This is a genomic window from Collimonas sp. (assembly GCF_039923675.1).
In the GTDB taxonomy this organism is placed as follows: domain Bacteria; phylum Pseudomonadota; class Gammaproteobacteria; order Burkholderiales; family Burkholderiaceae_D; genus Collimonas.
This window is the reverse complement of sequence record NZ_JBDTCG010000054.1, coordinates 1-57671: the sequence shown is the minus strand read 5'-3', so window position 1 is coordinate 57671 and position 57671 is coordinate 1. Positions and strand designations below refer to the sequence as shown.

49 protein-coding genes, 1 other RNA gene and 1 pseudogene (1 of these 51 running past the window's edge) are annotated in these 57671 nt (G+C 57.1%); 22 read left to right on the top strand and 29 right to left on the bottom strand.

Annotated elements, in window-relative coordinates; genetic code table 11:
- From ABI171_RS11110 to ABI171_RS11095, 4 genes are all read right to left on the bottom strand, one after another.
- Nucleotides 1-12, bottom strand: the 5' end (the start) of a protein-coding gene (locus ABI171_RS11110) for a basic amino acid ABC transporter substrate-binding protein (RefSeq protein WP_348092624.1). It extends 783 nt beyond the left edge of the window; the window shows 12 of its 795 coding nt (coding positions 1-12); the start codon lies at nucleotides 10-12; its stop codon lies off the left edge, out of view.
- An 80-nt stretch (nucleotides 13-92) separates the two neighbouring features.
- Entirely contained in the window at nucleotides 93-878 is a 786-nt protein-coding gene (locus ABI171_RS11105) for a basic amino acid ABC transporter substrate-binding protein (protein WP_348092623.1), read from the bottom strand.
- Nucleotides 879-890: 12 nt separating this feature from the next.
- The gene (locus ABI171_RS11100; protein WP_348092622.1) at nucleotides 891-1676 is read right to left on the bottom strand and encodes a basic amino acid ABC transporter substrate-binding protein; all 786 of its coding nucleotides are present in this window, start codon (nucleotides 1674-1676) and stop codon (nucleotides 891-893) included.
- Between the two features lie 266 nt (nucleotides 1677-1942).
- Nucleotides 1943-3019: a substrate-binding domain-containing protein gene (locus ABI171_RS11095; RefSeq protein WP_348092621.1), complete on the bottom strand. Its 1077-nt coding sequence runs from the start codon at nucleotides 3017-3019 to the stop codon at nucleotides 1943-1945.
- A 147-nt stretch (nucleotides 3020-3166) separates the two neighbouring features.
- Between ABI171_RS11095 and ABI171_RS11090 the strand changes: the two genes are divergently transcribed.
- The 6 genes from ABI171_RS11090 to ABI171_RS11065 all read left to right on the top strand — a co-directional run bounded on the left by ABI171_RS11090 (nucleotide 3167) and on the right by ABI171_RS11065 (nucleotide 11276).
- The gene (locus ABI171_RS11090; RefSeq protein ID WP_348092620.1) at nucleotides 3167-4804 is read left to right on the top strand and encodes an OFA family MFS transporter; all 1638 of its coding nucleotides are present in this window, start codon (nucleotides 3167-3169) and stop codon (nucleotides 4802-4804) included.
- Between the two features lie 270 nt (nucleotides 4805-5074).
- Nucleotides 5075-5590, top strand: coding sequence for a formate dehydrogenase subunit gamma (locus ABI171_RS11085; RefSeq protein WP_348092637.1), 516 nt, complete (start codon nucleotides 5075-5077; stop codon nucleotides 5588-5590).
- Nucleotides 5587-7185 (top strand): NADH-quinone oxidoreductase subunit NuoF, encoded by a 1599-nt coding sequence (locus tag ABI171_RS11080; RefSeq protein WP_348092619.1) that lies wholly within the window; start codon nucleotides 5587-5589, stop codon nucleotides 7183-7185. The genes ABI171_RS11085 and ABI171_RS11080 overlap by 4 nt, the downstream gene beginning before the upstream one ends.
- Before the next feature lie 60 nt (nucleotides 7186-7245).
- Nucleotides 7246-10110, top strand: coding sequence for a formate dehydrogenase subunit alpha (gene fdhF, locus ABI171_RS11075; protein WP_348092618.1), 2865 nt, complete (start codon nucleotides 7246-7248; stop codon nucleotides 10108-10110).
- Between the two features lie 52 nt (nucleotides 10111-10162).
- Nucleotides 10163-11005 (top strand): formate dehydrogenase accessory sulfurtransferase FdhD, encoded by an 843-nt coding sequence (gene fdhD, locus ABI171_RS11070; RefSeq protein ID WP_348092617.1) that lies wholly within the window; start codon nucleotides 10163-10165, stop codon nucleotides 11003-11005.
- Between the two features lie 46 nt (nucleotides 11006-11051).
- A complete protein-coding gene (locus ABI171_RS11065; RefSeq protein WP_348092616.1) occupies nucleotides 11052-11276 on the top strand; it encodes a formate dehydrogenase subunit delta in 225 nt (74 codons plus the stop codon).
- Between the two features lie 6 nt (nucleotides 11277-11282).
- On the opposite strand, the gene ABI171_RS11060 is transcribed toward ABI171_RS11065, so the two are convergent.
- A complete protein-coding gene (locus ABI171_RS11060; protein ID WP_348092615.1) occupies nucleotides 11283-12503 on the bottom strand; it encodes a lactonase family protein in 1221 nt (406 codons plus the stop codon).
- A gap of 214 nt (nucleotides 12504-12717) precedes the next feature.
- Between ABI171_RS11060 and ABI171_RS11055 the strand changes: the two genes are divergently transcribed.
- The 5 genes from ABI171_RS11055 (at nucleotide 12718) to ABI171_RS11035 (ending at nucleotide 14751) form a co-directional block, all read left to right on the top strand.
- A complete protein-coding gene (locus tag ABI171_RS11055) occupies nucleotides 12718-13227 on the top strand; it encodes an FUSC family protein (protein WP_348092614.1) in 510 nt (169 codons plus the stop codon).
- Nucleotides 13228-13338: 111 nt separating this feature from the next.
- Entirely contained in the window at nucleotides 13339-13593 is a 255-nt protein-coding gene (gene zapB / locus ABI171_RS11050) for a cell division protein ZapB (protein ID WP_348092613.1), read from the top strand.
- A complete protein-coding gene (locus tag ABI171_RS11045) occupies nucleotides 13590-13901 on the top strand; it encodes a cell division protein ZapA (RefSeq protein ID WP_348092612.1) in 312 nt (103 codons plus the stop codon). The genes zapB and ABI171_RS11045 overlap by 4 nt, the downstream gene beginning before the upstream one ends.
- 89 nt (nucleotides 13902-13990) lie before the next feature.
- Nucleotides 13991-14171: non-coding RNA, 6S RNA (gene ssrS / locus ABI171_RS11040), on the top strand.
- 121 nt (nucleotides 14172-14292) lie between these two features.
- Nucleotides 14293-14751 (top strand): EVE domain-containing protein, encoded by a 459-nt coding sequence (locus ABI171_RS11035; RefSeq protein ID WP_348092611.1) that lies wholly within the window; start codon nucleotides 14293-14295, stop codon nucleotides 14749-14751.
- Here ABI171_RS11035 and ABI171_RS11030 read toward each other — a convergent pair.
- The 4 genes from ABI171_RS11030 to ABI171_RS11015 form a co-directional block, all read right to left on the bottom strand.
- Nucleotides 14741-16306 carry a malonyl-CoA synthase gene (locus ABI171_RS11030; protein WP_348092636.1) on the bottom strand — a complete coding sequence of 522 codons (1566 nt, stop codon included), beginning with the start codon at nucleotides 16304-16306 and terminating at the stop codon, nucleotides 14741-14743. The genes ABI171_RS11035 and ABI171_RS11030 overlap by 11 nt on opposite strands.
- A gap of 81 nt (nucleotides 16307-16387) precedes the next feature.
- Complete coding sequence (gene lgt, locus ABI171_RS11025; RefSeq protein ID WP_348092610.1) at nucleotides 16388-17242, bottom strand: prolipoprotein diacylglyceryl transferase; 855 nt, start codon at nucleotides 17240-17242, stop codon at nucleotides 16388-16390.
- 3 nt (nucleotides 17243-17245) lie between these two features.
- On the bottom strand, nucleotides 17246-18139 hold the full coding sequence (locus ABI171_RS11020; RefSeq protein ID WP_348092609.1) for a LysR substrate-binding domain-containing protein: 894 nt from the start codon (nucleotides 18137-18139) through the stop codon (nucleotides 17246-17248).
- 83 nt (nucleotides 18140-18222) lie between these two features.
- Nucleotides 18223-18459, bottom strand: coding sequence for a TIGR04438 family Trp-rich protein (locus tag ABI171_RS11015; RefSeq protein ID WP_348092608.1), 237 nt, complete (start codon nucleotides 18457-18459; stop codon nucleotides 18223-18225).
- Nucleotides 18460-18621: 162 nt separating this feature from the next.
- Here ABI171_RS11015 and ABI171_RS11010 point away from each other — a divergent pair, with 162 nt between their 5' ends.
- On the top strand, nucleotides 18622-18936 hold the full coding sequence (locus ABI171_RS11010; RefSeq protein ID WP_348092607.1) for a c-type cytochrome: 315 nt from the start codon (nucleotides 18622-18624) through the stop codon (nucleotides 18934-18936).
- Nucleotides 18937-19045: 109 nt separating this feature from the next.
- Here the strand turns inward: ABI171_RS11010 and ABI171_RS11005 are convergent, their stop codons facing one another.
- From ABI171_RS11005 to ABI171_RS10995, 3 genes are all read right to left on the bottom strand, one after another.
- Nucleotides 19046-20173 (bottom strand): branched-chain amino acid ABC transporter substrate-binding protein, encoded by a 1128-nt coding sequence (locus tag ABI171_RS11005; protein WP_348092635.1) that lies wholly within the window; start codon nucleotides 20171-20173, stop codon nucleotides 19046-19048.
- A 290-nt stretch (nucleotides 20174-20463) separates the two neighbouring features.
- Entirely contained in the window at nucleotides 20464-21615 is a 1152-nt protein-coding gene (locus ABI171_RS11000; protein ID WP_348092606.1) for a branched-chain amino acid ABC transporter substrate-binding protein, read from the bottom strand.
- Between the two features lie 310 nt (nucleotides 21616-21925).
- Complete coding sequence (locus tag ABI171_RS10995; RefSeq protein ID WP_348092605.1) at nucleotides 21926-23074, bottom strand: branched-chain amino acid ABC transporter substrate-binding protein; 1149 nt, start codon at nucleotides 23072-23074, stop codon at nucleotides 21926-21928.
- Between the two features lie 177 nt (nucleotides 23075-23251).
- On the opposite strand from ABI171_RS10995, the gene ABI171_RS10990 reads away from it, so the two are divergent.
- The gene (locus ABI171_RS10990) at nucleotides 23252-23761 is read left to right on the top strand and encodes an Lrp/AsnC family transcriptional regulator (protein ID WP_348092604.1); all 510 of its coding nucleotides are present in this window, start codon (nucleotides 23252-23254) and stop codon (nucleotides 23759-23761) included.
- 172 nt (nucleotides 23762-23933) lie between these two features.
- On the opposite strand, the gene ABI171_RS10985 is transcribed toward ABI171_RS10990, so the two are convergent.
- The 6 genes from ABI171_RS10985 to folD form a co-directional block, all read right to left on the bottom strand.
- Nucleotides 23934-25250 carry a D-amino acid dehydrogenase gene (locus tag ABI171_RS10985; RefSeq protein WP_348092603.1) on the bottom strand — a complete coding sequence of 439 codons (1317 nt, stop codon included), beginning with the start codon at nucleotides 25248-25250 and terminating at the stop codon, nucleotides 23934-23936.
- A 179-nt stretch (nucleotides 25251-25429) separates the two neighbouring features.
- On the bottom strand, nucleotides 25430-25858 hold the full coding sequence (locus tag ABI171_RS10980) for a hypothetical protein (RefSeq protein WP_348092602.1): 429 nt from the start codon (nucleotides 25856-25858) through the stop codon (nucleotides 25430-25432).
- An 11-nt stretch (nucleotides 25859-25869) separates the two neighbouring features.
- Nucleotides 25870-26295, bottom strand: coding sequence for a DNA polymerase III subunit chi (locus tag ABI171_RS10975; RefSeq protein WP_348092601.1), 426 nt, complete (start codon nucleotides 26293-26295; stop codon nucleotides 25870-25872).
- A 23-nt stretch (nucleotides 26296-26318) separates the two neighbouring features.
- Nucleotides 26319-26921, bottom strand: a complete 603-nt coding sequence (locus tag ABI171_RS10970; protein ID WP_348092600.1) for a glutaredoxin family protein — start codon at nucleotides 26919-26921, stop codon at nucleotides 26319-26321.
- Between the two features lie 86 nt (nucleotides 26922-27007).
- Nucleotides 27008-29095 (bottom strand): M3 family metallopeptidase, encoded by a 2088-nt coding sequence (locus ABI171_RS10965; protein WP_348092599.1) that lies wholly within the window; start codon nucleotides 29093-29095, stop codon nucleotides 27008-27010.
- Nucleotides 29096-29100: 5 nt separating this feature from the next.
- Nucleotides 29101-29946 (bottom strand): bifunctional methylenetetrahydrofolate dehydrogenase/methenyltetrahydrofolate cyclohydrolase FolD, encoded by an 846-nt coding sequence (gene folD / locus ABI171_RS10960; RefSeq protein ID WP_348092598.1) that lies wholly within the window; start codon nucleotides 29944-29946, stop codon nucleotides 29101-29103.
- A gap of 352 nt (nucleotides 29947-30298) precedes the next feature.
- Between folD and gshA the strand changes: the two genes are divergently transcribed.
- Nucleotides 30299-31885 carry a glutamate--cysteine ligase gene (gshA, locus tag ABI171_RS10955; protein ID WP_348092597.1) on the top strand — a complete coding sequence of 529 codons (1587 nt, stop codon included), beginning with the start codon at nucleotides 30299-30301 and terminating at the stop codon, nucleotides 31883-31885.
- A 77-nt stretch (nucleotides 31886-31962) separates the two neighbouring features.
- Here the strand turns inward: gshA and ABI171_RS10950 are convergent, their stop codons facing one another.
- Together ABI171_RS10950 and ABI171_RS10945 are read right to left on the bottom strand one after the other, a co-directional pair.
- Nucleotides 31963-32670, bottom strand: a complete 708-nt coding sequence (locus tag ABI171_RS10950) for a hypothetical protein (protein ID WP_348092596.1) — start codon at nucleotides 32668-32670, stop codon at nucleotides 31963-31965.
- Nucleotides 32671-32782: 112 nt separating this feature from the next.
- Nucleotides 32783-33757 carry a helix-turn-helix domain-containing protein gene (locus ABI171_RS10945; protein WP_348092595.1) on the bottom strand — a complete coding sequence of 325 codons (975 nt, stop codon included), beginning with the start codon at nucleotides 33755-33757 and terminating at the stop codon, nucleotides 32783-32785.
- Nucleotides 33758-33854: 97 nt separating this feature from the next.
- Between ABI171_RS10945 and ABI171_RS10940 the strand changes: the two genes are divergently transcribed.
- Nucleotides 33855-34547, top strand: a complete 693-nt coding sequence (locus ABI171_RS10940) for a DJ-1/PfpI family protein (RefSeq protein ID WP_348092594.1) — start codon at nucleotides 33855-33857, stop codon at nucleotides 34545-34547.
- Between the two features lie 11 nt (nucleotides 34548-34558).
- Here ABI171_RS10940 and ABI171_RS10935 read toward each other — a convergent pair whose 3' ends face one another.
- From ABI171_RS10935 to ABI171_RS10925, 3 genes are all read right to left on the bottom strand, one after another.
- Nucleotides 34559-35326, bottom strand: a complete 768-nt coding sequence (locus tag ABI171_RS10935) for an ABC transporter substrate-binding protein (RefSeq protein WP_348092634.1) — start codon at nucleotides 35324-35326, stop codon at nucleotides 34559-34561.
- A gap of 269 nt (nucleotides 35327-35595) precedes the next feature.
- Nucleotides 35596-36225 (bottom strand): hypothetical protein, encoded by a 630-nt coding sequence (locus ABI171_RS10930; RefSeq protein ID WP_348092593.1) that lies wholly within the window; start codon nucleotides 36223-36225, stop codon nucleotides 35596-35598.
- Nucleotides 36215-36841 carry a hypothetical protein gene (locus ABI171_RS10925; RefSeq protein WP_348092592.1) on the bottom strand — a complete coding sequence of 209 codons (627 nt, stop codon included), beginning with the start codon at nucleotides 36839-36841 and terminating at the stop codon, nucleotides 36215-36217. Before ABI171_RS10925 ends, ABI171_RS10930 begins: the two co-directional genes overlap by 11 nt.
- A 222-nt stretch (nucleotides 36842-37063) precedes the next feature.
- Here ABI171_RS10925 and ABI171_RS10920 point away from each other — a divergent pair, with 222 nt between their 5' ends.
- Nucleotides 37064-37450 (top strand): hypothetical protein, encoded by a 387-nt coding sequence (locus ABI171_RS10920; protein ID WP_348092591.1) that lies wholly within the window; start codon nucleotides 37064-37066, stop codon nucleotides 37448-37450.
- On the opposite strand, the gene ABI171_RS10915 is transcribed toward ABI171_RS10920, so the two are convergent.
- Together ABI171_RS10915 and ABI171_RS10910 are read right to left on the bottom strand one after the other, a co-directional pair.
- Nucleotides 37442-39802, bottom strand: a complete 2361-nt coding sequence (locus ABI171_RS10915; protein ID WP_348092590.1) for a DNA polymerase II — start codon at nucleotides 39800-39802, stop codon at nucleotides 37442-37444. The genes ABI171_RS10920 and ABI171_RS10915 overlap by 9 nt on opposite strands.
- Nucleotides 39803-40162: 360 nt before the next feature.
- Nucleotides 40163-40978, bottom strand: a complete 816-nt coding sequence (locus tag ABI171_RS10910) for a hypothetical protein (protein WP_348092589.1) — start codon at nucleotides 40976-40978, stop codon at nucleotides 40163-40165.
- Nucleotides 40979-41199: 221 nt separating this feature from the next.
- Between ABI171_RS10910 and ABI171_RS10905 the strand changes: the two are divergent.
- Nucleotides 41200-41655 (top strand): annotated as a pseudogene (locus tag ABI171_RS10905) (DUF4824 family protein); the annotation flags it as partial.
- A gap of 33 nt (nucleotides 41656-41688) precedes the next feature.
- On the opposite strand, the gene ABI171_RS10900 reads toward ABI171_RS10905, so the two are convergent.
- On the bottom strand, nucleotides 41689-42312 hold the full coding sequence (locus ABI171_RS10900) for a TetR/AcrR family transcriptional regulator (protein ID WP_348092588.1): 624 nt from the start codon (nucleotides 42310-42312) through the stop codon (nucleotides 41689-41691).
- A 281-nt stretch (nucleotides 42313-42593) separates the two neighbouring features.
- On the opposite strand from ABI171_RS10900, the gene ABI171_RS10895 reads away from it, so the two are divergent.
- The 4 genes from ABI171_RS10895 (at nucleotide 42594) to ABI171_RS10880 (ending at nucleotide 46332) form a co-directional block, all read left to right on the top strand.
- Nucleotides 42594-43439: an alpha/beta hydrolase gene (locus tag ABI171_RS10895; RefSeq protein ID WP_348099297.1), complete on the top strand. Its 846-nt coding sequence runs from the start codon at nucleotides 42594-42596 to the stop codon at nucleotides 43437-43439.
- A gap of 228 nt (nucleotides 43440-43667) precedes the next feature.
- Nucleotides 43668-44159 carry a MarR family transcriptional regulator gene (locus ABI171_RS10890; RefSeq protein ID WP_348092586.1) on the top strand — a complete coding sequence of 164 codons (492 nt, stop codon included), beginning with the start codon at nucleotides 43668-43670 and terminating at the stop codon, nucleotides 44157-44159.
- Between the two features lie 187 nt (nucleotides 44160-44346).
- The gene (locus ABI171_RS10885; RefSeq protein WP_348092585.1) at nucleotides 44347-44772 is read left to right on the top strand and encodes an organic hydroperoxide resistance protein; all 426 of its coding nucleotides are present in this window, start codon (nucleotides 44347-44349) and stop codon (nucleotides 44770-44772) included.
- Between the two features lie 789 nt (nucleotides 44773-45561).
- Nucleotides 45562-46332 (top strand): hypothetical protein, encoded by a 771-nt coding sequence (locus ABI171_RS10880; RefSeq protein WP_348092584.1) that lies wholly within the window; start codon nucleotides 45562-45564, stop codon nucleotides 46330-46332.
- A 192-nt stretch (nucleotides 46333-46524) separates the two neighbouring features.
- Here the strand turns inward: ABI171_RS10880 and ABI171_RS10875 are convergent, their stop codons facing one another.
- Both ABI171_RS10875 and ABI171_RS10870 read right to left on the bottom strand, forming a co-directional pair.
- A complete protein-coding gene (locus ABI171_RS10875; RefSeq protein WP_348092583.1) occupies nucleotides 46525-47859 on the bottom strand; it encodes an ankyrin repeat domain-containing protein in 1335 nt (444 codons plus the stop codon).
- Nucleotides 47860-48128: 269 nt separating this feature from the next.
- Nucleotides 48129-50810 carry a DNA translocase FtsK gene (locus ABI171_RS10870; protein WP_348092582.1) on the bottom strand — a complete coding sequence of 894 codons (2682 nt, stop codon included), beginning with the start codon at nucleotides 50808-50810 and terminating at the stop codon, nucleotides 48129-48131.
- An 830-nt stretch (nucleotides 50811-51640) separates the two neighbouring features.
- Here ABI171_RS10870 and ABI171_RS10865 point away from each other — a divergent pair.
- Nucleotides 51641-54415 (top strand): TonB-dependent receptor, encoded by a 2775-nt coding sequence (locus tag ABI171_RS10865; protein ID WP_348092581.1) that lies wholly within the window; start codon nucleotides 51641-51643, stop codon nucleotides 54413-54415.
- A gap of 107 nt (nucleotides 54416-54522) precedes the next feature.
- On the opposite strand, the gene ABI171_RS10860 is transcribed toward ABI171_RS10865, so the two are convergent.
- The gene (locus ABI171_RS10860; protein ID WP_348092580.1) at nucleotides 54523-57333 is read right to left on the bottom strand and encodes an IPT/TIG domain-containing protein; all 2811 of its coding nucleotides are present in this window, start codon (nucleotides 57331-57333) and stop codon (nucleotides 54523-54525) included.
- Nucleotides 57334-57671: the final 338 nt, after the last annotated feature.

Here is a 57671-nt window from a genome sequence, read left to right as displayed (position 1 = left end):
GATTTTTTTCATGGTGTTCTCGCAAAAAATAAGTCGCCGGCTGATGGCGCTGAGCGCCATCAGCCGGCGTTACTGGTCAGATCGATACAGGATTACAGCTTTTCATCCGCAAAATATTTTTTGTAGATCTTGTCTTCGGTACCGTCCGCCTTGATTTGTTCGAGGCCATGATTGATCTTTGCCAGCAATTCCTGGTTGCCCTTTTTCACAGCGATGCCGTAATACTCTTTCGGAAAGGCGGGGTCGTTGATGATGCGGAAATTCTTGGTCGGATTGTTCTTGACGAAATTGGTGACCACGCCGTTGTCGCCAACCACGGCGTCGACACCGCCGCCTTCCAGCTCCTGGAACGACAAAGGCATCGATTCGAAGCGCTTGATGCTGGGGCTGTTCTTGCCGACCAGGTTCTGCGCCGCCTCATCGGCCGTAGTGCCGCTCTGGACGCCGATCTTCAGTGCTTTCAAGTCTTCGAACCTGGTCACTTTTGAACTTTGCGGCAGCACGATCAATTGCTTGGCGACGAAGTAAGGCTCGGAAAAATCCATGCTTTGCTTGCGCTGGTCGTTGATCGTGATGGTGGAGATCAGGATGTCGCGGTCGCCCTGCGCCAGTGCATTGAACAAGCCGTCGAACGGCGTGTTGACGATGCGGACCTTGATGCCGGCCTTGTCGGCCACGGCTTTCATGATCTCGATGTCGAAGCCGACCAGTTCCTTCTGTTCATTCTCGGAAGCGAAAGGGGCGTAGGCGCCGTCGGCGCCGACCACATACTCAGTGCTGGCCGCAGCCGTAGCGGAAGTGTTTTCCTTTTTACCGCATGCCGCCAGCATGGTCAGCGAACACAGCAGCACCAGGGCGGGGAGATATCGTTGCTTCATGATCGCTCCCGCTTATTTGGACGTGTCGGCAAAGTACTTGGCGTAGATCTTGTCGTAGGTGCCGTCGGCCTTGATCGCCGCCAGACCCTTGTTGACCTTGGCTAACAGGTCCGCATTGCCCTTTTTGACGGCGATGCCGTAATACTCCTTAGGGAAAGCCGGATCGGAAATGAAGCGGAAACCTTCGGATGGATTGTTCTTGATGTAGTTCTTGATAACGCCGTTATCGGATACCACGGCTTCGACGCCGCCGCCTTCCAGTTCCTTCATCACCAGCGTCGCCGATTCCAGGCGCTTGATGTTCGGATTGCTCTTACCCAGTTCCTTTTGCACGATTTCATCGCCGGTAGTCGCGCTTTGCACCCCCACCTTCATGTTTTTCAGGTCGGCAAACTTGGCGACCTTGGAATCCTTGGGCACCACGATCAGCTGGGCCGCTTCGAAGTAGGGCTCGGAAAAATCGACTGTCTGCTTGCGCTCGTCGGTGATAGTGATGGCCGATGCCAGCAGATCGCGGTCGCCCTGCGCCAGGAAGTTGAAGATGCCTTCAAACGGCGTGTTGACGAACTTGATCTTGAAACCGCCCTTGTCGGCGATGGCGTTCATGACGTCGACATCGAAGCCGACGATTTCCTTCTGTTCATTCTGGTACTCGAACGGCGCGAAAGTCGCTTCGGCACCCACCAGGTATACCTTCGGCTCGGCGCTTTCCGCTGTTTTCGATTCTTGTTTGCCGCAGGCGGTCATCAACAGCGCGGCGGACAGTACGCACAAACTCAGATTGACAATTCGTTTCATTGAATATCTCCTGTAAATATCGGTAAAGTGTTCCGTTGTGTTCCGTTTATATCTGCAAATAAATAGTTTCTTTTGAGCAGTTGCCAGTGTGGCTATTTTGCCGGTATAAGAAAATACATTTTTGACAATATTGTCGCGGATAATCCGCTATTTTAGATTCATCTCTGCATTTCACAACGATTTATATAAATTGATGGCGCTGATTTTTTTGTGGGCGGCGATTGCCCTCGTCAAGGCACATGCTTGAAGAGGGGGGGGGGGCAAGCTTAGTGCAAGCTGCTGAATGCTTTGCCGAGCGAGAGGATCTCGCCGGTGGCATTGCCGTCGTAGCCGTGCAACTGGTTGACGATGTCGCGGAACGATTCCGATTGCAGGATGCTGATGACTTGCTGCATCAGCGGGTCCTTCATGGCGCTGATCGGCACGGCAAAGAAATAGCGTTCGCGGATCAAAGGGATAAAGTCCAGGCCGAAGCGTTCGGCGGCGGTCTGGACCCCGAAGCCGACGTCGGCCATGCCGCTGGCGATAAAGGCGGCAATTGCGGAGTGGGTGAATTCGGCCGTCTCAAAACCATCGATGGCGGTCGGCGACAGGTTTTGCCGTGACAGCATCAGCTCCAGCAGCATGCGGGTGCCGGAGCCAGGCTGGCGATTGACGAACAGCACGCCGTCGCGGCTGAGGTCGGCCAGGCTGACTATATGTTTGGGATTGCAGGGGGCAACCATCAAGCCCTGGTTGCGCACCGCCAGATGGATCAGGCAATGCTTCTGCTTGTCTAGCCAATGGCTATAGCCGGCCACCGCCGCTTCTTCGAATTCACCCAGCGGCACGTGGAAGCCGGCCAGGTCGCATTCCTCGCGCGCCAGCGCAGCCACCGCATCGGCACTGTTGCGATAGCGCAGTTCCACCGGCAACTGCCGTTCATTCAACTGGTTCAGCAGCGCCGCCACCGCAAAGCCATGGCTGGCGTTGAGGCGTATCACCTGCGGCTGCACGCTGACCGCCTTGCTCAGTTCTCCTTCCAGTTCCGAGGCCAGGCTTTCCAGCGTCGGCGACAGCCGCGCCGCGATGCGCCTGTCGGCCCAGATCAGTTTTTCCGCCAGCGGCAGCAATTCGCTGCCACGCCCGCGCCCGGTCTGTATCAAGGGATGGCCGAATAGTTTCTCTGCATCGCGCAGCAAGCCCCAGGCGTGGCGGTAGGAACTGCCGATCTGCTTGGTGGCATTGGCGATCGAGCCGGTTTCCTGGATTGCCGTCAGCAATGCCAATAGCACAGCGGTATCCAGTGACTGGTCGGCGTCGCGGGCAATTTCCCAATGCGGTTTGATCTTCACTTTAAACATTATGCAAAATATAGCCTATTGAGTATGCGCGCTGCTAGTGATATTTTTCGAATATGGCAGGGAAATGAAAATATTTCGTCCTTAGAACTATATGTAATCAGTTACCTATGGTACATATATTACTTTTTCATTTCCGGGGGGAATTAGATGGGGTTTTTAGACAAACAACGGACCATTGCAGGTCCGGGCTTCAACCGCTGGCTGGTGCCGCCAGCGGCGTTGGCGATTCATCTATGCATTGGCATGGCTTACGGTTTCTCGGTGTTCTGGTTGCCGCTGTCGAAGGCGATCGGAATCAAGGAATCGGTAGTTTGCGCCAAGGACATGGGTTTCTTTGCTGAGATATTCGCCAGCAATTGCGACTGGAAGATTTCGATGCTGGGCTGGATTTTCACCATGTTCTTTGTGTTGCTGGGAACATCGGCGGCAATCTGGGGCGGCTGGCTGGAACACGTTGGCCCGCGCAAGGCAGGCTTTGTCGCCGCGCTGTGCTGGTGCGGCGGTTTGCTGATCTCGGCGCTGGGTGTGTATGAGCATCAGATATGGTTGATCTGGCTGGGTTCCGGCCTGATTGGCGGCGTCGGACTCGGGCTGGGATATATCTCGCCGGTGTCGACCCTGATCAAATGGTTTCCGGACCGCCGCGGCATGGCGACCGGCATGGCGATCATGGGTTTCGGCGGCGGTGCGCTGATCGGCAGCCCGCTGGCGGACAAGCTGATGAAGCATTTTGCGACCGATGTATCGGTTGGCGTGTGGCAGACGTTTGTGGTGATGGCTTTGATTTACCTTGTGTTCATGATGGCAGGCGCCTTCGGCTACCGGATTCCGCCTAGCGGTTGGAAACCAGCCGGCTGGACACCGCCGGTAGCGAATAGCAACGCCATGATCACGCAGCATCATGTGCATGTCAGCAAGGTCTGGGGCATTCCGCAGTTCTGGCTGGTATGGCTGGTGCTGTGCTTGAACGTGTCGGCAGGTATCGGTGTGATCGGCATGGCGTCGCCGATGTTGCAAGAAGTGTTCGGCGGTCATTTGCTGGGTGTCAGCGCTAAATTTACTGAATTGACGCTGGAGCAAAAAGGCGCGATTGCCGCGATTGCGGCGGGCTTTACCGGTTTGATCAGCTTGTTCAACATCGGCGGCCGCTTTGTCTGGGCGAGCTGTTCGGACTACATCGGCCGCAAGATGACGTATGTGGTGTTCTTCGTATTAGGTTTTGTGCTGTATGTCAGTTTGCCTTGGTCCGGCGCGACCGGTAGCGTGGCCTTGTTCGTGGGGGCGGTGTGCCTGATCTTGTCGATGTACGGCGGCGGCTTTGCTACTGTGCCGGCTTATCTGGCCGACTTGTTCGGTACCCAGATGGTGGGCGCGATCCATGGCCGTTTGCTGACCGCGTGGGCGACTGCCGGGATCCTCGGACCAGTGGTGGTGAACTACATGCGTGAATACCAGCTGGGTTTGGGCATGCCGCGGGAGTCGGTGTACAACACCACCATGTACATCCTGGCCGGCATGCTGGTGCTTGGTTTGCTGTGCAATTTGATGATTCGTCCGCTCGCTGCAAAGCACTTCATGACGCCGGAAGAGCTGGCGCGCGAAAAGCAACTGGCGCACGAGCAGGCTTCGGCCAAGGGCGATGCGGTGCTGCCGCCGGAAGTCATGGCGCGTATCGGCAGCGGCGGCAATCCTGCGCTGTTGTGGTTGTCTTGGGCGGCCGTAGTGATTCCGCTGATCTGGGGGATTTCGATCACCCTGCAAAAATCGGCGGTGCTGTTCAAGTAAAAAGTATTTAGAGCAAGTGGATAGGCAACTAAATAGACCGTAGTAAAAGTAGCAAAGGCAGCAAAGAGGGCAGGGCATGCAAGCCAACGCAGTGTGGCGCATGACTCTGCCCGGTAATCCGGCAGAGCGCATAAAAATAATAAATAGTGACAATACAGATTTCAAGACACACCGCGGCACGCTGACCAAGATGCATGGCTGTAGATAAAGACAGCATCCGGTCCGAGCGCCATTTGTAGTGCTGAATTCCGGTAGGAGACTGTAGTGAAGATGCAAATCGAGCCAAGTTCTCAAGTTTCGCAAGCTGTACCATCGGACCCGTCTGTCGACCTGGATCAGGTCAGGACCCTCATTCAAGAATTCAAGACGCTGCCCGGCGCCATGCTGCCCGTGCTGCACGCGATACAGGATGCGCTCGGCTATGTGCCGCCATCCGTGGTGCCGCTGATCGCCGACGAGCTGAATCTGTCACGCGCCGAAGTGCACGGCGTGATCAGTTTCTATCACCATTTCCGCCAGCATCCGGCCGGCCTGCACATCGTCCAGATTTGCCGCGCCGAAGCCTGCCAGGCGGTCGGCGCTGATGCGCTGGTGGCGCATGCAAAGGCAGCGCTGGGCTGCGATTTCCACGGCACCAGCAGCGATGGCCAGTTCACACTGGAGCCGGTGTATTGCCTGGGCCAGTGCGCCTGCGGCCCCAACATGCAAATCGACGACGATTTGCACGCCCGCGTCAGCAACGACAAATTCAATCGCGTAGTGCGCGCCAAGCGAGGTGTGCAATGAGTAGACCCAATCCTGTGATAACCGCAGTTACCACTGCAGTTATCACCATCTTTGTCCCGCGCGATTCGACCGCGCTGGCGCTCGGCGCCAACCAGGTCGCCGCCGAGATTACGGAGCAGGCCCGGCAGCGCGGCGTCAGCATCAAGCTGGTGCGCAACGGCTCGCGCGGCATGTTCTGGCTGGAACCGTTGGTAGAAGTGGCGACTGCTGCCGGCCGCATCGCTTATGGTCCGGTTGGGGCCGACGATGTGGTCAACGATGTGGCCGGGCTGTTCGACGCCGATTTCATGAACGGCGGCCAGCATCGCCTGGCGTTGGGACTGGTCGAAGACATTCCATATCTGAAAAAACAGGAACGCCTGACTTTCGCCCGGGTCGGCATCACCGATCCGCTGTCGCTGGAAGATTATCTTGTGCATGAAGGCTATGCCGGTTTGCGTCGCGCCTTGGGCATGTGCAGCGAAGCGGTAGTGCAGGAAGTGCTGGATTCCGGCTTGCGCGGCCGCGGCGGCGCAGCTTTCCCGACAGGGATCAAATGGAAGACGGTGGCCGCTACCAAAGCCGCGCAGAAGTACATCGTTTGCAATGCCGACGAAGGCGATTCCGGGACGTTCTCGGATCGCATGGTGATGGAGGACGATCCCTTCATGCTGATCGAAGGCATGACGATCGCCGCGCTGGCGGTCGGTGCAAACCGCGGCTATATCTATGTCCGTTCGGAATATCCGCATGCGATTGCCGCGTTGAACCATGCCATCGTCACTGCAAACAACGCCAATTACCTGGGTGAGAATATCCTCGGCTCCGGTTCCAGTTTTCATCTGGAAGTACGCAAGGGCGCCGGCGCCTACATCTGCGGCGAAGAAACCGCCTTGCTTGAAAGCCTGGAAGGCAAGCGCGGCGTGGTGCGCGCCAAGCCGCCGCTGCCGGCCATCGAAGGCTTGTTCGGCAAGCCGACCGTGATCAACAACGTGATTTCGCTGGCCTCGGTGCCCATCATCCTGGCGCGCGGCGCGGCGTTCTACAAGAACTACGGCATGGGCCGCTCGCTCGGCACCTTGCCGATGCAACTGGCGGGCAATATCCGCCACGGCGGCCTGGTCGAAAAAGCTTTCGGCGTCACCCTGCGCGAGTTACTGATCGATTTCGGCGGCGGCACCGCCAGCGGCAAGCCTATCCGCGCGGTGCAGGTTGGCGGCCCGCTGGGCCCTTACCTGCCGCCGTCATTATTCGACACCAAGCTCGACTACGAAGCCATGGCCGCGGTTGGCGGCATGCTGGGACACGGCGGCATCGTGGTGTTTGACGATAGCGTCGACATGGCGAAACAAGCCCGGTACGCGATGGAATTCTGCGCGATCGAATCCTGCGGAAAATGTACTCCCTGCCGCATCGGCTCCACCCGCGGGGTAGAAGTGATCGACAAGATCGTCGCCGGCCAGACCATACAGATAAAGCTGTTGCGCGACCTGTGCGACACCATGGTCAACGGTTCGCTGTGCGCCATGGGCAGCATGACGCCGTTGCCGGTGTTGTCGGCGCTCGACCACTTCCCCGAAGATTTCGGCAACGGCGCGCTGGACCAGGCCGCCTGAGCTATCCATAACCAGCATAGACACGACTAACCCACGTTCCGACGGAACCAGGAGTATGTGATGAATCAGCTTAACGAACTCGACTACGGCACTCCCGCCAAACCAGCCGGCCAGACAGTCACGCTGGAAATCGACGGCGTCAGCGTCGACGTAGCGGCCGGCACCTCGGTCATGCGCGCGGCGGTCGAAGCCGGCATCAATGTCCCTAAACTGTGCGCTACCGACAGCCTGGAACCGTTCGGCTCCTGCCGTCTGTGCCTGGTTGAAATCGATGGCAAGCGCGGTTATCCGGCTTCCTGCACCACACCATGCGAACCCGGCATGAAAGTCCGCACCCAGACGCCGAAACTGGCCGACATCCGCCGCGGCGTCATGGAGCTGTATATTTCCGACCATCCGCTCGACTGCCTGACTTGCCCCACCAATGGCAATTGCGAGCTGCAGGACATGGCCGGCGTCACCGGCTTGCGCGAAGTACGCTATGGTTACGAAGGCGAGAACCACCTGAAGATGAAGAAGGATGAGTCGAACCCCTATTTCACCTACGATCCGTCCAAGTGCATCGTCTGCAACCGCTGTGTGCGCGCCTGCGAAGAAACCCAGGGCACGTTTGCGCTGACCATCGATGGCCGCGGCTTCGAGTCGCGCGTATCGGCCGGCCAGATGCAGGACTTCATGGATTCCGAATGCGTCTCCTGCGGCGCTTGCGTGCAAGCCTGCCCGACCGCCACCCTGACCGAAAAGACCGTGATCATGCTGGGCCAGGCCGAGCATAGCGCGATCACCACCTGCGCCTATTGCGGCGTCGGCTGTTCGTTCAAGGCCGAGATGAAAGGCAACCAGGTGGTACGCATGGTGCCGCACAAGGATGGCCATGCCAACCACGGCCATTCCTGCGTCAAGGGCCGCTTTGCCTGGGGCTATGCGACCCACAAGGACCGTATCACCAAGCCTATGATCCGCAGCAAGATCACCGACCCGTGGCGCGAAGTGTCGTGGGATGAAGCGCTGACTTATGCGGCCGGCGAATTCCGCCGCATCCAGGCCAAATATGGCAAGGATTCGATAGGCGGCATCACGTCCTCACGCTGCACCAATGAAGAAACCTATCTGGTGCAGAAACTGGTGCGGGCGGCTTTCGGCAACAACAACGTCGATACTTGCGCCCGGGTTTGCCATTCGCCGACCGGCTATGGTTTGAAGCAAACCTTGGGTGAATCGGCCGGCACCCAGACTTTCGATTCGGTCATGCAGTCGGATGTGATCATGGTCATCGGCGCCAATCCGGTGGCGGCGCATCCGGTGTTCGCTTCGCAGATGAAGCGCCGCCTGCGCCAGGGCGCGCAGTTGATCGTGGTCGATCCGCGCACCACCGAGATGGTCAAGTCGCCGCACGTGCAGGCGGCCTTTCACTTGAAACTGCGGCCTGGCACCAACGTTGCTCTGATCACTGCGCTGGCGCACGTGATCCTGTCGGAAGGCCTGGAAAAACCTGACTTCGTCGCCGAACGCTGCGATCAGAAATCATATGCCGACTGGAAGGAATTTGTCCTGCGACCCGAGAATTCGCCGGAAATGATGGCCGACGTCACCGGCGTGCCTGCCGATCAGTTGCGCGGCGCGGCGCGCTTGTATGCGACCGCGAACAATGGCGCGATCTATTACGGCCTCGGCGTCACCGAACATGCGCAAGGCTCGACCATGGTGATCGGCATCGCCAACCTGGCGATGGCGACCGGGAATGTCGGCCGCGAAGGCGTCGGCGTCAATCCTTTGCGCGGCCAGAACAATGTCCAGGGCTCGTGCGATATGGGTTCCTTCCCGCATGAATTGCCTGGTTACCGCCATGTGTCCGACAGTACTGTGCGCGGCGAATTCGAGCAGGCATGGGGCGTCACGCTCAGCCCTGAGCCGGGCTTGCGGATTCCGAACATGTTCGATGCCGCCCTCGACGGCAGCTTCATGGGGCTGTATTGCGAAGGCGAAGACATCGTCCAGTCGGATCCGAACACCCAGCATGTCACCGCCGCCATGGCGGCGATGGAATGCATCGTGGTGCAGGATCTGTTCCTCAATGAAACCGCCAAGTACGCCCACGTGTTCCTGCCTGGCTCGTCGTTCCTGGAAAAAGACGGCACTTTCACCAACGCCGAACGCCGCATCTCGCGGGTGCGCAAGGTGATGCCGGCCAAGGCTGGCAAATCCGATTGGGAAGTCACCGTGGCGTTGTCCAACGCGCTCGGCTATCCGATGAATTACAGCGATCCTTCCCAGATCATGGATGAGATAGCTGCCCTGACGCCGACTTTCCATGGCGTCAGCTACGCCAAGCTGGAGCAGGCCGGTAGTCTGCAATGGCCGTGCAACGAAGCAGCGCCGCAAGGCACGCCGATCATGCACATCGGCCAGTTCGTGCGCGGCAAAGGCAAGTTTATCAATACCCAGTACTTTGCCACCGATGAAAAGGTCACGCTGAAATTCCCGCTGATCCTGACCACCGGCCGCATCCTGTCGCAATATAATGTCGGCGCCCAGACCCGCCGCACCGAGAACGTCGAATGGCATAGCGAGGACCGGCTGGAAATCCATCCGCATGACGCCGAAGACCGCGGCATCAAGGATGACGACTGGGTCGGGATTGAATCGCGCGCAGGGCAGACTGTGTTGCGGGCGACGGTGACCGAGCGGGTGCAGCCGGGCGTGGTTTACACTACCTTCCACTTCCCGGAATCGGGCGCCAACGTGATCACCACCGATAATTCCGACTGGGCCACCAATTGCCCGGAATATAAAGTTACCGCGGTGCAGGTCATGCCGGTCAGCCAGCCATCTACATGGCAGAAACAGTTCAGCCGTTTCACCGAGCAGCAGTTGAAGCTGTTGCAAGGGCAGGCTGAACAGGCGGAGGCGGCGGTCACCAAATAGCAACGCAGAACAACGCAGAACAACGCAGAACAACGCAGAACAACGCAGAATAATGCAGAATAATGCAGAGGAAACCATGGTCTTGCCAGATTACGCCAGCAGCACTGAAGTCGCAGTAGAACAATGGCGTAACGGCGGCGTCAGCAACAGCCGCGACATCGTGGCGGAAGAAGTGCCGGTGGCGCTGGAGTACAACGGCGTTTCGCACGCGGTGATGATGGCGTCGCCAGCGGATCTGGAAGATTTTGCGCTGGGTTTTTCGCTCACCGAAGGCATTTTGCAAGACCGCAGCGAGATGTTCGATTGCGAGATCGTGACTGCCGCGGACGGCATCCAGGTGCAGATGCAGATCGCCACCGAACGTTTCGTGGCGCTCAAGGAAAAGCGGCGCAACCTGACCGGCCGCACCGGCTGCGGGTTGTGTGGCGCCGAAACCTTGCAGCAGGCGGTGCGCAAGCCGGCGCAGGTAGTATCGACCGCACAGTTTTCCGCGACGGCCATTTACGCCGCCATGGCCGAGATGCAGAAGCAGCAGCACTTGCAGCAAGTGACCGGCGCTACGCATGCGGCGGCATGGCTGCAGGCCGGCGGGAAAATTGCACTGGTGCGGGAAGACGTCGGCCGTCACAACGCGCTCGACAAGCTGATCGGCGGTTTGATCAATTTGCATCCGCAACACGATTTTTCCAGCGGCGCGGTGCTGATCACCAGCCGCGCCAGTTACGAAATGGTGCAAAAGGCGGCCAGCATGGGTTGCGGCTTTATCGTCGCCGTATCGGCGCCGACCGCGCTGGCGATTCGGCTGGCGCAGCAAGCCAATGTGACGTTGCTGGGTTTTGTGCGGCAGCCCGGGCATGTGGTGTATGCCCATCCGCAGCGCCTGTCGGCGTCCTGACCAGCTTGGATTTAACCACCCTCATGCAGCAGAAAAGGCAGGCGCAATGAATCTGGAACACCTGGTAAAAATGGCGAATCAGATCGGTTCATTTTTTGACACTATGCCGGACCGGCCGCAAGCCATGACCGATCTGGCCATGCATCTGAAACGCAGCTGGGAGCCGCGCATGCGGCGCGAGTTGCTGGCCTATGTCGACGAGCAGGGCGGGGTAGAGTTGATACCGATCGTGCTGGAGGCAATCCATCTGCATGCCAGCACGCTCAGGTAATATTGACTACGGCAAGAACACCATTTGCGACGGGCTGCCCAGCCCGGTATAGCGGTCGATGAATTCCAGTTTTCCGCTTTCCTTGTCGACGGCGAACTGGGTGATGTTGTCGCTGCGCTGGTTCATCACATACATGAAGCGCCCTTTCGGCCCGATCACCAGGCTGCGCGGATAGTCGCCGCGAGTCCAGGTGTCGCCTACCCATTGCAGCTTGCCCTCGGCGCCCACGGCAAACTGCGCGATGCTGTTGTGCAGGCGGTTGGCGACATACAGGAAGCGGCCATCGGCGCTGACGGTCAGGCCGGAGGCGAAATTGGTGCCCTGGTAATTCTTCGGCAAACTGGAGACCGATTCCTGCTCTTGCAAAGTGCCGCTGGCTTTATCGAAATGGTACAGCGTCAGCGTCGACGCCTCTTCATTGATCGCGTACACGTATTTGCCGTTGGGATGAAACACGAAGTGGCGCGGTCCGGCGCCGGCCGAGGATGCCTTGATGAAGGCCGGCGTATTCGGCGTCAGCTGGCCCTTGCTTTGCTCGAAGCGCCATTGATAGATGCGGTCAAGGCCAAGATCGGTGGAGAAGACGAATTTGCCGCTAGGGTCGCTGGCGATCATGTGTGCATGCGGCCCGTTATGGTCGCTGGCGGCAAAACTGCCGGTGACTGCGGCTTCCGGCTTGGCCGCTCCTGCCGGCCCGCTATCCTGCTGCACCGACGATGCCGCTTGCAGGCTGCCGTCGCCCGCGATCGGGAACACCGCCACCGAGCCGCCGCCGTAGTTGGCTGCGAACAGATATTTCCCCTTCTCCGCAAGCGTGACGAACGCCGGCGTCGCACCTTGCGAATCCTGTTCGTTCAACATAGTCAGGGTGCCGTCTTCACGGTTGACGGCATAGGCGGCGACGCTGCCGTTCTTGCCGCCTTTGTAGTTGGCGATTTCACTTGCGACATACAGCGTTTTGCCGTTTGCATCCACCGTCAGTTGCGCCGGATTAGCCTGCTTGCTGGCCAGGTTGATCCGGCTCAAGGCGCCGCTCTGGCTATCCACCTTGAACAGGTAAACTCCTTCACCGTTAGGGTTATACGTGCCGACATAGGCGAATTGGGTGGGAGATGCGGACAGGTTAGGCGTCTGGGCTCGGAGTGGCAGGCTGGTCATGGTGAATAGGGCGGTGAGTGCGATGGCGGGGAGTGAAAGCCTGGTGAAACGGGAAACAGATAACGGCATTGGCATATTTTCCTCGATAGCTGAAGACGCCGGTGCGGTCTCGTGTGACAGATCCGGCAGATTGTTTCGTTGGATGAATATAGGGTTTTCTAGCCAGAATGGCAATCCGTAAATGGAATGAAGGTTAGCTGTCATGTAACGTAAAATTCGGGCCGTTCCCGGTTCTCGGCTAAAATGACGCTCGCGCTGCATTTACCCCGACAGGCCAGAGTCAATGGATTTTCAGTTCATCAGTCCCAAAAAGAATGCGTTGCTTTATCTGGTCAAGATACTGACCGGCGCCCTGATCACTTGGTACGGCTTGCGCGCGCTGGGCCTGCAAGAACCTTACTGGGCCATGATCTCGCTGATCATTGTGACCGAGCCGGACATCAACCTGGCCAAGGCAAGTTTCAAGGCGCGCCTGATCAATACCCTGAACGGCTGCGTGGTGGCTTGCCTGGCGCTGGTCTTGTTCGGCCCGGGCTTCCTGTCGCTGCTGATTGCCTTGGCGGTCTCGGTGCTGGTGGCGATGCTGTTGCAAAATTATCCCGCCAACTGGCGGCTGGGACCGGCCACCGTGGTGATCCTGATGTCGGCGGCGATTGGCGGCAAAGGGCTGCACCAGGAGCTGGAGTATGCTTTATTGCGCGTCGGCGAAGTCATTGCCGGCAGCACCGTAGCATTATTGCAATCGTTGGCGTACGGGTACGTGCTCAAACGGCTGACGCCGGTCAGTAAATGACGCGCAAGCTGGCAGCAACGGGATGTAAATGTGGTGCAACTGATGACAAAGTACGAGATTGATTGATCGAATCTATTGACGTAATTTCCTCCGCAACACTATAGTGACAAAATGATTTCAGAATTCCATCAATTATCAGAAAAAATAGGCCTGCTGGCCGAGCTGACGCATACCTTGCGCCGGGAAAACGCCGAACTGCGTCTGCGCGCCAAGGGTTTGCAGGGCGATCATGACGACCTCAAAAGCCAGAACGCCGAGCTGCAGCAAAGGATCAACCAAGCGCATCAGCGGGTTGCCGCCTTGCTCGAAAAATTTCCCGGATTGCCGGAGGCGCCGCAGTCGTCACAGGATAAGGAGCTTGCATGAGCCAGTTAAGCGTCAATATCATGGGCCAGCCGTACACACTGTCTTGCAAAGAGGGCGAAGAAGCCGCCTTGCAAGAGGCGGTGACTTATCTGGACGGCAAAATGTCGGCGATCCGCGATACCGGCAAGATACGCGGCAATGACCGTATCGCCGTGATTGCTGCGCTCGGCATCGCTGCTGAATTATTGAGCAGCAAGGCCCCTTCGGGACCGTTGTCGGAGCTGACCGTATCGGAAGTCAAGCAAAAGATCGCAACCATGCATACGGTGCTGGACGATGCGTTGGCGGCGCAGGAAGATCTGTTCTAAATTTATTTCCCGGCGCAACGCCTGAGCGCAATCGGCTATAAATCTTATGGCAAAAGGATTTGACTTGGAAGTTGTTTGGGGTAGACTACTCGTTCCTGCCGTGTTCGCGATTGTCATAAAATCCTTGAACCATTTATACGCAACGGCTGCGGAATTTTGTTCGACAGGTGTGAGCGTCGCTAGTCCGATGAGCCCGAAGTTGAACTAACTGCGGCCAACTTGAATCGCTTTGGTTCAGGATGCCGACAAAGCGGCACAGGCGGGACTTTATTCTGGAGCGGCTGCATTTACGTGCAGCCGCTTTTTTTCGTTTTGCGGCTTTTTGCTTGCTGTGGTTTTGGCGTATTCTGACTTTGTTTCCAACGTGTTGGCGAGATAGGAAAGAGACCCTATGAATTATTGGCTGATGAAATCCGAGCCCGACGACGCCAGTATCGACGACGTCCTGGGCATGTCCAGACAAACCATCGCCTGGTATGGCGTGCGCAATTATCAAGCGCGCAATTTCATGCGCGACCTGATGCAGGTCGGCGATGGCGTGCTGTTCTACCATTCAGGCTGCGCGGTGCCGGGCATAGCCGGCCTGGCCGAAGTGGCCAGCACGCCCTATCCTGACGATACCCAGTTCGATGCCAAGAGCAGGTACTTCGATCCCAAGAGCGACCGCGAAAATCCGCGCTGGATGCTGGTCGACGTCAAGGCGCTCAAGAAAACCCGCTTGATCCCGCTTGCAGAACTGCGCGAGCAGGAAGCCCTGGCCGAGATGCAGATCCTGCGGCGCGGCAACCGGCTTTCGATCACGCCGGTCAGCGCCGCAGAATGGCGGCATATCAACAAGCTTATGAAGTAAGGTCCGGCCGGCTGGCGTAGCGCTCCCGCAACAGGTTCTTTTGCACCTTGCCCATGGTGTTGCGCGGCAGCTCATCGGCGAAGAATACTTGTTTCGGTACTTTGAAGTTGGCGATGGCGTTTTTCATCAAGGCGATCACGCCGTCGGTGGTCAGTTTGGCTTCCGGCCGTTTTACGATCACCGCAGTCACGGCTTCGCCGAAATCCGCATGCGGGATGCCGATCACCGCCGATTCCAGCACGCCATCGATTTCATCGAGCACACTCTCGATTTCCTTCGGATAGACGTTGTAGCCGCCCGAGATGATCAAGTCCTTGCTGCGGCCGACAATGGCCAGATAACCCTCGCTGTCGAACTTGCCGACGTCACCGGTCTTGAAGTAGCCGTCGGCGGTGAATTCCTCGGCAGTCTTTTCCGGCATGCGCCAATAGCCCTGGAACACGTTCGGGCCTTTGACTTGAATCTCGCCTACCTCGCCGATCTCGCTAGGGCCGCTCACTGTAATGTGACCGTTGCCATCGGTCGTCCCAAGCCGCAGCGAGACACCCGGCAAGGGCAGGCCGACGGTGCCGCCGCGCCGCTCTTGCGCGTAGGGATTGGAGGTCAGCATGGCGGTTTCGCTCATGCCATAGCGTTCCAGGATAGTGTGGCTGGTGCGCGCGACAAATTCGGTAAAGGTGTCGGCCAGCAAAGGCGCCGAGCCGGAAATGAACAGACGGATATTGCGGCAGACGTGACGGTCGAATCCGCTATCTGCCAGCAGTCGCACATAATAGGTCGGTACGCCCATGAAGATGCTGCTGTGCGGCAGCTGACGGCAAACCTCGGCGGCGTCGAATCTGGGCAGGAAGATCATTTTGCTGCCATTTAGCAGGGCGCCGTTGGCTGCCACCAGCAAGCCATGTATATGGAACAGCGGCAGCGCATGCAGCAACACGTCGTCGGCTTGCCAGTGCCAGTATTGTTGCAACACCTTTGCATTCGAGGCGATATTGCCATGCGAAAGCATCGCGCCTTTGCTGCGGCCGGTGGTGCCGGAGGTGTAGAGGATGACGGCGAGATCGTCCGCCTGCTTCTCCACGGTGTCAAACGTATCCGGAAAATGCATGGCGCGCGCCAGCAGCGATCCTGAATTCCTGCCGTTATTGCCGCTGGTGATTTCATCCAGCGTAAACAGATGCCGGGTGCCGGCCTTGAAAGCAATTTGCGCCACCCAGCCGAAATTCTTTGGCGAGCAGACGAATGCCGCGGGTTCGGCATCACCGATAAAGTATTCAATTTCCGTGCTACGGTAGGCAGTATTGAGCGGCAGGTATACAAAACCGGCGCGCAAGGTGGCCAGATACAGTATCAAGGCTTCCGGCGATTTTTCCACTTGCACCGCGATGCGCGAGCCCGGCGGCAAATCCAGGCTGGCGAACAGATTGGCGATCCTGGCGGAAGCGCGCTCGACATCGCCCCAGCTGTAATACTGGCCGTCATGGGTTTCGATGCAGCAGGCGGTTTTGTCGGCAGGGAAGTGCGACGCGAAAAGGGCGTAGAGATTGGCTGTCATGATGGCGTTGGAAAAGACATTCTGGACGCGGCGGTGGCCATCCCAGAGAAGCAAGGATGGCCGCTGCCGCCGTGTTGCGGATCAGGTCGGAGATGGCGCCGCAGCCTTGGCCGGCGGCGCATCGGCGGCGCCGGCATATTTGCGCGGATGGCGATAGGCGATATACAGCAGGATAATGCCCAGCACGATCATCGGCACCGACAGCATCTGGCCGGCGGAAATCGTGATGCCGCCAAACGTGACGTTATAGTCCGGCACGCGGAAATATTCGGTGAAGAAGCGGGCGCAGCCATACAGCAGCGAGAACATGCCGGCCACCGCCATGCGTGGCCGCGGCTTGCGCGAGAACAGCCAGAGGATGATGAACAGCAGGATGCCGTCGACCAGCATCTGGTAGATCGGCGACGGATGGCGCGGCAGGTTATCGACATTCGGCCAGATCATGGCCCATGGCAGCGACGGGTCGGATACCACGCGGCCCGGCAATTCGCCGTTGATGAAATTGCCGAGGCGGCCGGCGGCGTAGCCCAGCGGCACCATCGGTGCGATGAAATCCATGATATCCATCAGGTTGCGGCCAGCCTTGCGGCCCCACCACCACATGGCGATCAGGACGCCGATAAAGCCGCCATGGAAAGACATGCCGCCTTTCCACACCGCGATGATTTCCGACGGGTGCGAAAAATAATAAGCCGGATCGTAAAAGAACACCTGGCCCAGGCGGCCGCCGATCACCACTCCCAGCACGCCGTAGAACAGCATGTCGTCGATATCCTCCTTCTTCCAGCCGACCGCGGCGATATGCGGCTGCTTGATGCGGATGCGGCCGACCCAGATGAACTGGATGAAGGCCAACAGGTACATCAGGCCGTACCAGCGCACGTGTAGCGGCCCTAGGGAGAAGGCGATCGGATCGGGTAAAGGGTGAATCAGCATGTTTTATTTCTTTCTCAACAATTCCAAAAAGGCTTGCAATACAGGTGACGCATTATCGCGGCGCCAGGCCAGCCCGGTCTCGACCAAGGGCGTCTGGTCCTGCAATTCGCGATAATCGACCCCGGGGCGTTGCAGGTTCGACACCGATTGTGGCACAAGCGCGATCCCCATGCCAGCCGAGACCAGGCCGACGATGGTTTGCATCTGGATCGCTTCCTGACCGATATGCGGGGTGACGCCGGCGGCGCGGAAGCAGCCCAGGATAGTATCGTGGAAGCCGGGCGAGATGCGGCGCGGGAAAATAATCAAGGGCATGTCTGCTAGCGCGCTGAGGGCTATCTTGCCTTTGCTGCGCAAGGCCTTGAGACCGCTAGGCGCCGCCAGGATCAGCGGTTCGGCCAGTACGGGCTGGTAATCCAGCACCAGCCTGGCCTTGTCAGGCAGGGGTGGAATCAGCAGGCCGGCGTCGATCCTGCCTTCCATCAGTTGCGCCAATTGCAGGTCGCTGGTGGCTTCTTGCAGGTCGATCTGCACCTGCGGATAAGCTTCGCGGAAGGCCCGCAGCAAAGGCGGCAGGATGCTGTAGTCGGCAGTGGAGACAAACGATAGCGTGAGCAGGCCGGATTCGCCGGAGGCCGCGCGCCGCACCAGATCGGGAAGGGTGGCGGCCTGTTGCAGCAGGCGTTGCGCTTCCGGCAACAGCGCCAGTCCCGCCGAGGTCAGGGCGACGCTGCGTTTGGTGCGCGCAAACAGCGTCGTGCCAAGGTTGGCTTCTAGCGCCTGGATCGCCTGCGACAAAGGCGGCTGTGTCATGTGCAGCCGCAGCGCAGCGCGGCCGAAATGCCGTTCTTCCGCTACCGCCACGAAATAGCGCAGTTGTCGCAGCTCTATGTTCATTCACCGACCTTAATAAAAAAAGCCGGGGAGGCGCCGGCTTTTTGTGTTGCATTTGTGTTGCATGATAGTTCTTCGGTAGCTTCTCAGCGGCCGGAGCCTTTATGTTTTTCAAAGGTTTTCTTGACGCGATCCGCCCTGGCTTTTTCGAGTTCTTCATGGGCTTTGCGCTTGTCCAGGCCGAACATCCGTTCCAGGAATTCAAACCAGATAAAAGCGATCGCCATCAGGCCGGCGATCCACCACCAGGACATCCCGGCAAAAGGTCCGATTGCGAAGTATTTTAACGCTATTAGTGCAACGATAATGATAATCAGTGGCATGGCATTCCCTTTTCTTTGCGGAAAGGATAGGGCGAAAGATGCCTACGGTCAACGGATGTCGAACTGATATGTCGGATTTGAGATGTAGGTTGATGATTCCTGAATATGAGACAATGGCCGCAGGCAGGTAAAATCACGACACACACATTGACGGAGATAAGCATGAAACGTAGTTTGTTGATCTGCGCGTTGCTAAGTGCAACAGCTTCAAGTTATGCACTGGCAGACGCCGGCCTGGATCTGGCAAAGGCGAAGAACTGTCTGGCATGCCATTCGGTGCAAAACAAGGTGGTCGGACCGGCCTACAAGGACGTTGCCGCAAAATTCGCCGGTCAAAAAGGCGCTGAAGACATGCTGGTGCAAAAAGTCCTGAAGGGCAGCACCGGGGCCTGGGGCGCGATTCCGATGCCACCCAATCCGCAAGTCAGCGATGCCGAAGCGCATACGCTGGTAAAGTGGATTTTGTCGCTGAAGTAACACGGATACAGCAGTATGTTTGTTTCAGCATTGCGGCAGGCGATGCTGCAAAAAAAAAGCGCTCGGTTTGAGCGCTTTTTTTACGACCGCGGCAAATCCGCCTTTCGCCTTACTTGGTCACCGCCAGCTGGCTGCGCAGCGCGCCACGGTACGTGTACAAAGTGATGGTGCCGTCCTTGATATCGCCCTTTGCATCAAACGCGATCATGCCGGTCACGCCCTGGTGATGGATTTTCGCCAGTTCCGGCAGGTATTTTTTCGGATCCGCCGATTTGGCCTTCTGCATCGCACCGGCCATGGTCATCAGGGCATCGTAGGTGTACGGCGCATAGATCACCACGTCCTTGCCGTACTTGATCTTGTAGGCGGTCTTGAAATTGTCCAGGGCTTTCCTGCCGGATTCTTCGACGCCGCCGGCTTCCGCGCAGATCACCTGGTCGTTGCTGATGCCGTCGCCGGCCAGCTTGGGCAAGGTGGTGGTGCAGATGGCGTCGCCACCCATGAACTTGGCGTTGATGCCGAGCTGCTTCATCTGGCGCAGCATCGGGCCGGCGCCGGCATCCAGGCCGCCAAAGAAAACCACATCAGGCTTCTTGGCCTTGAACGACGTCAGGATGGCATTGAAGTCGGTTGCCTTGTCGTTGGTGTACTGGGTCGCGACGATGGTCATGCCGGCGGCTTTGGCCGCCTTGCTGAATTCTTCCGCCAGGCCTTGGCCATAGGCGGTGCGGTCATCGATCACGGCGGCGGTTTTGGCATGCAGGGTATTGGCTGCATAGCGGCCCAGGGCGCTGCCCAGCTGGCTGTCGTTGGCGACCACGCGGAAGGTGGTGTTGAAGCCTTGCCGGGTATATTTTGCGCTGGTGGTCGACGGCGAAATTTGCGGGATGCCGGCATCGTAATAGATCTTGGATGCCGGAATCGAAGTTCCTGAGTTGACATGGCCGATAACACCGGCAATCTTGGCATCGACCAGTTTCTGCGCTACCGCGGTAGCCTGTTTCGGATCGGACGCATCGTCTTCCGCCATCAGTACGAAACGGGTTTTCTTGCCATCTAGCGTGATGCCTTGGGCGTTCAATTCATCGATCGCCATCCTGGCACCGTTTTCATTGTCTTTGCCGATCTGAGCGATAGGGCCGGTAGTCGGGGCAACGTGGGCAATCTTGACCACTTGTTCTTGTGCATGTGCCGCAGCAGCCAGGAACAGGGCGATGGCGGCAGCCAACGGAATCATTGTAGTTGTGTGCACAGATTTCCTCCTAAGGATTTACAACGGTATGAATAATAAACAATCGCACGTACGATTTTTTTAGACAGCCGCTTTTCGCAACTGGTTCGGACTGTCAGGGGGAGTTAAACGTTACAACATTACAAATCCTGCGCAAAGAGCGTTTGTATGTTTTTTTATCAATTCGACAGAATGATATGCGTAATGTGTTGACGCACTGCCCGGCGGAAATGAAAATATGAAAAAAGCGCCCCGGCCTTGAAGGGCGGGGCGCTTTGGCAAGGCGAGACGATCGTTTATTTAGTGACGGTCAGCAAGGTCCGTTTGCCATCCTTGTAGGTGTACAAGGTCAGCGTACCGTCCTTGATATCGCCCTTGGCGTCGAACGCGATCATGCCGGTCACGCCCCTGTGGTGGATTTTCGCCAGCTCAGGCAGGTATTTTTTCGGATCGGCGGAATTGGCTTTTTGCATCGCCTCCGCCATCGTCATGACCGAGTCGTAGGAGTACGGCGCGTACAGTTTGACTTCGGTGCCGTACTTCTTCAGGAAGGCCGCCTTGAAATCTTCCAGGCCTTTCTTGCCAGACTCTTCCACGCCGCCGGCTTCGGCGCACACCACTTCATCATTGATCAAGCCATCGCCTGCCAGCTTGCCCAGTTCGGCGGTACACATGCCATCGCCGCCCATGAACTTGGCCTTGATGCCGAGCGCTTTCATTTGGCGCAGCATCGGACCGGCAACCGCATCCATGCCGCCGAAGAAAATCACGTCCGGATTCTTGGCCTTGATCGAGGTCAGGATGGCGTTGAAGTCGGTCGCCTTGTCGTTGGTGAACTGGGTCGCGATGATATTGCCGCCGGCGGCTTTCGCGCCCTTGGCGAACTCTTGCGCAACGCCTTGGCCGTAAGCGGTGCGGTCATCGATCACGGCGATATTTTTTGCATGCAGCGTATTGGTCGCATAGCGTCCCAGCGTGCCGCCCAGCTGGCCGTCGTTGGCGACCACGCGGAACACGCTGTTAAAGCCTTGCTGGGTGTATTTAGGGCTGGTGGCGGCCGGAGATATCTGCGGGATGCCGGCGTCGTAGTAAATCTTAGAAGCAGGGATGGTGGTGCCGGAATTCAGGTGGCCGATGACGCCGTCGATCTTGGCGTCGACCAGTTTTTGCGCCGCTGCCGTGCCTTGCTTGGGATCGGAAGCATCGTCTTCCGCCAGCAGCACGAATTTGATTTTCTTGCCGCCCAGGGTAACGCCCTTGGCGTTCAATTCTTCGATCGCCATCTTGGCGCCGTTTTCCATATCCTTGCCCAAGTGGGCGGACGGGCCGGTAACCGGACCGACATGGCCGATCTTGACGACTTGTTCCTGCGCATAAACTGAACCTGAAGCGCTCAAGGCCAATGCGATTGCTGCAACCAACGGCAACATTTTATTCTTCATCTGCACGTGTTTCCTCCTAAGGAATTGATAAGGTAGATAAAAGCTTTTCCCGCTGTGATAAGCGAAACATGTAAGCGTTACAACACGTTACAACAGAAAAAAATCTTCTCAAAGACTTTTCCTGTGTTTTAGATAATACCCTTGCATGTCATGAGGAAATTGCCGTCCGTTTCAAAACAATGTTTGCTACGGAAATGGGTGCGGAGGATGGCGGGAAAACGCTGGAGTGCAGCAGTGCTGCAGTGCGTGGGGACGGAATTGAATAAAAAAAAACGCCCCGGAAACCAGGGCGTTTTCTATGTACTGCGTACGTCGATTATTTTGTTACGGTCAACAGAGTGCGCTTGCCATCTTTGTAAGTGTACAAAGTCAGCGAACCGTCCTTGATATCGCCCTTTGCATCAAAGGCGATTTCACCAGTCACACCTTTGTAGTGGATCTTGGCCAGTTCAGGCAGGTATTTCTTCGGATCGGACGAGCCGGCTTTTTGCATCGCTGCAACCATGGCCATCAGCGCATCGTATTCATACGGTGCGTAGATCACGACTTCCTGGTTGAAACGCTTTTGGTAAGCCGCTTTAAAGGCTTCCAGAGGCGCCTTGCCTGCATCCGGCACACCGCCGGCTTCAGCACAGACTACCTGGTCGTCTTTCAAGCCGGCACCAGCCAGTTTGGCCAGCTCGGTAGTACACAGGCCATCGCCGCCCATGAACTTGGCCTTGATGCCCAACTGGTCCATCTGGCGTAACATCGGACCACCGACAGCATCCATGCCGCCGAAGAAAATCAGGTCAGGGTTCTTGGACTTGATCGAGGTCAGAATCGCGTTGAAGTCGGTGGCTTTGTCGTTGGTGAACTGGGTCGCAACGATAGTGCCGCCGGCTTTCTTGGCGCTCTTGGTGAATTCTTCAGCAACGCCCTGGCCGTACGCTGTACGATCGTCGATCACGGCGATGTTCTTGGCTTTCAGCGTATTGATGGCGTAGCGTCCCAGAGTGCCGCCCAGTTGACCGTCGTTGGCGACAACGCGGAATGCAGTGTCAAACCCTTGCTGGGTGTACTTTGGATTGGTTGCCGAAGGCGAGATTTGCGGGATGCCGGCATCGTGATAGATCTTCGATGCTGGAATGGTGGTGCCGGAATTCATGTGGCCGATAACGCCATTGACCTTGGCGTCCACCAGTTTCTGCGCAGCTGCAGTACCTTGTTTCGGATCGGAAGCGTCATCTTCGGAAGCCAATACGAATTTCACCGTCTTGCCGCCGATCTTGGTGCCTTTGGCATTCAGTTCCTCGATCGCCATGGTCGCGCCGTTTTCATTGTCCTTGCCGATGTGGGCGTTAGGACCGGTGAGCGGGCTGACCTGGCCGATGGTGACGACTTCTTGAGCTGAAACCGGGCCGGCAAAAGCGAAAGCCATTGCAATTGCGCCAGCCAACGGAATCATTTTGATCTTGTTCTGCATGAATATCCTCCTGAGGATTTAAAATAAAATAATCTAGTTACAGTTTCACCATCCGCTGCTTTTCTGTTATTTATTCAGACACGTCCGAATAAAGCAACGTTACAACATAAAAAACGCTTCGCATAGCGGTTTTTGCGAATTCTTCTCACAGCTGGAGCAGCCCTTAATCCCCTTGGCATGAGCAAACACCACACCCTAGACAAAGTCGACCGCAAACTGCTGAACTTGCTGCAGCGCGACAATCAAATGCCGACCCGCACCCTGGCCGACAAAACGCATATTTCCCAACCTACCTGCCTGCGCCGCCTGCGCGACTTGCGCGAGGCCGGCATCATCAGCGCCGACGTCTCGCTGGTTGATCCGTTTGCACTCGGCTACGGCATGCTGGCGTTTCTCGAAATCTCGCTCAACCACCAGTCCGACGAACACATGCAGGAATTCGAACTGCGCATGAACAAAGAGGTCGAGGTGATGCAATGCTATTTCGTCTCCGGCGATTACGATTACTTCCTGGTCGTGCATGTCATCGATATGGACGCCTATTACCAGTTTGTACGGCGCGTCATTTCAGGCTCCGGCAACGTCCGCCATTTCCAGTCTCGTTTCCCGATGAAGCGCGCCAAATTCGTGACGCGGGTGGCCTTCGACGAAAAGCCGGCGACAGTCGACGTGCGCATCGCCAAGTGATGCACTTCAACAGTGCGCCGACACGGCAAAAACGCTGACCGGCTGCTTCCCGGAAACACTTGAGCAAAAACCGCGCCATGCTCGCATGGACGCGCAAAGGATAAAAAAAAGACCGATGCTGTCGCCAGCACCGGTCTTTTTTATTGTATTGCTGCGTGAGCAATCTGCATGTTCAAGCTTGCACAGGACGCGGCATGATCAGCGGCCGCGGTGCTTGCCGCGGCATGCCGCTGAAGGCGAAATCCACTTCCGGCCGGCGGCCCGAAACAATCTCCGCAATCGCGCGGCCCGAGCCGCAACCCATGGTCCAGCCAAGCGTGCCGTGGCCGGTGTTGAGGAACAGGTTGCTGATCCTGGTCTTGCCGATGTAAGGCACGTTGGATGGCGTCATCGGACGCAGGCCGGTCCAGTAAACCGGATTGTCGTAATCGCAACCATCCGGAAACAATTCGCGCGTGCGGCGGGTGATCGCCTCGCAACGCGTGGTGTTGAGTTCACGCGTGTAACCGTTCAGCTCGCAGGTGCCGGCCACGCGCAGGCGGTCGCCCAGGCGCGACACCACCAGCTTGTAGCCGTCGTCGGTCAGCGAGACGCTTGGCGCGGCGTCGGAGTTGGTGATCTGATAGGTGGCGGAGTAACCTTTACCCGGATAGATCATCAGATCGACGCCGAGCGGCTTCAGCAGCGGTGTCGAGAAACTGCCCATGGCGACCACGAAGGCATCGGCATGCAGCACTTCGTGACGGCCATCGGCATTGATCACTTCGACCCCGGTGATTTTGGCGCCGGCTCCGCTGCCCTCCGTAATCAGGCGGGTGACGCTGGTGTTGTACTGGAAGTTGACGCCGGCTTCGGCCGCCTTGTGAGCCAGGCCCGAAGTGAATTTATAGACGTCGCCGGATTCATCGGTCGCAGTGAAATCGCCGCCGACGATCTTGTCGCGGATGCGCGCCAATGCCGGTTCGATCTTGATCACTTCATCGGCGCTGATCGAGTCGCGCGGGCAACCGAGATCACGCATCAGTTGTGCGGCAGGCAGCGAGATGTCGAATTCTTTTTGATCTGTGTAGAAGTGCAGGATGCCGCGCGTCAGGCAATCGTAGTCGACGCCGGTTTCAGCGCGCACCGCTTGCAAGGTCTGGCGGCTGTATTCGCAGATGGCGACGATCTGGCGGATGTTGTCATTGGTGCGGGCGGGGGTGCATTCGCGCAGGAAGTTGAGGGCCCATTTCCATTGCAGCCATTCCGGGCGGAAGCGATACAGCAGCGGCGCATCTTCCTGTCCCAGCCATTTCAACACCTTCAGCGGCGCTTGCGGATTGGCCCAAGGTTCGGCGTGCGACACCGAAATCTGGCAACCGTTGGCAAAACTGGTTTCCTGGGCCGCGCCAGGCTGGCGGTCGATCACTGTCACGTCGTGACCTTCCTTGTTCAGGAACCAGGCAGAAGAGGTTCCGATTACGCCAGCGCCCAATACAATTACTTTCATCTCATCTCCAAAAACCACCGTTTTTTAACAATTCGCGTGCTGAATCAGCGGAATATGCAGCCTTTTCAATAGCGCTATTGTAAGAAAATCGTGATTTTTTAGGCGATCAAAATTAGGCTAATAATTTTCACTTTCATCCACCGTAAGAGATTTTATGACTGAAAAACAAAAAATATACGCTAAATGTTTGTTTTTTTTAATTTAACTAATTCCAGTGTAACCGCCCGGGAAATCACTTCATCCAGGGTCTGGTGCAAGCCGCTGCGGATTTGCGCCGCCATGCCTTCCACCGCTGTCTGCAATACATCCGCCAGGCCATCGCGAACCCGCTGTTCGATGACGAAATCGATACGGTCCTGCAATTGTTGCAGCACTTTTTCCCGCACCTCAGCCTCCAGCCGGTCCCAGTCATGCTTGCTCAGGGTGATTTCCCGTTGCGGCGGCGGCAGATCGAAGTTATCCAGGTCGTCATCGGCCGCGCTCGGCGCAGGATGGTTCGGCGCCACTACTGCTGCGGTCGGCATCTCGATAATGTCGGTCAAAGTCGGCAGCGGAACAATGACCTCGGTCAATAAAGGGATATTGGCGTCAAGTTTGCCGTTGGTCATGACAAGTTCCTCTATACGTTTTCGGCAATAAAATGGGTCAGCGGGTAACCACGCTGCTGGTAAAAGCGATAGCGCTCGCGGCCGCCGGCCTTGTCATCATCGGCCAGCGAGATGATTTCAAACATGCGTTCAAAGCGCGCAAAGTGCTGCGGCGTCCTGCCGGACAAGTTGATCAGCATCTGGTGATGGGGTAGCTCCGCATCTTCATCGGCGGCCAGGATGACCGGGGTTTGCGCGGCGAGCGGATCGCCGGCGCGCACGTGCGGCAGAAAATCATGCTCGGAAAATGTCCACAGCGCCCGGTCCAGCGTCGCCAGTTCGTCGCCGTTGCCGCACAAGATGACGATCTGTCGTTGCGCGGAGCGGGCCTTGCGCACCAGCCGGCAGGTGTACAGGAATTTATCCGAAATATTGGTATGGAAGTCGATTTGCGTCATAAGCGGATATGGTCAGGCCTGGCCTAAAAGCGGAAGCCGGGCGGCGCATTGCCTGCGGCTGGCGCTACATCGCCGCTGTTGGTCGTGCCGGCGGCAGGAGCGGTGGTTTTGCCGGATGCGTTAGCAGCTGGCGCGGCGGCCACTGGCGCAGTATTGCGGTAGGTTTTTGGCAAGCGGCTGCTTTCCGGATAGCCGGCCGCGGTCAGCGCCGGGCCCCAGGCAACGGATGAAAAGCCGCTTTGCTTGTCGCGCCCGACGGTCAATACCGGCAACGTATTGTCGCTGGTGATTTTACGCAGTGCGGCAATATCTTCATTGCTCTTGACGGTCTTTTCGCTGAATGGAATGCCGCGCTCTTTCAGCATTTTGCGGCCATCGTCGCAAGGGATGCATTTATCCGAGCTATACAAGGTGACGGGATTATTCTTGACCGCCAGCGCCAGTTCGTACGGTAAGCCATCCGTGTCGTCGCCCATGCCGCCAGCGGTTTTTTTCTCCACCACATGACCGCTCGCAGGCGGCGTATCGCTGTAAGTGACTTTGCCATCCGGCCCGGTCGACTTATAGAGTTGAGCCTGTGCACCGGCGGCCAGCGTCAGCAAAAAAAACGTTACAGCAATTTTCATCCTTTTCCCCTTGTAGATTGAGTTTGCGATTGAACCAGCTTGATCCTGCTTGTGCCACATGCTTATGTCGCTGCCTGTACCGCGATTTATGCCGCCATCCCGCTATGCCGCAACAGCGCATCGATATTCGGCTCGCGGCCGCGGAAGGCCTTGAACGATTCCAGCGCCGGGCGCGAACCGCCCACCGCCAGGATTTCGTCGCGGAACTTGCCGCCGGTCTTGGCCGAAACCACGTTGTCGCCGTTTGCCGCGGCTTCTTCAAAGGCGCTATACGCATCGGCCGACAACACTTCAGCCCATTTGTAGCTGTAGTAACCCGCAGCATAACCGCCGGCGAAAATATGGCCGAAGGAATGCTGAAAACGGTTGAAGGCGGGCGGCGTGATGACGGCGATCTTGCTGCGCACCTGGTTGATCACGTCCTGCACGCTTTGGCTGCCGTAGGGATCGAAGTCGTCATGCAAGCGCATGTCGAACAGCGAAAATTCCACTTGGCGCAGAGCTTGCAGGCCGGACTGGAAATTCTTGGCGGCGATCATCTTGTTGAACAGCTCGCGCGGCAACGGTGCACCGGATGTCGCTTCGGAAGTCATGTGCTGCAGCACATCCCACTCCCAGCAGAAATTCTCCATGAATTGCGACGGCAATTCGACTGCATCCCATTCAACCCCCGAAATGCCGGACACGCCGATCTCGTCGACCTGGGTCAGCATGTGATGCAAGCCGTGGCCGAATTCGTGGAACAGCGTGATCACTTCATCGTGCGTAAATAAAGCCGGCTTGCTGACGCCATCGACCATGGCCGGTGCGGTGAAATTGCAGGTCAGGTAGGCAATCGGGGTTTGCACTTCATTGCCGATCCGGTGCCGCGCCCGTGCATCGTCCATCCAGGCGCCGCCGCGCTTGCCGTTGCGCGCGTAGAGGTCGAGATAGAACTGGCCGATCAGCTTGCCGTCTTTCCGGATCTGGAAAAATTTTACGTCCGGATGCCATACCGCAGCCTGGTCGGCGCTGATGTCGACCGAAAACAGCTTTTGCACCAGTTGGAACAAGCCTTCGACCACGGTCGGTTCAGGGAAGTACTGCTTCACTTCCTGCTCGGAAAACGCATAGCGCTGCTCGCGCAGTTTTTCTGCGGCATACGCCATGTCCCAGGCTTCCGGCGACGCCAGGCCAAGTTGCTCGGCGGCGAAGGCGCGCAGCTCGGCCAGGTCTTGCTCGGCAAACGGACGGGCGCGCCGGCCCAGATCTTCCAGGAACTGAATGACTTCCTCTGGCGTCTTGGCCATCTTCGGCACCAGCGACAGTTCCGCATAATTCTTGAAATCCAACAGCTTGGCTTCTTCATTACGCAAGCGCAGGATCTCGACGATATTCGCAGTGTTGTCCCATTCCGCCTTTTCACCCAGCTCGGAAGCTTTGGTGGCGTTGGCGCGATATATTTTTTCGCGCAAGGCACGGTTGTCGGCGTATTGCAGGATCGGGAAATAGGAAGGGAAGTGCAGCGTGAATTTGTAGCCTGGTTTTCCATCACCTTCCGCGGCAGCCCTTGCGGCCTGGCGCACATCGTCCGGCAAGCCGGCCAGCTCGGTCTCATCGGTTACAAACAAGCCGTAGGCGTTGGTCGCATCCAGAATGTTTTCCGAGAATTTGGTGGTCAGCGCCGCGTGTTTTTCCTGGATTTCCGCAAAACGGGTTTTCTTGGCGGCTGTCAGTTCTGCACCGCCCAGGCGGAAATCGCGCAAGGCGTTGTTGACGATCTTACGCCGCGCGTCGGACAGCTCGGCAAAATCGATGTTGTTCTTGATCGCCTTGTACTTGCCGAACAGCGCCAGGTTTTGCGCCAGCGCGGTCCAGAATTCAATCAGCTTCGGCTGGTTCTCGTTATATGCGGCGCGCAGTTCCGGGGTATCCGCCACCGCATTCAAATGGCTGACGATACCCCAGGCACGGCTGAGTTTCTCGGTGACGTGCTCCAGCGGCAAGACGAAATTTTCCCAGGACGCTGCTTCGGGCGATGCCTCCAGCAGCTTGACCACGGTATGCGCCTGCTGCAGCAGCGCGGCGATCGCCGGCGTGATATCGGCCGGCGTGATCCGGTCGAACTTGGCCAGGCCGGTAAAGTCGAGCAGGGGATTGGCGCTGGTAGCGGCTTTGCTTGCGATAGGGGTCATTGCAGTTACATTCTTTCTGCGGCTTCAATGGTATTGACCAGCAACATGGTGATGGTCATCGGCCCGACGCCGCCTGGCACCGGGGTGATGTAGCCCGCGACTTCCTTGGCGTTGGCAAAATCGACATCGCCGCACAATTTGCCGTTATCGTCGCGGTTCATGCCGACGTCGATGACGGCAGCGCCAGGCTTGACCATATCGGCGGTGACGATATTGCGCTTGCCGGTAGCGACCACCAGGATGTCGGCCATGCGTGTATGCAAGCCGAGATCACGGGTCTTCGAATTACAGATGGTGACAGTGGCGCCGGCTTGCAAGAGCAGCATGGCTTGCGGCTTGCCAACGATGTTGGAGGCACCGACAATCACCGCATGGGCGCCGCGCACCGGGAAATTCACCGATTCCAGCATTTTCATCACACCGTATGGGGTACATGGGCGGAACAGCGGCTGGCCGGTCATCAACAGGCCGGCGTTGCTGATATGAAAACCGTCGACGTCTTTCTCGGGCGCGATGGCTTCGATCACTTTATGCGCATCGATATGCGCCGGCAACGGTAGTTGCACCAGGATGCCGTTGATCTTCGGGTCCTGGTTCAGGGCGTCGACCCGCGCCAGCAGGGCGGCTTCGGTCAGGTCGGCATCGTATTTCTCGAATACCGAATACAAGCCGTTGTCTTCGCAAGCCTTGACCTTGTTGCGCACATACACCTGCGAAGCCGGGCTGTCGCCGACCAGGATCACGGCCAGTCCGGGCTGCTTGCCTTGGGCTGTCAATGCAGCGGCGCGCTTGGCGACATCGGCGCGGAGTTGTTGGGAGAGGAGATTTCCGTCGATCAGTTGAGCTGGCATGGTGAGGGCTATTGAAATTTGAAAGCAAAGCAGGATTATAAAGGGTGTGCGCCCTGAAGAACGTGCTAGCAGCGTGTTTCCGTGAGGAAACTCAGGAATTCTTGCTGATAAATTTCTGCGTGTCCTTAAGAATTCATGGGAAGTTATCCGTTTGATAAAATAAGACCGCATTCGGTACACACTGTGAATCGCCGATTGGTTGTCAATTGCTATCCGGGCGACATCCAACGCGTTCTTTCATTTTCGGCTATTCTCGCCTTCTACGACATCTGCATGTCACCGACTTTGGCTGCAATTGTGCAGCCAATGGCCGCATAGCCAGAGAAGACAAATTTAAAAAAAGGATGCTGAATTGACCGATCATTACACTCGCCGGCTGGCGCTGCTAGGACAAGAGCAGCATCGCGGCTTGCTAGGCCAGGGCTTGCGCGGCATCGAAAGAGAAACCTTGCGGGTCGACGTCGATGGCCGCCTGGCCCTGACGCCGCATCCGCGCGCGCTAGGTTCGGCGTTGACGCAGCCGCAGATCACCACCGACTATTCGGAATCGCTGCTGGAGTTCATCACCCCGGCCGAGCACGATATCGCCACCGCGCTGACGGAGCTGGAAACCATCCACCGCTTCGTCTATACCAAGCTGGGCGATGAACTGCTGTGGAGCCAGTCGATGCCGGCGCACCTGCCGGCCGAAGAACAGATCCCGATCGCCTGGTACGGCACCTCGCACATGGGTACCTTGAAGCACGTCTACCGGCGCGGCCTGGCGCTGCGCTACGGCAAGCGCATGCAGTGCATCGCCGGCATCCATTACAACTACTCGCTGGCCGAAGGCGTGTGGCAAGCTTTGCAACAAGCCGAAGGCGCCACCGGCACTGCGATCCACTTCCAGTCGGAAAGCTATATCGCGCTGGTGCGTAATTTCCGCCGCTACAGCTGGCTGCTGATGTATTTGTTCGGCGCATCGCCGGCGTTGTCGAAATGCTTCCTCGACGGCCGCCAGCACCGGCTGGACGAGCTGGATAAAGATACCCTCTACCTGCCTTACGCTACCAGCCTGCGCATGAGCGACCTCGGCTACACCAGCGAAGCGCAAGCCCGACTGACGCCGCAGTTCAACAGCCTCGACAGCTACATCAAGAGCCTGGCGCGCGCGGTCAGCCAGCCCTATCCGCCGTACGAAGCGATCGGCACCCACCGCAACGGCGAGTGGATACAGATCAACACCAACATCCTGCAAATCGAAAACGAGTACTACTCGACCATCAGGCCGAAACGCGTCATCAACAGCGGAGAACGGCCGATCCAGGCGTTGTCCGCGCGCGGCGTGCAATATATAGAAGTACGCTGCATGGACATCGACCCCTTCGAGCCGATGGGCATCAACCTCGAAACCTCGCGCTTCCTCGACGCTTTCTTGTTGTTCTGCGCGCTCGACGACAGCCCGCTGACCAGCGATGAAGAAAGCCTGGAAAACACCGAGAATTTCAACCGCGCGGTCAAAGAAGGCCGGCGTCCCGGCTTGCAACTGCGGCGCGACGGCAACCCGATCGGCTTGCAAGCCTGGGGCACGGAACTCATGCAGCGCATCGGCGCAGCGGCGGAACTGCTCGATGCCCAACGCAACGACGGCGCGCATGCCGCCTCGCTGGCGCAGCAAAGCCGCAAGCTGGAGTCGGTGGAGCTGACGCCATCGGCGAAGGTATTGGCTATCTTGCGCGACAATAAAGAATCGTTCGCCAGCTTTGCGCTGCGCCAAAGCAAAGTGCACGCGGCTTACTTCCGGGCGCATCCACCGAGCCCGGAAGAGCGTAATTATTATGAAACGTTGGCGGCGACGTCCTTGTCCGAGCAGGAGAGTCTGGAACGTAGCCAGACTGGGGATTTTGATACTTTTGTGGCGGCTTACAGGGCTAGTACGCTGGGGAATATGAGTGTGTAGCTTGGCTTGAATGGATTTTCCCGGCGGCGGTCGGTTTAAAGCGGTGGCCGCCGGATCAGTCTATGTACTCTGGCGCCTTACTCGACAATCAAAGCCGGGCAAACTCGCACCACGGCGATACCGCGCTCGGGGCTGCCCAGCCGGAAACGCACTTTGTTATACAACACGGTTCCCGACACCGCCTTGGCGTTCACCAGCCCCTCGCCCGGTAATAGCGTGAAGGTCCATGCGCCGCCGACCTCACAGTCGGGCAACTGGCCCCCGCTCTGCAATACCCGCGCGCCCCAGATTTGCCGCACCATCAGATCGCGTGTATCGACCTCATTGACCATGTAGATTTCCTGCGCGCCGTTGTGAATGTCGTTATAGCTGCCGAAATGGATACCCGCCGTTCCGGTGATGGTCGCTACCGGCGTCCAATCGACGCCCGACTGGATCACCAGTTTTCCTGCCGGAAGCTGCTTGTCGACGATGTCTTCGGTGGCCGCGCCAACCTGATCCAGGCGTATGAGCGGATCTACCGCGCCGCGCGTGTCCAGCTTGGCCGGATCAGGAACCAGTAAAACGCCAAAGACCGCCTGCTCACAGAATCGCGCATGCCGGAAATGATCCTGCAGAGTCTTGACCGCGTGATCGAGGCGTTTCCAGTATGCGGCAGAAAATGTCTTACGCAGATACTCCGCCGTAGGCGCGGGAAGCCCCGCCCGCACAATTCCCTCGCACACGGATTCGCAGGTGTTCCAGCCTGAAGCGGCGAGCAGTTCGATCTGGTTAGCGTTCCGCACTGAATATCTCCTGGCCCGAAGTCCCAAGGTTTTCGAGTCTACATGGAATGTCACAGGTCATCAATTACCGCTTGCTATCGAAAGAGCGTGTTCTGTTTTCATATGCGATGCGCTACGAATGCAGTTCCCGAAACAGTCCTGGCGTGACGCCAAACCGCCGTTCGAATGACTTGGAAAACTGGGCCGGCGTCGAAAATCCCGTCTTGGCGGCAATCTCCTTGAGACTAAGGTTTGCCGCCAGCAAATGCCTGGAGTGATCGAGACGCAGGGTTTCCACAAAATGCGCGGGCGTCTCGCCGACGGCGCTGGTGAATTTCCGATGAAAATTACGCCCGGACATGGCGACGCGCGCCGCCAGATCGGGCACATCCAGCGTTTCCGTCAAATTGTCTTTCATCCACTCGATCAAGCCTGCAAACACGGTGCCGGCGCGCGTCTGCGCGCCCAGTATTGGACTGAATTGTGACTGATAACCGGGACGCCGGGCATACAGCACCAGGCGTTGGGCGATGGTTTGCGCGACCGCGCTGCCAAGATCCTTTTCCACCATGGCCAGGCACATGTCGATGCCGGTTGTTACGCCGGCGGATGTCCAGAGCCGGCCGTCTTCGATATACAAGGCATTCTGATCGACCTCTGCCGCGGGATTTTGCCGAGTCAACGCGGCGCAGGTGTCCCAATGCGTCGCCACGCGCTTGCCATCCAACAGTCCCAGATTGCCAAGCACCAGGGCGCCGCTGCACACCGATCCATAACGTGGCGCCACAACTGCAGTGGCAATCAGCCACTTGCCGACTGTTTCATCCTCCGCCAGTTGCCGCAGGCCGGATTCGCTGCCGCCGACCACCAGCAGCGTGTGTACGGATTGCGGCGGTATGTCTCCTATGGCGATGGAGAGGGTGCTGACGGCACTATTACTTTGGACCGGACCGCCTTTCCCCGACAGGATGTGCACACGATAAACCGTTCGCCCGCAGGCATCGTTGGCTGCGGCAAACACGGCTGCGGGTCCTGTGAGGTCCAGTATTTGCATGCCGTCGAAAACGAGCAGCGCGATATCGATTGATCTTGTGATTAATGTTGTCATTGGCAGAATTTAATACATATATGTCATTTATGCCATATGCATATCTTGATAGAATTACCTGACTCCATACAAACCTGCGTATAGCTAAAGGAAAAACATGTCAGATTCGACGCCTTCGATTCATATCGGCTTCTTGCTGTTTCCTAACGTAACCCAGCTCGACCTGACGGGGCCGGCGCAGGTGCTCAGCCGCGTCCCCGGAGCCAAAGTGCACTTGATCTGGAAGAACACTGAACCGGTCGTGACCGATGTCGGTTTTACGATCAATCCGACCGTATCCTTTGCCGAGGCTCCGACGCTGGATGTATTGTGCGTTCCTGGCGGACTTGGCATGGGCGATCAGTTGAACGATGCGGAAACGATAGCCTTTTTGCAAAGGCAGGGGGCCACGGCGCGCTATGTCACGTCGGTTTGCAACGGATCCCTGCTGCTCGGCGCGGCTGGATTATTGAAGGGCTATAAATCGGCGTGCCACTGGATGTGGCGTCAGTATCTGCTGCAATTCGGCGCCGAGCCGGTGGCCGCTAGAGTAGTACGCGACCGCAACCGCCTGTCCGGCGGCGGCGTGACGGCGGGCATCGACTTTGGCCTGACGCTTGCGGCTGAACTTGCGGGAGAGGAGCTGGCTAAATCGCTGCAACTGATGTTTGAATACGATCCGCAGCCACCGTTCGACTGCGGTTCGCCGGAAAAGGCGGGATCCGAACGTGTCGCACGGGTATTGGCCTTGCAGGAAAAACGGATCAAGATCGTGGAAGAGCAGATCCAGAGGGTCGCACTGGCCCTGTAATCGCGGTGGCGTCAGTCATCTCCCTTCGCTACCGCAGCTCCCTCGATGTGATGCCGCGCCAGCGACGCGGCGACAAAGCCGGAGGTTTTCATGTCCTCGACAAACTTCGACAGATAGGCGGCGGCCTCGCCGCCTTTGGCCTTCGGCACGCCCATCGCCTGGCGGATCACCATGAAGCGCTGATCCAGGATCCGCAAACCGCCTGCCTTCGACGCATCCTTTTCTAGTTGCTGTTTGACCCCGGCGGCCACTGCCAGATGCTGGTCCAGAAAACCTTGGACGACGGCCGGAGAGGTCGCTATGCGGACGATCGTCGCGTGCTTCAATTCTCGCGTGAGAAACAGATCGTAGGCGCTGCCTTTGCCGACTGCCACCGTGATGCCGGGCTGGTCGACCTGTTCATTGCTGGTAATCGGGGAGTCGCCACGCACGGCATAAAAACCTTCAATCAATACATACGGCCTGGTGAATTGAATTTCCTGCGCGCGCTTCGGGTCGACCGCGAAAAAACCGATGTCCACCTTGTCCTGTTCCACGTTCTCGACCGATCCGCCGGCCGACTTGACCGCGACCAGTTGTAGCGGAACGCCGAGCTGTCTGGCAAGCTCCGTGGCAAGATCGACCGATACGCCGACCGGTTGGTCCGTCTTCGGATCCAGATTCGCCAATACCGGATTGCCTAGATTGATCGATGCGCGCAGCGTGCCTCCCGGGGCGAACACTGCGGCCATCGACGAGCCTGGATGTTGCGCCAGGTTCGGATGATTTTCTTGCGTCATGGTTGCTCCCGATGTTTGCGCCAGTGCGGGCGTCGCGGCGTTGAATGCCAGAAGTAGCGATAAGGTCGGAAAATACATTATCAGGTTTTTCATCGTCGACAATCTCATTATCTTGGCTGGAATTTATTGCAATCCATTCTTTGTTTGAATGGGCGATTTACCGGCTGGCAGTTGCCCTCGCATACCCGTAAGCGGGCGCCTATGACAGCCCGCGTCCGTGACGACTCTAGCGCAGTTCCAAACAAGGTGCCATAGGTTTTTCCCCTTCGTTACACTGCCAGGACGGGTTTGTCGGGAGCCAGTGGCGACCCCAGCCCCAGGCAATCGTAGACCGCATCCATAATCTTCTGTCTGCGTGTCGGAAAACCGGCTTGCCAGCGCCAGCGCATGACGTACAAGGGGATGGCGGCGAGTAGCCAGATGCCCGGCAACAGGCTATCAAGAAAAATCCAGTACGAACTGCCTGCCTTTGTCGTTATGTCGACGCAAAAAATCACGCCCGCAAGGGCAAGAAGAAAAACACCCAGCCAGAGCGTGTAGCGATGCTCGCTTTTGGGCGGGATGCGAGTCGTGGCATAAGAGGATGAATCTCCTTTCCACAAAAAGTGCGCAACATAGACGCAGTCGTCTTCGCAGTTTCGCAGGGCGTAGATCCGTTGTTCGCCGTCGCGAGTGAAGGGTTCCTCCAGTACGGCCAGTTCGACCCGATCGCCTTCGGCCAGGAACGGTTCGGGGTTCCACATCCAGTGCGCGGTATAGAAGCGCATCTTCTGGCCGTCGATATCGAATCTGTAGGTACAGTTATCGACGAATGAATTCGTGATCATATTCAGCGACGTTGCCTGCACCTTATGCAGCCGGCCCTCGATGCGCCTTATCTTTGGTAATTCAACGCTCATGCATTGCTCCGGCAGCGAGGCGTTCTTCCATGCGCGACGATGCGCCTTCGTACTTCGCCATTACCGATTCCATCAAGCGCAGCGTCCGCCGGCGGCGGAAGCGATTCCAGATGGTCTGGGCTGAAAAAAATGTCAGAAGCAAGGAAACAAACGCAGTAATCGCCGCCACCAAGCCAATGATCCCGAAAAGGACATTCCAGGCTGACTCGGTATGAATAGTCAGGTACCACGCAAAAGCGCAGATCAAACCACCGGCAGCCGCCACTTGCAGCGTATGCCAGAATGATTTCCACGTCTTTTCCGCGCGTACGGTCATCGGGAGCGCCGCAATGGTCTGTGCGTTGGGAGGGACGAGCCAGTCGAGCATATGGCTGCCATCGCACAGTTGGAAAACGCCGGCCACCACCGGAGCACCTGTGTCGGCCAATGCCTTCAACCGCTCGGAGGTGGTGTTTTGCTCGGCGGGATGTGCTTCCACTACGATGCCGTCGAGACGAAACCGCACCCGTTCGAACACAGACGGGGACGCGCCGACGCGGTATTGCTCGATCGGTCCGTCAAGAACCTTGATTGCGCTTGCTTCACTATCCTGCTTGATCGGTATGACTTCTCTCATTCGGGTGTCTTCTAAAGCTCGAGTTAGGTCTTGCAAAATGGTAGTTCGGGACTACATGAGATTTTGTCAGGTTTGCCTGAGAGGATATCTCACAGTGATGTTCGCCAGGCTCTGCCGTGTATTTCAGGGTGGCGGAGGCGCCGGATATTCAGGATATTCCTTGTGTTGTTGCAGCAACTGGCCCGATTTTGGCTCCGATTATGCCTAAAACACCGTTCAACCATGACCACCACCCCGACTCAAAATATCTTCAAAAAAGCTTTCCGGAGTAAGTTTGCTGGCGCACTTGCTGTCTGCACCGCGCTTTTATTCATTACCAATCCCGAATTGCTATCCGTTGTGCTGGTGGCCAATGCCATCGGTATCGATATCTTCATCTTGCTCGTAACTTTGCAGTTTCGTGCGCAATTTTCTATGCTGTACATGATGTTTTTGTATTCGCTTTTCTACAAGATCAAGCTAGTGCTTGGCGTTGGGCGTAGCAAGAAATCGAGTGGCGAAGGTGTTGAGGAAGACATTCCGACGGGCGATGAAAGCAGCGCTCTCCCGGCTCTACCTGCGCCGCTAGATTTCAGCAGCGAGATGGAAGGTCGGCCGTCTTCAAAATAATTCCCTTTGCCCGCCTACCAGCGCCGCAAAATTATCATCCAAAAATGGCAAAATCGCATCCGCCAGCGGCTGCAGCTGCCGCGTCAGATAGTGGTCGTAATCAATCGCCGATCTTTGCGTTTCCAACGGCTCCGGCCCCGCCATGGTCATCACATAGCTGATCCAGCCGCCATGTTGATATTGCAATGGTCGGCCTTGCTCGCGATTGAATTCATCCGCCACGCGCGCGGCGCGTACATGCGGCGGAACGTTACGCTGGTAGGCCTCCAGCGGCCGCTTCAGCCGTTTGCGGTAGACCAGCAACTCATCGAATTCACCGCTCAACGTGCGCTGGACATAATCGCGGACATAAGACTGATACGGTTCGCGCTTGAATATATGCTGGTAAAGTTGCTGCTGGAATTGCTTGGCCAGCGGCGTCCAGTCCGAGCGCACCGTCTCCAGCCCCTTGTAGACCATCTCTTCTTCACCGTTTTTTTTGACGATCATGCCGGCGTAGCGTTTTTTGCTGCCTAGCTCCGTGCCGCGGATGGTCGGCATCAGGAAGCGGTGGTAGTGCGTGTCGAACTCCAGCTCCAGTGCGCACTCGATACCCAGGTTTTCCTGCAAGTGCTGCCGCCACCATGCGTTGATGTGACAGACCAGCGTATTGCCGATATCGGCGGCCTGTTGCTCGGTCTGCGGTTGCTTCAGCCAGACGAAGGTGGAGTCGGTGTCGCCGTAGATGACCTGGTAACCTTTGGCTTCGATCAGTTCACGCGTCTTGTGCATGATGTCGTGGCCGCGCATGGTGATCGACGACGCCAGGCGCGGATCGAAGAAGCGGCAGCCGGTTGATCCCAGCACGCCATAAAAGGAGTTCATGATGATCTTCAACGCCTGCGACAACGGCTGGTTGTGTTCGCGCTTGGCGACTTCGCGTCCTTGCCAGATCTGGTTGACGATGGCCGGCAAGCTATGTTTGCTGCGGGAGAAGCGCGCACCCAGGAAACCCGGCACGGAATCGCGGTCGTCGGGATGCCGCATGCCTTCGATCAGTCCGACCGGATCGATCAGGAAGGTGCGGATGATCGAGGGGTACAGGCTTTTGTAGTCCAGCACCACCACCGAATCGTACAAGCCCGATTGCGAATCCATTACAAAGCCGCCGGGACTGGGCTCGCCCGACACGTCACCCAGGTTCGGCGCGACATAACCCTGGCGATGCATTTGCGGCAGGTACAAATGGCCGAAGGCAGCGACCATGCCGCCGTTGCGGTCCGCCGGCAATCCGGTAACCGCAGCGCGTTCCAGCAGGAATTTCAGTAGTTCGGTCTTGGCGAAGATGCGTGTTACCAGTTCGCAGTCTTTCAGGTTATAGGTCGCCAGCGCCGGCTTGTCCTCGGCAAAGCGACGGTCGATTTCCGCCATGCGCTGATAGGGGTTGTTGATGGATTTCCCTTCGCCCAGCAAAGTCTGGGCCACATACTCCAGGCTGAAAGACGGAAAATTCCAGGTTGCCGATTTCAGCGCCTCGATACCATCAATGATCAGACGTCCGGCGGCCGATGCGAAATGGTGATTGGGCTTAAAGCCATGTTCGCGCCATTCGATCGGGCTGCCGCCGCGGCCGAGACGCAAGGGAATCTTGTATTCCTGCGCATGCTTTTGCAGCACCCGCAAATCGAACTGCACCAGGTTCCAGCCAATGATGGCGTCGGGATCATGCTGCTCCAGCCAGCGATTCAGCTGCTCCAGAAGGAGAGGGCGGCTATCGCAATACTCCAGGTCGAAATCGACCGCGCTGGCATCGCCGTTGGGCGGCCCCAGCATATACACCTGACGCTGGCCGCAGCCTTCGAGGGCGATGGAATACAAGTCGCCGTGCGCGGTGGTTTCGATATCGAGCGATACCAGCTTCAGTTGCGGACGATAGTCGGCGGCGGGCTTCAGGTAGCTGTTGAGCATGGGACCATTGCCGTTTTCCTCACCGGCGAACCACACCGGCGCCGTGATGAAGCGCTCCATCAGATAACGTTCAGGCGGCCGGATATCGGCTTCGTAGACATCCACGCCGGCTTCCTTCAGCTGCTTCTCCAGCTTCATTAGCTGACGATGCTGCTGGACATACAAGCCCAGCACCGGGCGTGAATGGAAATCTTGCAGCTCTAAAGGCTTCAGTTCGAAGCGGCGTTCGTTGCGCAATACGCTATCGGCCAGTTGCTGCTGCTCGGCCGGGATGAACGCCACCGACTCTTGGGGAGAAAGGCGGATGTGCTGCGGACCGCTATCGGTCGCCAGCCAGAAATCGACTTCTGTACCAGAAGGGGTGTCGCGCCAGTGCCTGGTGAGAAGAAAACCTTGTTGTGCCACTTTACTGCCTTTGAGAGCCACGTGTGTTTGTGCATCGGCGTGATGCTTTGGGATGGATTCGGTCTTGTAAAGACACATACTAATATGGCTTGTTTCAGATTGCTGAACGGGTTTGCCAAGACCAATGAACGACCGACTCCCCATCTGAATCAAATAGTGTGTGTCCTTTTTGAATCCTAGCCAGCTAATGACCTTCGAAGACGCTGCGTTTTCCGGAAGTATTTCAGCAACGACCTGTTGCACGGTACCGTCAGCGATGGCCAACCGTCGCAGATTGGGCAGGTCAATTTGTATCAGCTCAATCATATCTGGCGTGAAAACCTGCGACATATGCAGCTCCATTTTGACTTGACCAAGATTCTATTGATCGCTCCGCGCCTCGGAAAGCGCAATAGCCAGATTCTGCACCTTCTTCTTCAACTGATCGCGCTCTTCCGTCAATTCCGCCACCAATACCGTCAAACGATAAATTTCGACCTGTTCTGCCGAGGCGTCCTCAGACGGCATATCCAACTCGACCTTGGGTTTGGGCGGCAACCGCGCCTCGCGCACCTGTCTTGCCGCCTGGCGCAATTCCTTCTTGCCCCCGGCAACGGCGGCGATCTGCTCTTCGCTAGGCAAGGAAGCCACGGCGGCCGCGGCATTAATCGAAATGACGCCGGACTTGATGGCGCCGACCAGTTCCGGCGCGGCGGTTTTCTGGATTTTCTCGATTTGTCCCAGCGTCGTGCTGCTCATCCGCGCGGCGCGCGCAATGGTTTCGCGGGTCCACGGCGGTTCTTTCTCTGATTGCGCACTGGCGTTGTCGCCCGCAGACGCGTCGGCCGCTTGCCGGGCTTGTTTCTGCGCAAGGCGCGCCGATACGATCTCTTTCTTGCGCAATGCGAGCACTCCCCGCTGAAAATCCGACACGCTGCGCCGCCCGAGGTGGTTGTCGATCATCCACAGATGTACGTCATCCATGGACTGGAAAGTCTGGTTCTGCATCGTATTGAAGGAGATGCCGTGTTTCTGGCAAATGCCGTAACGGTTGTGGCCGTCGACCAGCAGCTCACCCCACAATACCAGCGCATCCCGGCAGCCCTCGGCCAGCAAGCTGCGTTCCAGGGCAGCGTATTCATCGTCGGTCAATGGATCGATATAGGCGCGGAGGGTTTCGTTGATAGTGATGGTCATGGTTCAGGCGATCTAGAATTTATGCGCAGGTAGTGTACCTGATGGGTAGCCGATGCCTGTTACGTTTGATTGCAGGGCGGCGATATGTATTTATGTTTCGTAATTCAAATTTGGCCTGATCGCTCCAATGTTGAATTCGTCTGTGTACCGTTTGTTGCCCATGACTTCTCCTTTGGTCTAAATTATAGGCTGAGGACTGTCTACGATACTGGCGGCGATTCAGCCCCACATACCAACAGTCCATCGAACTTGCAAAAAAAGAGGATGCGGATGAATCGAAGAAAAAAGAAGATGATGGCGAAAAGAAGAATCGGCCGACAGCGTTGTCACAAGAACTGAATGTGAATAGCCGGCTATTCGTCGTCGATGCCAGTCTGGATCGTGAAACGCTTCGTGCGAAATACCCGGATACGCGCCACTACAGCATCGTGCGCGGCCAGATTCGACCGCAGGTGATTTACAACAAGGGAAAGCAACCGCTGATGACCGGATACATAAATAATATTAGCGCACAAAGCATCAATGTACCTTTTGAATTCCGATACGTGTTCGAGCCGATGCTGGCGAAAAATCAGAAATATGCTTACGCCGGCAATGACAAACTTCCTCCCTTCGAAGCGACGGTGGCGTTCGGCAGGCGGCTTGAACCTTGGATAGTGGCGGCTTCAACAAAGTAATAACGGCAACCACTTGCCATCGTCTCGGTATTGTTATTGTAGATAGCCGACCACGAGACGCGTGGTTTCGTCGACGAGCATGCCAAGCGCTTCATCCGAGAGCATTTCAGATCTGTGCAAAACCGCTGTGTGAGCCAGCGCCTCTATTGATGTCACACAGACATATGTCGCCAGTCCCAGGTCGACCATGCGGAGCTCACCGCTATGGGCCTCGAGATAAGCCCTGAAGAGAGCATAGGTTCCGCGATTGAAGGCCTCTACATTTTCAAGGCTTCCCGTGCGCGGAATCTGCTCCGCAAGGACGCGATGCAGCTTGGGATCGATACGATGCGCCTCGATCGCTACGGCAACCAGCCTGCGCACCGCTTTTTCAAGCGGCTGCGAAGCGACCTCTGCCAGTGCACCACGGACGACCTGCATGATTTCCTGATCATGACGCTCGATGACGGCGGCAACCAGAGCCTCTTTGCCAGGGTAATACTGGTAAAGCGAGCCAACGCCCACGCCTGCCACTTCAGCGATCCGGTTGGTGCTGGCTTTATCGTAACCCTCCCTGACCAGAATGCGAGCTGTTGCCTCAATCAGCGCGTCAACCGTCGCCCGCGACCTCTCTTGAGAGGCGTGCTTCCTGGGTTTGGTCAGTGGCTTGCGTGCCATTTTTTTGCGCTCCGAATACGAGTATAGAACACGAGCCATCGCTCGTATTATATCTTCAGGCGGTGACGAATGGACAGAAGTCATTGGTCGCCGAACTGAGAGAGCAAGCCGAACTCGCACACAAGGAGGATGTAGCCATGGGCGTTGGGAAAATATCATCAACACAGCAGGTTCGAGAGGATAGAGGAACCCCGCAAGAGTGGCTGTCGGACGATTCCAGGCCGAGCTGGCAGAGCCGCTGCATCAATAGTCTGCTACGGCTTCTTCCCATCAAGAAGCGGATGGCATCCGCTGCCGCTGTGCAAGAGCGCGTGCGCAGATTGGGATTGCGGCCGGCCTCCTACGAACCGACCGGGCTCGGCCTCGGCGTCCAGGCAACCTTGAAGAAGAGCGCGACAGGATGGCCTGTCTATTATACGGCGCCGGCGGCAGCTCCCAACGCCGGCAACTATGTGCTGTTCCTGCACGGCGGTGGCTTTATCAACGAGATCGTTCGCTCCCATTGGCGCTTCGTAGCTTATTTGACCCGCCACGCCCGCGTCCGTTGCGTCGTTCCCATATATCCGCTGGCTCCCGGCGCCACCGCGAAAGATATCGTGCCGGCCACGGGTGAACTGTTGCGGCAGTTGCTGGAAGATGCTGGATCGGCGAAGGTCACAGTGGTCGGCAATTCGGCGGGCGCCAATTTGGGGCTGGCGGCGGTCCAATGGTTAAGAGACTCCGGATATCGGCAACCGGACGGCCTGGTGCTGATTTCGCCCGGGTTGGATGCATCAGCGAGCCGCCCGGAGCAGATGGCGATCGCTCGCCGCGATCCTATGCAAGACATACCGGGCATCCTCGAAGCAGGACGTCTCTATGCTGGCGACCTAGACCTGACTCATCCCTATGTCAGTCCGTTGAATGGCGATATCCGCGGGCTGACGCAAATGACTGTATTCACCGGCACGCTCGACCTTTTCTATCCCGACAGTGTCGATCTGGCCGCGAAGGCGCGCGCGGCGGGTGTTCCGGTAGAACTCCATGTGCGACGCGGCCAACCACACAATTATGCGGGGATGCCGACGCCGGAAGGGCGACAGGCTCGTGCGATCATCCTGCGCGTCGTTGCCCAAGGACTGACGTGATCGTTGTTTGTAACAAAAGGCAATGGCTCTATTGCAGGCAAAACCCGATCAGGATTTTTTTACGGCAAGCCGTAAATTGCAGATAGTCCCGCGCGGCGTGTACCACGTTTTGTACTGATAAAATGTTTGCCGCGGCAGACATTCATAGCTAATGACAATCCCGTCGATAGTTTTAAATACGATTTAGATTGCTTGCAATTTAATTTCTAGCTATGTATTATTCAACGCATGGACACCAGCAAACATCAACCGCCGACCGCAAGCATTCCGCCAGAACTGCCGGGACCGGAAAGCCTGTTGCTGGACAACCAGCTGTGCTTCGCGCTGTATTCGGCATCGCTGACCATGACAAAGATTTACAAGCCGCTGTTGCAAAAGATGGGGCTGACCTACCCGCAATACCTGGTGCTGCTGACCTTGTGGGAGCGCGATGAAGTCACCGTGTCGGCTTTGGGCGAGCGCCTGTTTCTGGATTCCGGCACCTTGACGCCTTTGCTCAAGCGTCTGGAAAGCAGCGGCTTTTTACGGCGCCAACGGGCGCAGCACGATGAGCGTCAGGTAATTGTCAGCCTGACCGCAGCGGGCAGGAATCTGCGCAATGAAGCGCGGGCGATTCCGCAGCAGGTGAGCTGCAGCGCTGAATGCTCGCTGGATGAGTTGAAGGCGCTGACCAAGCAACTGCAGCGGCTGCGTACTGCAATGGCGGGTAATATCGAATAAGCGGAATGATGTGGAGGGTCGGTAATTTATAAAATACATTGTTGGCAATGTAATTGTGTAATCTGCAGTTGCTGAAATTTTTTCATTCGTGCGTCATCTTAGTGTTGTACCTTTTTATCCGGATCGTCAGTACGGCCGACTGCGCTGATCCAAAGGATTCTCAAAACGGCCAATAAAGGAAATCATCATGTCAGTCGAAAAAGTTCTGTACCGCGCCCACGCCACTGCAACCGGAGGCCGTGACGGTCGTGCTGTGTCATCCGATAACGTGCTGGACGTCAAATTGACTACGCCAAAGGAATTGGGCGGCGCCGGCGGCGTAGGCACCAATCCTGAGCAACTGTTTGCAGCCGGCTACTCCGCCTGCTTCATCGGCGCCATGAAATTCGTGGCATCGCAAGAGAAGATCACTTTGCCTGCCGACGTGTCGATCACCGGCAACGTCGGCATCGGCCAGATTCCCGGCGGCTTCGGCATCGAAGTGGAATTGCAGATTTCCCTGCCAGGCATGGAAGCCGGCGCAGCGGAAGATCTGGTGAACAAGGCGCACAAGGTTTGCCCTTATTCCAACGCTACCCGCGGCAACATCGACGTTACGCTGACACTGGTGTAATGCAAAAGGGTGGATGACAATGGTCATTCGCCCTGGTGATCTGGTTTAAAGCTACGAATTAACATCTAAACTCCGAGGCCGTCTGTGCTAGCTGCGCAGCATGGTCTTGGAGGCCTTGGGCGGCAGCTGCCGCCTGTTCGATCGAAGTTCCAATCCGAGCCTTTGATTTCTTTGCCGGCAGCGGCTGAACACTGCGCCAGATTGCTTACTTCCGCCGCCGGCGCGGTCATCACGGAGCTGTACCCGCGTACGCAGCGCGCAGATCCGGAAGATCCCGCTGCTTAATCCTCTTTTATATCTCGATTTTCTGCATCGACGGCAATCGTCCGGGGTGGCGGATTTGCAACATTTATCAAATTTTTAACCATTCCCGATGACTTTGCTGTGTTGCCATCTAGACATTGATTGGGATCATGGTTAGACTATAACAATTGGCGAAATGCAATTTATTGAGAAGTTCAACAGCCGAGATAAACCTGTTTGTCTGATATCGACTGTGATGTGAGTTGCAATTATTTGTCGCTTTGCAAATACTTTGCACCCTGCCTGACGCGAAATCGATGTGGTGCTTGAATGGCCACCTCATCAAACGTGGTGCCTCCCGTTATCCGTTCAAATCTCGGTAATGCCTGGTTATACGCAAATTGCTGTTAACCGGACGGCATTGCGCCAAGTCTTGCAACGGCACATTCCAACTTGTGACGATTGCATTTTGCCGTGGCGGCTAGCCGTCCGGTACGGGGAGGGGCTCACCCTGACACTATCAATAACAATTCAACAGGATGAACAATGAAACACTTTAGTAAAATATTCTTACTGGCTGTGACTGTCTTGTCTGGCTGTGCGGTGATACAGAAACCGATCCCGTCATCAGCACAGATTTTTTCTACTCCGGAAAGCAGCGTTGCCGTAGCAATCGGAAAACTGCCTGAGCCGGACATGAGCATGATGGGAGCGCAAGGGCTGCTGGATCTGATGATCAACAAGGCGAATGCCAAGCCCATCGTAGAGCGCTTGCAGCAACAGGATTTCAGCGCGGTCAAAAAACTCTCTGAAGATTTTACAAAGGGCCTGGAAGATCGCCAGATCAAGGTTGTTGTAGTGCCAGGAGCGCTTGATACGACCACTCTGCAAAAATTTACAGAGGGCTCCGGCGATGGCGTTGCCTTGCTTGATTACCGCCCGCTGGCCAAGCAATATGGCGTAGACCGCCTGCTATTGATCCAGCCGACTTGGCTGGGGACCATGCGCAACTATCACGGGTTTATTCCGTTAGGCGCGCCGGTAGGGTATGTGGCCATTATCGGACAACTGGTTGATCTGCGCACCAACCGGCTGCAATGGTACTCCCCGATCGTGATTTCGACTCCTGTTACCGGCAAATGGGATGACGCTCCAAATTACGACAATCTGATGAAAGCTGTCGACGAAAGTACGCGCAATGCAACGGTCAAAATCCGTGAAGCCTTTTTCGTGCCGGCCGGTACGATAGAGACTGCGGCAAATACAGCAACAAGCACTGCAACCAGTACCGCAACAGTAATTCAATCCGCTAAGTAAACGTAATAACGCGAGTCGAGAAGATCGGCGGACAGATTCGTTCTAAACGCTGTCCGGTAGGTGACGATTTACGTTCCCGATCTTCGTCTTTTTTTGGGCGCTCTGTTTTGCAAGGGTTGCGGTGCGCACTCGTTTGCCCGTGACCACGTTAGAGAAATTGACGGCGACTGGGCGGCGATGTGTCGGCCCGGCTTACTTTACACCTGCCGTCCTCTTCCTGAGCAACGCGGCAAGTTCCGCGTTGCCTTTTTTCTCCGCCAGGCTTGCCGCATTCGCGCCGTTCATCGTGGCGGTGACGTCTGCTCCCTTCGCAAGCAGCATGTTGACGATGTCAGAGTTACCTTCATCTGCGGCGCTAAGAAGTGGTGTCCAGCCGTTTTTATCGGTGAGATTCGGATTGGCGTTCAATTCAAGCAGAGCCTGAACCAGCTGTGTCCGGCCCCGGTTGGTGGCAATCAGAAGGGCGGTCGATCCGTCTTCCGCACGGGAATCTATGGAAACTCCCTTTCTGGTGCTTAGGGCTTTTGCGAGATGTTCACCAGCCGGCAGAGAAGCGCTGTATGCCATGACCTGATCAAGCCGGGGATTAATCTCCAAGGCTTCCTGGAAATACTTTTCAGCGCTGGCGTCGTTTCCCTTTACCACCATGTCGGCCCATTTCCGATATAGAGCCGAGGCCAGGGTTCTCCGGGCCATTCCATAGTTCATGATCTTGAGCGCTTCACGAGCTTGAACGATTGCTTCGTCATTGCGGCCAAGAGTCGAGGTCAGATATTCCGCAAAATTTCCATGCAGCCAGGCATTAGTCGGGTTGCGCTTGATCTGGTCTTTATAAAGCGCGACGGCTTTCTCTTGGTCACCGTTCCGTTGATAGCTTTCAATCAGAAAGCCATAGGCGGCAGACAATGCCTTGGGGTTGGTGGTGCCGCTTTTCAGTACACGTTGCCAACGAGTTGCTGCGGCCGAATACTCGCCTCGCGCCTCATTGAGCGATCCCCAATTCAGTTGCAACCATGGATCATCGCTTCCAAGTTGCTCCGCATGGGTCAAGCTCTTTTCGGCTCCGGCTAAATCGGTTCGTTCAAACTGAATATAGCCAAGATAGACATAGCCTTCAGCGAAGCGCGGGTTGATCTTGATGGACTCTCGGACCGCCGCCTCTGCCAGGTTCAGCGTGTCGGGGACATAGTTTCCCACTTGGTAAAAATTGGTTCCGTATGTCACTCCGCGCGAATTGATATAGCCAGCCATTACCAGGCATCGCGCCATTTCTTTCAATGCCAGGTAATTTTGAGGATCCGTTTCAAGCACCTGTGTCAGTTTCTTTTGCGCTTGCTCAAGAATCTGAGGCTCCCCATGCCAGGAGTCGAGCAGTTCACTAGCCTCGTGAAGTTGCTTACTGCTTTGCTTCTGCGGCGTTTCCGTCGTACCGCTTGCCGTGCCAGCGGCAATAAGAATTACCAGCCCTCCCAGAGCGATTTTCGCGACATTAATAATGCTGCCGACAGAGGTATTGTTTTTTTGCATGGCGCTGGTTTTCTATTGATAATTAATTTTCTTGCGGCAATGTTATCAGGTAGAAACGCCGTGATGTAGATTCGATCACTGTAAAAGACCAACAAGGCAAAATTCCACCGAGGCCGGGATGGCGGGTTGTAGATTCTCTCCTAAGTCCGCCGAATTGGTGATAAATGTCCGTCAGAGCCAAGGTCGCAACGCTTGCGCCGGGGTTGTGTTTCAAACTGGAGTGAGTCGTTTGAAATGTCCCGGCAGTTCGCGCGCTATTGGGACAGTTTTTACTCGGCTTGCACCGGCGTCAACACTTCACGGCTGCCGTTGGTTGCGACGGAAGAGACAATGCCGGCCGCTTCCATTTGTTCCACCAGCCGCGCTGCGCGGTTGTAGCCGACGCGGAATTGGCGCTGCACGGAAGAAATCGAAGCGCGCCGGGTCCGCACGACAAAGGCCACCGCTTCGTCATACAACGGATCCGCCTCGACATCCTGGCTATCGCCCAGCAGATCGGTGCCGGCGCCCTCGGCGGGCACGCCTGCCAGGATCGCTTCCTCGTATTCGGGCTCGCCAAATTGCTTCAGATATTCGACTACCCGATGCACTTCTGCATCCGAGACGAAGGCGCCATGGACCCGTTGCGGATATCCCGATCCAGGCGGCAGGAACAGCATGTCGCCATGGCCGAGCAGGGCTTCCGCACCCATCTGGTCGAGGATGGTCCTGGAATCGATTTTGGAGGATACCTGGAACGCGACGCGGGTCGGGATATTGGCCTTGATCAGGCCGGTGATAACGTCGACTGAAGGCCGCTGGGTCGCCAGGATCAGGTGGATGCCGGCGGCCCGCGCCTTTTGCGCCAGCCGTGCGATCAACTCTTCGATCTTTTTCCCGGTCACCATCATCAGGTCCGCCAACTCGTCGATGATGACGACGATCAGCGGCAGGGTGGAGAGCGGCTCCGGCGCATCAGGCGTAAGCGAGAACGGGTTGCTGACTTTCTTGCCGCGCATGTTACCGTCGCGGATTTTCTGGTTGAATCCCGCCAGGTTGCGTACCCCCAGCGCAGACATCAGCCGGTAACGCTTGTCCATCTCGGCCACGCACCAGGTCAGCGCGTTGGCGGCCAGTTTCATGTCGGTGACGACCGGAGCCAGCAGATGCGGAATGCCTTCGTAGACCGACAGCTCCAGCATCTTGGGATCGATCATGATCAGCCGTACTTCTTCCGGTGTGGCTTTATACAGCAGCGACAAGATCATGGCGTTGATCGCCACCGATTTGCCGGAACCGGTGGTGCCGGCCACCAGCATGTGCGGGGCGCGCGCCAGGTCGGCGACAATCGGCTTGCCGGTAATGTCCTTGCCCAGCGCCAGCGTCAGGTGCGATGCCGAATCCTGGTAGGCAGGCGACTCGAGGATTTCGGACAGCCGGATCATTTGCCGCTGCGGATTGGGCAGTTCCAGTCCCATGCAGGTTTTACCGGGAATGGTCTCCACCACACGGATCGAGGTGAGGCCCAAGGCGCGCGACAAGTCCTTCATCAGGCCGACGATCTGGCTGCCGCGCACGCCCAGCGCCGGCTCCACTTCGAAGCGCGTGATGACCGGGCCGGCGTCGGCGCCGAGCACGGTGACCGGCACCTTGAATTCTTTCAGGCGCTGCTCGATCAGCAAGCCGGTTTCGGCCAGGCGTTCTACCGGGATGTCGATCAGTTCATTGATTGCGGGGTCCAGCAAATCAAGGCCGGGTAGATTGATCCGTAGTTCATGCAAGGGATGAAATGAGAAATCAGCTTCGCTATTGTTACTGTCTTCAGCCATGACCGCAGGCGATTCGTTTGGCGTTGTCTGCGGCGCAATATAAGAGGTTTGCGCGGTAGCGGCGTCGGTCCTGTCGACAATAGGATAGGTAATGGCGGTTTCAAATGGCGCTGGCCGCGCCTGTGATACCGGAACCACCAGAGCTGGCATTTCCGTTTCGGCGAAAGACCTGGTTGTCGAAATACTTGCCGGGAAAATCACTGCGTCCGTCATCTGTCGTGGCACAGCAATATCTGGCCTGATCGCGGACATTGCGGCGAGCGCCGCTTCAGCTGTATTGGAAGTGATTACGGCCATGTCCTCCGGCGTCTTGACGAACGCTGCAGTTGTCGTTTCCGTGCCAGCTTGTGGCGTTGCCGGGCGAGTGCTGATGATTCTGGTCTGCGACGGGAAACGATTCTGGCTGCGTTCGGATTGACGGCTATGCATCGCCTCTTTGCGCGCGCCGCTGGCGGCGCGTGCCTGTTGCGCCATTTTTTCGCGCGCCAGCATTGCCGGCGTCGGAATGATCCTTTCAACAGTGGCCCACTCTGCCATGCTTCGTGCGGAGTGATTCATCTCAGCGCGCTTGTTCGGTATCTGCGATCGTTTGCCAGCAACTTCGGGCTGTTCCGAAAGCGACGGCAATTGCCAGGATTTTCTGCTGCGCAGCGGCGCTGCGATACTCTCCCGCGCTCTGGCTTGCCGGACTGTTGCATGCGCCGGCGGCGCAGGGGCGGGGACGACCCGCGCTTCACGCGGCGTTTCCGTTCGTTGCGTTTTGTTTGAGAAAAGACGTTGCAATGCAGGGTGGATGCCGGCGACGGGTTTCAGCCACGCGCTGCCAAACAGCCATGACAGCGCCAGGATACTGATGGCCATCAGCATCAGCACGCCGCCAACGCCGCCAAACACGTGCATCAAGGCCTGGGCGATAGCGTAACCGGCCAGGTCGCCATCCGGCGGACCGGTTTCGCTGGTACGCAAGACCGCTTCCAGCGCGCTGCTGCCGCCAATGATCAACAAGGTTCCTAGCCACAAGCGGATGGAGCCTGGGCCGCGCAGCACATTTATTTCTGAACGGCGCGCTTTCACTACGCGCACCAGCAAAGGGAGCAACCAAAGCAAGGACCATCCGAACCAACTGAAAACAGCTATATGCATACTCAAATTCAATGAAAAATCGACATCCGGAAATCTTTGGGGTGAGGCAAGTCGCGCTGCCAAATGACGGGCAGCAGGCAGGTCGCGTCCAGTGCCGCCTGGCAAGGGAGAGCTGACTGAGTTGCAGGGCGTCCTGAAATCAAAGTAGGTGATATTAACCGAAAAACAGCTGGCCGTTTTCCTCCGAGTTGCCTGTTGATAACTTGTTTTGTTAGCAATCAAATGTGTAGTACAAATTGCGGCTGCATTTGCATGAATGACGAAGCAGGTTACACATCTCGCAGATGTGCTCATTCCTCCGTTTCAAGGCTTGCATTTCAAAAAATGCCGCATGGCGCAATAGATGCCCGCAAATAATCACATCGTCTGATTAGTTCCACTTACTAGCGCTGCATCGCTGATGTTCATACTTTCCTATTTACGACAGTGATGTCGTATTTAATCAAATAACTGTCTCAAATTTGTAACTCAATATAACAATTTGTAACCATGACAAATAATTTGTAACAAAAAATATTATGTTTAGGATAGATTAACGATGCGGTGACTTGGCGTCTGGCAATTATTTGCGTCCAAAACATCGCGTTGTCGTCAATTGCACAAAAAACAAACAATGCAGCTGACGACAATCCCGGGGAGGACCAGATGATTGGAAAGACCTTCTGGTGGGGTTTTTGGTTTGTCTGTCTGTAAGAGCTTTAACAGAGATGTCAAAACGCACATTACGTCGTCCACAAGGCGATCTAATCAGCCTGGTTTGATTACACAAATAATTAAATTCTTAACTCTAAAAACGATAGGGGGTTTTGCTTATGTTCAGGGAACGAAAATTGTCACAGTCATTACGGCTTGCATTTTTTACCGGTGGCGTGGCGGTAGGGGTTGGCATGATGGCGCCGGCCGTGTATGCGCAGGAGACAAACGATGACAAACCGATGGGACGGGTTGAAATCACAGGTTCGAACATTAAACGGACGCAGCAGGAAGGACCGGCGTCGACGCAAATCCTGACGCGCAAGGACATCCAGCAATCGGGTAAGACCTCGGTGGCCGATGTGGTGCGCAGTCTTTCAGCCGACAACAATGGCTCCATCAGCGGTTCATTCACTAACGGTTTCGCCGGTAGCGCTTCGGGCGTGTCGCTGCGCGGACTTTCCGTCAATTCGACCCTGGTGCTGATCAATGGCCGCCGCACCGCACCTTACGGTTTGGGCGATGACGGCCAACGCAGTTTTGTCGATTTGAATTCGATCCCTCTCGGGGCGGTCGACCGCATCGAAGTGCTGAAAGACGGCGCTTCTGCGATCTACGGTTCGGATGCGATTGCCGGCGTGGTCAACATCATCTTGCGTGAAACCTATCAGGGCCAGACCATTTCCGGTTCGCTGGGCACTTCCGGCCACGGCGATGGCACTTTGCGAAGCGTGTCGGGGACCTTCGGTTTTGGCGATCTGGAAGCAGACAAGTACAACTATTTCTTCAGCATCGACGCCAAGCAAAGCAACAAGATCTTGCAAAGGGACCGGCCGGAATATCTCGGCCAGGCTGATGCCCGTCCATGGGGCGGCCGTGACCAGCGCGCCGGCGCCACCACCAGCAGCAACACCGGCGGCAGCAGCTTCGTCGGCACGGTACGTCCGGTCGATGCTAACGGCGCTACCATTCCAGGCCGCGGCATCCAGAACTTACCTGGCTGTGCGAACATCGACCGCGGCACGTCGATCAACTCCGGCGGCGGCTGCTTGTGGGATCCGATCCAGGGCGGCTATCAGACGGTGCAACCGGAAACGCAGAATATCAATCTGTTCGGCCGCGGCACCTTGAAGCTCAGCAACGATATGCAAGCCTATGCGGAAGCCGGCTTGTTCAACTCATCCGCCAAGACGCTGACCACGCCATCCGCGCTGACCAGCGCCGGTTTCGACCTGATCAATCAACGCGTCATCAATACCGGCACCGGCCCCGGCCAGCTGCTGTTGCCTATCGGTCATCCGGACAATCCGTTTCCCGATGCGCGTGCCCGTCCGCGTTGGGTCGATCCAAACCGTCCGCGCACATCCGATCTCGACACTACCGTGACCCGTTTGCTGGTCGGCGTCAAGGGGACGTCGTTCGGCTGGGACTACGATAGCGGCATCCTGTATGCGCAAAGTAAAACCGAACGCACCCAGAACGGCTACTACCGCAGCAGCGCCTTGCAAACGGCGATGAACAATGGCTCTTTCCGTATCGGCCAGGCTGGCGCACTGAATTCCGCGCAGACCTTGGGTTTTGTATCGCCGGAACTGAAAAACTCGGCCACCACCAAGCTCGCCTTGTGGGATTTCAAAGGCACGCGTGAGTTCGGCCAGCTGCCGGGCGGTCCCATCGGTATTGCGATCGGCGGCGAGTTGCGCCATGAATCGACTGACAGTGAAGCCACGCCGTTCACCGATATCAACGATATCGTTGGACTGGGTTATGCTTCGGCACGCGCTTCGCGCAATATCAGCTCGCTCTACACGGAGTTGGCATTGCCGGTGATTAAGCAGCTGGAATTCCAGCTTGCCTTGCGTACCGACCAGTACTCGGACTTCGGCAACTCGACCACGCCTAAGATCGGCTTCAAGTTCACGCCTATCCAGCAACTGGCTATCCGCGGCACCTATGCGGAAGGTTTCCGTGCGCCTGGTCCTGCTGAAAGCGGCGATAGCGCGGTATCGGCTTTTACGACTTTCGCGCGTGATCCGCTGCGTTGCCCTGCCACCGGCCTCTCCGCAGATTGTACCGACGGTAAAAACGTTGGCGCGGTGACTGTCGGTAACAAGAACTTGAAACCGGAAAAATCGCAAAGCTACAGCCTGGGTTTCATCCTCGAACCGATCAAGAACACCAGTGTTTCGGTCGATTATTGGCGTATTGTTCGCAAGAATGAAATCACCGGTTCCGATGCGGCTTCGATCATCGCCGATCCATCGCAATTTCCGGATGCGACAGTGGTGCGTGGCGAACCGACTTCGGACTTCCCTGGTCTGGCTGGTCCGATCCTGCTGGTCAAGGCGCCGTACATCAATGCCGGCCAAACCCGCACCAGCGGCGTCGACATCGATTTGCGCAGCCGTTTCGACTTGAGTTCCTATGGCCGCGTTACTACCGGCTTGACGGTTTCGCAAATGTTCGAGTTCAAGCGCACCACCAGCGGCGTGACGCAAAACTTCGTCGGCACCCATGGCGATACCAACCTGTCCGGTAATGGCGGCACGCCACGCACTCGTGCATCGGCATCCGTGGCTTGGGATCGTGGTCCGTTCAACGTCACTACCTCGCTCAACTACGTCAGTGGCATTGAAGACAAGAACCAGGCTGGCGGCCCATGCCTGGACCTGGATCCGGTGACAGGCAAGGCGTTGATGAACTGCCGCGTTGCGTCGTTCACCACTGTCGACCTGTTCGGTCGCTGGGACGTGACCAAGCAATGGCAAGTGACTGCAGCCATCGCCAATCTGTTTGACCGCCTGGCGCCGCTGGACGTGCAGACCTACGGCCGCATCAACTACAACCCGTCGCTGCATCAGTCAGGCGCGGTGGGGCGTTACTTCACACTCGGTGCTCGCTACACCTTCTAAGAAGCGCAGTAGTTAGCTGGCCGGAGTAATAAAAAACGCCAGGGAAATTCATTTCCCTGGCGTTTTTTTTGCAGAAATTTTGCTACTTCCGGAACCAAACCATCGGATCAGTGAGGAAAGCTGACCAGGCGTGCCTGCATTGCCGAAGACAAGCTCAGGTCAAACCGGCCACCGCTTGGCAAACTCTTGATGTCAAATGTCGCGCTGCCGTTTTGCAGGCCATTGCCGAGCACAGTCTTGGCGCCGCTTGGCGAGACATACATCAGCGACAAATACGGTTCCAGCGCAGCGTTCCAGGTGACGTTCAATTGCCCGTTCTGGACGCTCCAGCCCACCGATGACGCCATGGCCTGGGCATTGCCGGCAGCGGCGTTTGCCGCTTTCACGCGTTGCACCTGGCTTGGCTGGCGCATGGTTTGCACCTGGCCGTTATTCAGTACGTCGATCGTGGCGATTTCTCCGGGATTGGGCAAGCTGACCCAGAAATGGCTGGTTTTATCGGTAGTGTCGGCGACGCTGACCGGTTCAAATGGCAAGGTATAGGTCTGGCCCGATACCGTGCGCAAACGCAGCGCATAGGTCGATTTGGCGGTGGCGGTATCGATGCGCAGTTTGGTCGCCGAAGCGGATGCCGGATGCAACAGCACGCCTTGCGCAGTGATCTCGCCGGCGATGGTCAGATAGCCGTCTGGTGCGGCCGCGACATCTGCAGCTGACGCAGTGAGCACCAGCGGCTGAGGAATCGCCGCGGTGCGCGATTCGGCAAACTGCTGCGCCCGGACATAGCTGAAATCGGAGAACCAGGTACCGCCGCAATAACCCATGACATCTTTCATTTGTGTGCTGCCTGGCGTCAGCGGCGCGCTCAGTGTGCCTACCAAAGTGTCGCTGTCATACAGGCTATTGTAGACCGCCAGCGAGCTCAGGTCACCGTTGGTGTTGGGATAAGCCGGATCCGGACTTCCGGCGCCGCCGCAAGGAGCGTGATTCAGAGAATGATTATGGCCCATTTCATGCACCATGATCGCCTGCCATTGCGGCCAGTTATTATTGAACGGATCGCCCTGGCCGGCGCTGCTGGTCCAGTCCAGGCCGATCGCTGCTACTGCGGAATTATTTCCTTGCGCGCGATTGCCGACATAGCCCAGGCCCGCGGTAAACGACGATGGTATCGGCGTGTACATCGGAACAAAGCCATAGTAGAAAGCGTTCGGGTCTTCTGTTTCGCGCGTGCTTTCCAGCTGGTTCAGCGCCGTTCCCCAATTCATGGCGGTGGTACTGGTCGCACTGTTGATTACCAGCGGCAAGCGGCTTTGCACCTTGATATTGCCGTTGGCATAAGGATAGACACGCGCCAGCGCTTTTTGCACATCGGACAAATTCTGCGGCAATACGCCGGTGGCGCTGCCTACGGTCAACGGCACCAGCACTACACGCATGCTGGTCGGAGCGCCAACCAGCGGCAGTACATCCTGGCTGGCCGGACTGCTGCCGACACCTGCAGCCACATTGATGCTGACCTTGACGCCAGGTTGCACCCAGGCGGCGGGCAGTATTGCGTTGAAAGTATTATTCAGGTTGTAGTCGTCTTTTGCGGTAGGCAGATTGGCCGGCCCGCTCATCACCAATGTGCCAAGGGCCACGCCGGTTTTGCTGGTAGCCGACAAATTCACCACCGGACTCTTGGCGCCGGCCGCGGGCGCCAGCACGGTTGCGCGCACCAGGGCAGGGCGGCCAGGCGTGAGGCGCAGCGTCAGGTCGGTCGCGCTTTTATCGAATACATGTACAAAGTCGACGCCGCTGATCCACAGGCCCACATTACCGGTGTTATCGACCGTGCCTGCATTGATCGCTGCCTGGCCGGGTGCAGTCAATGTCAGTGTGCCGCTGCTTCCCAGGGCGACGCTCAACACCAGTTGCGTAGCGCTGCTGCTGACGATGGTGGCGTTCACAGTACCGACAGTGGCGCTGGTAACGGTGTTCAGGTTGGTGCCGGTAACGGTCAGCACCACGGTGCCGCTGTTGCTGGCGCTTTGCAGAGCTGTCGCGGTGACCGTCGGAACAACGGAAAAGGCACTGGCGCTAACCACTTCCTGGTAAGGATCGACCACGGTCAAGGGACCGGAGGCCGCGCCAGGTGGCACGACGAATGTGACTGCATTGTTGGTGACGTTGGATACCGAGGCAACGGCGCCATTGGCAAAACGGATGTTTGTGACTGCCGCCAGGCCGCTGCCATTGATCGTCACGCTGCTGCCGATAATGCCGCTTTGCGGCAGCATGGCAACAATCGACGCTGGCCGGTAACCGTGAAGATGATAGGAAGTGTTGACTGGCGCACCGTTCACGATCAGCGTCAGCGTGCCGGAAACCGGCTGCGCCGGCATGGTCAGGGTTACTGTGGTGCTGGAGCTGCTGACCATGGTCAGATTGACGCCTGCTAACTGATAGCCGCTGGCCAAGTCCAGGTTCTTGCCTTGGATCGTGAAATTGGTGCCGACGGCAACATTGCTGGAAGATACGCTGGTGACCAGTGGCGCCGGCAGGCTGGAAACAAAGATAGACGACGATTGCACCGAGAATCCCGGACCCGACACGGTAATCACGCCACTGACTGCCGTGGCCGGAATCGTCATTGCGATCTGGCTGTCGCTGATGATAGAGAACGTGACGGCAACACCACCGATGCTGACGGCAGTCACTTTTTGAAAGCCGGCGCCAGTGAGATTAACGATAGCGCCGGCGGATGCGCTCGCGGCTGAAATCGCGGAAATACTCACGGCAGCTGCTGGAGTGGGAGCCGCAATCGAAGTTGGCGCAGGTGTTGCGCTGTCGCTTGATCCACCGCCGCCGCAACCGGACTGGCTCAGCATGACGCTGATTAAAGCGAGAGCGAGAAGAATTCTATGATTTTTCATTTAATGCACTGCCTTTGAGCTCAAATGAGCTTGGTGATTTGACTAAAAAGTGGCGTTTTCCCGCCAGTGGTCTCGGCGAGAGATATTGGTTTTAGGAAAGAATGGACGTGATTGTAGTTGCGCAAGATGCTTGCCGTAAAGCATCGAATATTCAAGCGTTGTCTATTGGAGGTTGACTTGACTGCCATGTCTGTAAAGTGGTAAGCGCGATGCCGTATCTGCGCTTGCCGCGGACCAAGGCATTGGCGGCTGGATCAATTGGTGCGGAAAAGAAAAAAGAGTCACAAGCGCGAGCTTGTAACTCTTTGATTTACTTCTTAAGTTTTGGTGGCCCCCCC

Excerpts from the sequence above, each read along its gene's own strand:
- ABI171_RS11105 (WP_348092623.1), bottom strand. The coding sequence starts at position 878 with ATGAAGCAACGATATCTCCCCGCCCTGGTGCTGCTGTGTTCGCTGACC.
- ABI171_RS11100 (WP_348092622.1), bottom strand. The coding sequence starts at position 1,676 with ATGAAACGAATTGTCAATCTGAGTTTGTGCGTACTGTCCGCCGCGCTG.
- ABI171_RS11095 (WP_348092621.1), bottom strand. The coding sequence starts at position 3,019 with ATGTTTAAAGTGAAGATCAAACCGCATTGGGAAATTGCCCGCGACGCC.
- ABI171_RS11090 (WP_348092620.1), top strand. The coding sequence starts at position 3,167 with ATGGGGTTTTTAGACAAACAACGGACCATTGCAGGTCCGGGCTTCAAC.
- ABI171_RS11085 (WP_348092637.1), top strand. The coding sequence starts at position 5,075 with ATGCAAATCGAGCCAAGTTCTCAAGTTTCGCAAGCTGTACCATCGGAC.
- ABI171_RS11080 (WP_348092619.1), top strand. The coding sequence starts at position 5,587 with ATGAGTAGACCCAATCCTGTGATAACCGCAGTTACCACTGCAGTTATC.
- fdhF (WP_348092618.1), top strand. The coding sequence starts at position 7,246 with ATGAATCAGCTTAACGAACTCGACTACGGCACTCCCGCCAAACCAGCC.
- fdhD (WP_348092617.1), top strand. The coding sequence starts at position 10,163 with ATGCAGAATAATGCAGAGGAAACCATGGTCTTGCCAGATTACGCCAGC.
- ABI171_RS11065 (WP_348092616.1), top strand. The coding sequence starts at position 11,052 with ATGAATCTGGAACACCTGGTAAAAATGGCGAATCAGATCGGTTCATTT.
- ABI171_RS11060 (WP_348092615.1), bottom strand. The coding sequence starts at position 12,503 with ATGCCGTTATCTGTTTCCCGTTTCACCAGGCTTTCACTCCCCGCCATC.
- ABI171_RS11055 (WP_348092614.1), top strand. The coding sequence starts at position 12,718 with ATGGATTTTCAGTTCATCAGTCCCAAAAAGAATGCGTTGCTTTATCTG.
- zapB (WP_348092613.1), top strand. The coding sequence starts at position 13,339 with ATGATTTCAGAATTCCATCAATTATCAGAAAAAATAGGCCTGCTGGCC.
- ABI171_RS11045 (WP_348092612.1), top strand. The coding sequence starts at position 13,590 with ATGAGCCAGTTAAGCGTCAATATCATGGGCCAGCCGTACACACTGTCT.
- ABI171_RS11035 (WP_348092611.1), top strand. The coding sequence starts at position 14,293 with ATGAATTATTGGCTGATGAAATCCGAGCCCGACGACGCCAGTATCGAC.
- ABI171_RS11030 (WP_348092636.1), bottom strand. The coding sequence starts at position 16,306 with ATGACAGCCAATCTCTACGCCCTTTTCGCGTCGCACTTCCCTGCCGAC.
- lgt (WP_348092610.1), bottom strand. The coding sequence starts at position 17,242 with ATGCTGATTCACCCTTTACCCGATCCGATCGCCTTCTCCCTAGGGCCG.
- ABI171_RS11020 (WP_348092609.1), bottom strand. The coding sequence starts at position 18,139 with ATGAACATAGAGCTGCGACAACTGCGCTATTTCGTGGCGGTAGCGGAA.
- ABI171_RS11015 (WP_348092608.1), bottom strand. The coding sequence starts at position 18,459 with ATGCCACTGATTATCATTATCGTTGCACTAATAGCGTTAAAATACTTC.
- ABI171_RS11010 (WP_348092607.1), top strand. The coding sequence starts at position 18,622 with ATGAAACGTAGTTTGTTGATCTGCGCGTTGCTAAGTGCAACAGCTTCA.
- ABI171_RS11005 (WP_348092635.1), bottom strand. The coding sequence starts at position 20,173 with ATGATTCCGTTGGCTGCCGCCATCGCCCTGTTCCTGGCTGCTGCGGCA.
- ABI171_RS10995 (WP_348092605.1), bottom strand. The coding sequence starts at position 23,074 with ATGCAGAACAAGATCAAAATGATTCCGTTGGCTGGCGCAATTGCAATG.
- ABI171_RS10990 (WP_348092604.1), top strand. The coding sequence starts at position 23,252 with ATGAGCAAACACCACACCCTAGACAAAGTCGACCGCAAACTGCTGAAC.
- ABI171_RS10985 (WP_348092603.1), bottom strand. The coding sequence starts at position 25,250 with ATGAAAGTAATTGTATTGGGCGCTGGCGTAATCGGAACCTCTTCTGCC.
- ABI171_RS10980 (WP_348092602.1), bottom strand. The coding sequence starts at position 25,858 with ATGACCAACGGCAAACTTGACGCCAATATCCCTTTATTGACCGAGGTC.
- ABI171_RS10975 (WP_348092601.1), bottom strand. The coding sequence starts at position 26,295 with ATGACGCAAATCGACTTCCATACCAATATTTCGGATAAATTCCTGTAC.
- ABI171_RS10970 (WP_348092600.1), bottom strand. The coding sequence starts at position 26,921 with ATGAAAATTGCTGTAACGTTTTTTTTGCTGACGCTGGCCGCCGGTGCA.
- ABI171_RS10965 (WP_348092599.1), bottom strand. The coding sequence starts at position 29,095 with ATGACCCCTATCGCAAGCAAAGCCGCTACCAGCGCCAATCCCCTGCTC.
- folD (WP_348092598.1), bottom strand. The coding sequence starts at position 29,946 with ATGCCAGCTCAACTGATCGACGGAAATCTCCTCTCCCAACAACTCCGC.
- ABI171_RS10945 (WP_348092595.1), bottom strand. The coding sequence starts at position 33,757 with ATGACAACATTAATCACAAGATCAATCGATATCGCGCTGCTCGTTTTC.
- ABI171_RS10940 (WP_348092594.1), top strand. The coding sequence starts at position 33,855 with ATGTCAGATTCGACGCCTTCGATTCATATCGGCTTCTTGCTGTTTCCT.
- ABI171_RS10935 (WP_348092634.1), bottom strand. The coding sequence starts at position 35,326 with ATGACGCAAGAAAATCATCCGAACCTGGCGCAACATCCAGGCTCGTCG.
- ABI171_RS10930 (WP_348092593.1), bottom strand. The coding sequence starts at position 36,225 with ATGAGCGTTGAATTACCAAAGATAAGGCGCATCGAGGGCCGGCTGCAT.
- ABI171_RS10925 (WP_348092592.1), bottom strand. The coding sequence starts at position 36,841 with ATGAGAGAAGTCATACCGATCAAGCAGGATAGTGAAGCAAGCGCAATC.
- ABI171_RS10920 (WP_348092591.1), top strand. The coding sequence starts at position 37,064 with ATGACCACCACCCCGACTCAAAATATCTTCAAAAAAGCTTTCCGGAGT.
- ABI171_RS10910 (WP_348092589.1), bottom strand. The coding sequence starts at position 40,978 with ATGACCATCACTATCAACGAAACCCTCCGCGCCTATATCGATCCATTG.
- ABI171_RS10900 (WP_348092588.1), bottom strand. The coding sequence starts at position 42,312 with ATGGCACGCAAGCCACTGACCAAACCCAGGAAGCACGCCTCTCAAGAG.
- ABI171_RS10895 (WP_348099297.1), top strand. The coding sequence starts at position 42,594 with ATGGCATCCGCTGCCGCTGTGCAAGAGCGCGTGCGCAGATTGGGATTG.
- ABI171_RS10890 (WP_348092586.1), top strand. The coding sequence starts at position 43,668 with ATGGACACCAGCAAACATCAACCGCCGACCGCAAGCATTCCGCCAGAA.
- ABI171_RS10885 (WP_348092585.1), top strand. The coding sequence starts at position 44,347 with ATGTCAGTCGAAAAAGTTCTGTACCGCGCCCACGCCACTGCAACCGGA.
- ABI171_RS10880 (WP_348092584.1), top strand. The coding sequence starts at position 45,562 with ATGAAACACTTTAGTAAAATATTCTTACTGGCTGTGACTGTCTTGTCT.
- ABI171_RS10875 (WP_348092583.1), bottom strand. The coding sequence starts at position 47,859 with ATGCAAAAAAACAATACCTCTGTCGGCAGCATTATTAATGTCGCGAAA.
- ABI171_RS10870 (WP_348092582.1), bottom strand. The coding sequence starts at position 50,810 with ATGCATATAGCTGTTTTCAGTTGGTTCGGATGGTCCTTGCTTTGGTTG.
- ABI171_RS10860 (WP_348092580.1), bottom strand. The coding sequence starts at position 57,333 with ATGAAAAATCATAGAATTCTTCTCGCTCTCGCTTTAATCAGCGTCATG.